The organism is Cytobacillus gottheilii, assembly GCF_900166665.1.
GTDB lineage: Bacteria > Bacillota > Bacilli > Bacillales > Cytobacillaceae > Cytobacillus > Cytobacillus gottheilii_A.
The window spans coordinates 1,981,144-2,038,814 of sequence record NZ_LT800494.1; the positions used below are offsets into that span (position 1 = coordinate 1,981,144).

The window sequence follows — 57,671 nt, forward strand, 5'->3', positions numbered from 1 at the left end:
GCAGGAATATATGTGTGTAAGGCTGGCCATTTGGCGATCCAAAAGAAATTTGAAGAAAGAAAAGGTCAAGATCGAAATCCAAGAATTAAATATTTATTTGATACGAATAAATGCAACACTTGTCCCTTACAAGAGGGCTGTTATAAAAAAGGAGCGAAAACAAAATCCTATTCTGTCACAATAAAATCGACAGAGCATAAAGATCAGGAAGCATTTCAAAAGACGGTTAAATTTAAAGAGCTATCTCGAAATCGATATAAGATTGAGGCTAAGAATAGCGAATTAAAACATGCACACGAGTATGAAACAGCGAAATCCTCGGGTTTATTTGGCATGCAAATTCAAGGGGCAACCACCATATTTGCGGTAAATATAAAACGAATTCTAAAGTTAATAAAGTAAGAAAATGGACAACATAGTCCAAAATTAAGGGATTCAGACAAAAATAAAGCCAATTTCTTTCTAATAATAGACAGAAATTGGCTTTTTTATCTTTATAAGATTTTACCAGGTTAAAGAAAAACGAAAAACCTTAAGAAAATCAGTGCCCTCAGCTTTTGCTCCGAGGAGGCTCAACTCTGTGATCCCGAGAAAAAACAGGGTTCGCAGCGCAGGTGGAACGGGCTCATCTAATATCAGAACGAAAACTGTAATTATTCGCATTTAGGGGAAATATTTTTATTATGTAGTAGCCGTTTGTAATTGTGTAATAATCAGAATAATGTTTACAATTTTAATGTGAACAGCTAGTATGAAATAGGGAAATCATTCCTATTATTAAGAAGGAGGAGAAGCTGATGAATATTTCATCTGTTCAAAAATCGGAAAATGAGGAGAAAAGACAAGAAGTCACCTAGCTTAGGAGGATAAGAGAATGAACGTGAAAACAAATGAGATTGTGATTACCGAATATAGAGAAGAGCATGCTGCCCAAGTAGCGAAAATGTGGAATCTGAGCAGAGATAGCTGGGGCGGAGATTCAAGAGTTACAACTGCGGAAGATGTCAAAACAAAAGAAGAAAACTCCGGCAATATTACACTTTATATAGCGATGGACCAGAATGAGGTTGTTGGATATTGCGGACTCTCTAAATACAGGGAAGATACCGGTGCTCTTTATATACCTCTTTTAAATGTACGTCCAGATTATCATGGCAAAAAAATCGGTAAAATGCTATTAATGAAAGCCATTGATAAAACGATAGAATTAGATTATCCCCGGGTCGACTTATTTACATGGCCGGGAAATTTGAAGGCAGTTCCACTTTATAAAAAATGCGGGTTTTTTTGGGAAGATCGGGATGATACTACACATTTAATGAACTTTATTCCTTCCGTACTTAAAATACCGGTTTTAAAGCCATACTTCGCAGAAACAGATTGGTATGAAGCGAGTACGAGAGTAATAGAAGTGAAGCCGGATGGAGTTAAGAGAAACGGATTTTCTTTTTATGAATATGTATGGAATAGTAATGGTAAAAACGTGCGTGTAACTTTTGAGAGAACAGGTAGAGGGATTTCTGCAATTGATACAGAAGATTTTTCGGTTGAAATTGTATTGCCATCACATGAAATCATAGAAGGGCAGTCTGAACAAGTGGAGATACATCTGAAAAACAAAAGTGGAAACTCTTTAGAGGTTCAGGCAGAAGGCATCAAAAGTGAACGTTCAGCCATTCAATTATCTTCAAATGTAAATGTAGCCGATGAGGCAATTATAAAAGGAACAGTGGTTCTTGCAGCTGGAGAGGAACCTAATATCTGGAAAACGCATCCGGTGGTTCAAGCAGAACTGAAAATTAACGGTGAACCCTGTTTGTTATCGCTTGGTGTATTTCCAAAACAGCCGGCAAAAATCACTGGAAAATCAACTATGAATCTAGCGTTTCAAAATGAGTTATCTCATTTTGAATTAGAAGTAGAGAACAGTTTGCCGGAACAGGCAGCGTTTACTGTTGAAATTGGTGAAGAAAATCATGTGGAACTTAAAACAAATCAATTTGTGCTGGAATTAAAGCCAAAGGAACGAGCGCTATTAACGGTTCCTTATATTATGAAAGAATATGGGTTCTACCAGCCGGACATTAAAGTAAGAGTTGTCAAAAAAGATGGCACTGTTCAATCCTTCCTGCATAATGAAGTGGGTTTCGGTCTAAAAGGCTTCGGAAAGAAATTTGCCGGGGAATCTAAAAAATATTGGCATTTATATAATGGAATAAGTCAAGTGAAAATAAGCAAGCAAAATTATTCGACTGCCGCTGGAAGAGATGAATTAATTGACCAGCCTTTTGCTTTTTTTATTCCAAAGCTTGGAAAGCCATATTCTTTTGAATTTTCAAAGCAAAAACCCATCTCTCTTGAATGGATTCAGGATGAGGCGAGTATTACCTTGAAAATGACATTTGTTTCTGAAGATTTTGCTGGAATACAGCTGGCTGTCTATACATCCTTATTTGGTGAAGGTATCGTAAAGAGATGGGCTGAAATAAAAAACAGCCATTCTGAGATATATCATCATTTATTCCTTCAGCAAGCAAATTATCATGACCTTGAAAACGCCATCTTCCCGCTAAAAAGGGGAATTACGAAGTTTTCGAGAGTAAGAGAGCTGGAATATGGTGATCTTCATAAAGGAGATCTGCAGGAAAATTGGTATTTTTGTGAGCATGAAGAGATGCCAATTGGCCTTTCTTGGGCTGACGACTGGAAGGCGAATCCAGAAGGGTGGCAAATGCAGCTGGAGTTCCATATAGAAAAGCTTGTCCCAGGTGAACAGGTCGAATTGCCAGCTATTTTTCTGGCAATGGGTACATTTCATTCCTGGAAGGAGCAGCGTGATTTCGCCCTGAAAAAGAAAGTGAACAACCAGCAAACTTTACTATTCGAAAAAGATATTACCATAAATAAGGGCAATCCAGTTGTTACTCTTGGCAAAGCAGACATCGTCTTAAAAACTGCCAGAAATAATTACCTGAACGGCAAATGGAATATGCATGTGAACGATACGCTTGTTTTAGTAGAAAAGCTGACTGAGCAAGATGAGAAAACAGAGGTCGGCTCTACACTTCACCTTAAGGATCATATAGGCATTCAAATCGTAAAAGGAAGTCTGCTTAGTGATCATGAAGAAATTAGCTTTGAAGAGCTGATCTTTGCAGCAGGTGGGAGTGTCCACTCATCAATCGAAAAAGGTGAACCGTATGACACCTACGTTCTTCACAATGAATTCATTGAATTGAAAGCATCGCCAGATTTCTATGCTGGCATTTATTCGCTTAAGATGAATGGAAAGCAGTGGCTGCACAGCTCTTATCCGGATTTAATCGCAAAAGGCTGGTGGAATCCGTGGGCGGGAGGATATAAAACCATTCCTTCAAATGTTAGCCTATTTTCTCTGCAGCAAGCTAAAAGTGATGCCAAATTTGTGGATCTGACTGATTCGTATGGTAATAAATGGAGATCTTTGGCGATACGAACGGCATTTGAGCAGCATGATACGTGGGGGAATTTTCAGTTCACACAATATTTTGCATTGCTTCCTGGTGTGCCGGCAGTTGCTCATTTTGTGCGGATTAATGATCAGAATGGGAAATCAATCGCAGGAGAAACCTGGAATACAGATGTCTTTTTAACAGGGGATCAATTGACTGATCTTGCTGTGCATTTGCCTGATGTCAAACAGCAGATATTTAAAGCTGGTATGGAAGAGATGTCGATCTTTATGCATGATGGCAGCAGTATAAGCTCGAATGGCCGGGAAGAAGCATTATATGTACTAACAGCAGAAGAACAGAGTGCAGCAGAAGCTTATTTAAATAAGGAAGTTGCTGAATTAACCTCATCACAAAAAGCAGCCGCGGTAACTGCGCCAATGTTTATGATATTCGATCACCGTCCTCTTTCAGCAAATAGTTTTGAAAAGCTGCGAGGAATTTCATTTTTTAATAGTTAATATCAATTCTGTCCCTTAAAAGATGGTTATTTAATAAATAAAGCATGTAATACGTGAAAAAGGCTATAAAAAGAATGTGGGACATAAGTATTCAGCATTGTGATAAATCTAAATGATTAGTAAACAACTTAATATAATCATTCGGTTTACTAGTTATTATTTTTATAATATATCTTTCAAACATGAGTGAAATGGAGCGGAGGACCTTCGACTCCTGTGGGCAATAGAGGAAAAGGTGAGACCCCGCAGAACTTTGCTTCGAGGAGGCTCAGCTTCCTCCCCACGGAAAGCGAGGGTCCGCAGCGCAATGGAACGGGCTTCTTTAAATACCTAAACCATGACATTGAACTTTCATGTGTTAGATATATTTTTTTCTTTTTGTCCCACCTCTTCTTTCAAAAGCCATATGTTATGGTATTAATTAGAACGTTCAGTTACTATAATAAAAGCAAACATTTTAAAGTTAAAGGAGTACATATGAAAATCATTGACGCACATATACATTTTTCGGATGTAAAATCTTTTCATCATACTGCCGCTGAGATCTCTAAAGTGGATTATTCTTATGATGGCTATATAAATGAATATAAAAAAGCGAACGTTGTGTTAAGCATCGCTATGGGGCTAACGGAGACAGATAAAATGGGTTTCCCTGACCATGAGGCTGTAACGCCAATGGGCTTGGATTTAGGAGATGCTTTGCCGGAACAGATCGTATATTGTGCAGGAATAAATCCATTTGATTTGGATGAAGCTGCTTTAGGCAGACTTGAGCAGGAACTGCAGCATCCAAGAGTGGTTGGGATTAAAATCTATCTTGGTTATTATCCTTTTTATGCATATGATGAGGTATATGAACCGGTATATAAGCTTGCAGAAAAGTATGGAGTACCGGTCGTGTTTCATACAGGCGACACATATTCAGAGCGAGGGCTATTAAAATATTCTCATCCGCTTGCAATTGATGAAGTAGCTGTAAAGCACCGAAATGTGCAGTTTATGATGGCTCATTTTGGAGATCCATGGACGATCACTGGTGCAGAAATCATTTATAAAAATTCGAATGTATATGCCGACTTATCTGGGATAATTGTTGGTACTGAAGAGGAACTGAAAAAAAGAAGCGAAGGCCGTTTCTTAGATCATTTAAGACATGCTCTTGTGTTCGCTGATTCCTATGATAAGCTGTTATTTGGAACTGATTGGCCGCTTGCTCCGGTTGGTCCATATATCCAATTTATCAAAGATTTAATACCGGAAGAATATCATGAAGATGTATTTTATAATACAGCTGTAAAGCTTTTTCCAAAGATAAAACCATTTCTAAAAGAATAAGAAGTAAGGCCGTCAATCACTGACGGTCTTTATTTAAATGATTGTACATATATTATGGAAAAAGGGGGCAGAAGATCGAAATGAAAATTGCGTGGGTAACAGACAGTACAGCTGCAATGGATGACGTAATGCAAAACCATCCGGATGTGTATATTGTTCCAATTACGATCCTGTTGGACGAGCAAGAATATATTGATGGAGTGGACCTTACACCGGCAGCTCTTTATGAAACGTTAAAAAGTATAAAAGCAGTACCTAAAACCTCTCAGCCTTCTATCGGAACGTTTCAGCAGTTGTTTGAAAAGCTGGGGGAGACATATGATGCCATCATTGCTGTACATCTCTCTGAAAAATTGAGCGGGACCGTTTCTTCCTGTAAACAGGCGGCAGAACTTGTGAAGATTCCTGTTTACACAATTGATTCTGGGCTGATATCATATCCGCTTACGTGGTTGGTGAAAAAAGGAATGCAGCTTGCTGAGCAAGAATTGCAGCCAGAGCAGATTACAACAAAACTGGAATCATTAAAACACGAGAATGAATTATATGTTTTAATAGGAAGCTTGGAACAGCTTCATAGAAGTGGACGGATGAATGGCCTGCAATTTTTCCTAGGGAGCGTGCTTCAAATTACCCCAATCATCTCGCTGGAACAGGGTCAATTAAACACGAAAGAAAAGTTGAGAAGTAAGAAAAAAGCACAAGAAAAAATGATGAATTATTTAAAGGCAGCATATGAACAGCATGAACTGAAAGAAGCATTTATACTTTATGGATTGCACAGGGAAATAGCAGAAGAATGGAAAAGGACAATCGAAATGGAGATTCCCGGTCTAGTGCTGAACTGTTACCCGTTAGGAGCTGCAGTTGGACTTCATGCAGGCGAGGACACACTTGGAATTAGCTGGTTTAACAAGCAATAAACGTATAGAGGCTAAAATATTTATGATGACAACCATATATCTGAAACCGAGCAATTAGCAGCTTTCAATAATACGCTGTCTAAAGGTTCGGCTTTTTTGCTTTTCACATAGTTAGGCTTCTTTTATTTATATGATAATATGTATTATAGCAGGATGAGGAGGGGCACAAGTGTGGATCAAAGAGAGAGCATAAAAAAAACGGAGCTTTTTGTGCAGCAAGTCATGCAGGAAGACTGCACGGGGCATGATTGGTATCATGTAAACAGAGTACGAGATACGGCAAAATATATACATAAACAAGAAAACCTTGGAGATTTGTTTATAATAGAAATGTCTGCGCTTCTGCATGACGTGGCAGATGAAAAACTGAACAAATCAAAAGAAGCAGGAGAAAAAAAGCTGAACAGCTTTTTACAAGAACTTTCTTTGCCTTCTGAGATCTCAGAAGAGATTATCAATGTCATTGCAGGCATTTCTTATAAAGGCGGAAATAATCAGCGTCCTTTGACTATAGAGTCAAAGATTGTACAAGATGCAGATCGGCTGGATGCTTTGGGTGCTTTAGGAATAGCAAGAACCTTTGCATATGGGGGATCTAAAAATCAGCCAATTTATGATCCTGCTTTAACCGTTAGAAATAAAATGACTGTGGAGGAATACCGGCAAGGAAAATCCTCTTCCATTAACCATTTTTACGAAAAGCTTTTAAAGCTAAAAGAAGGGTTAAATACACCAGCAGCCATAAAAATAGCGAATGAACGCCATCATTTTATGGAGACTTTTTTACAGCAATTTTTTAATGAATGGAATGGTTCTTATGAAAATGATTTCTCTTGAAAATATATATAAATCATATGGTGAAAAAGACTTGTTCAGCGGCATTGATTTTACAATTGCTGAAAAAGATCGAGCAGGATTGATCGGAGTAAATGGTACAGGGAAATCCTCACTTTTAAAGATTGTTGCAGGTGTTGACTTGCCTGATTCTGGTCATATAACAGCGCCAAAAGATTATTCAATTGCTTATTTGTCTCAGGAACCAGATTTAAATCCTAATTTATCTGTTTTGGAGCAAGTCTTTGCGGGAGATGCACCTGTTTTGAAGCTGTTAAGAGAATATGAAGAGACACTGCTGAAGTTAAATGAAAATCCAGAAGATCAGAACGTTCAGGATAGACTGTTTCAGCAGCAGAAGCAAATGGATGCTTTGAATGCCTGGGAAACGAGTACAAATGCCAAAACTATTTTAACAAAACTTGGAATAGAAAATTTTAATAAGGCAGTTGGAGAGCTTTCAGGCGGGTTGAAAAAACGAGTTGCGCTCGCACAGGTCTTAATTCAATCACCTGATTTGCTTATTCTAGATGAGCCGACAAACCACCTGGATTATGAGTCTGTTAAATGGCTGGAAGATTACTTAAGCAAATACCAGGGAGCCTTATTAATTGTTACGCATGACCGTTACTTCTTAGACGCTGTAACCAATCGGATGTTTGAGTTAGAGGGCGGTAAATTATATGGCTATAAAGGCAATTATGCAGCCTTTTTAGAAGCTAAGGCTTTGCGTGAGGAAAATGAGCAGGCAGTCATTGAAAAGCAGAAAAATTTGTATCGCCGTGAGCTTGAATGGATTAGACGAGGTGCAAAAGCACGAACAACTAAACAGAAAGCCAGAATCCAGCGATTTGATAAGCTTGACGACGAGCTTTCCTCTGTAAGAGCAAATGACAAGCTCGATATGTCGCTGCTGGGAAGCAGGCTTGGAAAACAAGTATTTGAGTTTAAAAATGTGACCAAAACATACGGTGAAAAGACGATTATGAATCATTATGATCTTCTTATTAAACCTGGTGACCGAATTGGCATCATCGGCAGAAATGGAACTGGAAAATCAACTTTCCTGAATATGCTTGCCGGAAATATCGCACCTGATACGGGAGAAGTTCAGGTAGGGCAAACCGTAAAAATTGCCTATTACACGCAAGAAAGTGAAGATATGGACGAAAATAAACGCATGATCGAATATCTAAAGGAAACAGCTCAGGTTGTTGAAACATCTGACGGCAAAACAATCTCTGCTGCACAGATGCTTGAGCGCTTCCTTTTCCCTCCATATTCACATGGTACGCCAATTCGAAAGCTCTCTGGCGGTGAAAAAAGAAGGCTGTATTTATTAAAGATCCTGATGTCAGAACCAAATGTCCTTTTGCTAGATGAGCCTACCAATAACTTGGACACTCAAACATTAACGGTGCTAGAGGATTATCTCGATGATTTTTCAGGAGTGGTCATTACTGTTTCCCATGATCGATATTTTCTTGATAAAGTGGCAGAACAGCTTATCGTTCTTCGAGGCAATGGTGTCATTGAATCTATCTACGGAAATTATAGCGATTACTTAGAAAGAGAAAATCAAAAACAGCCTGTAAAAGAAAAATCAGATTCAGAAAAACCAAAACAACAACAGGAAAAGCCAAAGAAAAAGAAGATGACATTCAAGGAAACAAAAGAATGGGAAGAAATTGACGGCAAAATTGAGGCCGCGGAAGCTCGTTTAGAAGAAATAGCAGCAGAACTTGCTAAGACGGGCAGTGATTTTGAAAAAGCCCAGTCTTTAACACAGGAAAGTGATGACTTAAATCAGCAGCTTGAATATTTTATTGAACGATGGAGTTATTTGTCTGAGATAGCCGATCAATAAATGAACGTAAGCATTCTGTATGAACTCAGAAGATTTGCTGTGATAAAATAAGTCTACATGCAGATCAAGTGATAAAGGGTGATACTTTTGAAGATAAAAGCGATTGAACCAACACCGAGTCCGAATACAATGAAAGTCATACTTCATGAAGAACTGCCAATGGGTAAAAGCCATAATTACAAAAAGGATCATAGTGAAGGTGCTCCCCATGTGATTAAGCAAATCCTGGAGATACAGGGAATCAAAGGGGTATATCATGTTGCTGACTTTTTAGCAGTTGAACGAAATGCGAAGTTTGACTGGCAGGAGCTTCTTCAGCAGGTTAGAGCGTGTTTTGGAGAAGAAACAGAAGCAAATCAAAATGAGCAGCGTATCGATGAGCATTACGGTGAGATCAACGCATTAGTGCAAGTTTATAAAGGCATTCCAATGCAAGTGAAATTAACAAATGGGACAGAAGAAAAGAGATATGGTTTGCCAGAAGCATTTGTTCAGGCTGTTGGACAAGCACAAAGTCCAGATGATAATGTTGTAGTAGTACGGAAGTGGAAAGAGTTAGGCGTTAGATATGGTGAATTGGACGCAATTGGAAAAGAAGTAGTAGAAGAGCTTTTAGCCGCTTATCCTCAGAAAAGATTAGATGTACTAGTGGAAATCGCCAATAATCCTGAACAGCAGGAACAGCTAAAGCAGAAGGAAAAAGGCAAGGTTACACTGGAGGATTTAAATGATTCAGATTGGCGTGTACGCTATCAAAAGCTGGAGCAAATGGACGATCCTGAATTAAATGACTTGCCTGTACTTGAAAAGGCATTAACAGACGAAAAAGCATCTATCCGCAGATTGGCAACCGTATATTTGGGCATGATTGAAGATCAGCAGGTACTTCCTCTTCTATATAAAGCCTTAAACGATAAAACGGTTACGGTCAGAAGAACAGCAGGAGATTGTCTCTCCGATTTAGGGTTTGAAGAAGCAGCAACTGCTATGATAGAAGCGTTAAAAGACAGCAGCAAACTTGTCCGCTGGCGTGCCGCTATGTTTTTATATGAAGTAGGCGATGAACAAGCGCTGCCGGCTTTGAAGGATGCAGAAAACGACCCTGAATTTGAAGTGAGTCTGCAGATCAAGCTGGCCATTGAGAGAATCGAAATGGGCGAAGAAGCTAAAGGGTCTGTTTGGAAGCAGATGACAGAGTCAAGAAAATCTTAAAACAAGATCTTAAGAAGCATTGTCTGGTCTCATTCACCAAATTTCACATTAAATTGATTATATAGTAAAATGAATTGCAATTCTAAGAAGGAGGCATTACAAATATGTCAATGGCCTATGAAGAATATATGAAGCAAATGGTAAAACCGATGCGTGAAGAATTAGTCAGAGCAGGATTTGAAGAACTGTCAACGGCAGAAGATGTCAATGAATTTATGAGTCAAACTAATGAATCAGCATTAGTAGTTGTGAATTCTGTATGCGGATGTGCAGCAGGGCTTGCAAGACCAGCTGCTACGCAAGCAGTTATGAACGCAGAAAAAAAACCAGATCGTTTAGTGACTGTATTTGCTGGACAGGATAAAGAAGCTACAGCTCAAATGAGAGAATTTTTTGGTGAGATTCCACCATCGTCTCCATCAATGGCATTGATCAAAGGCGGAGAAGTAGTTCATTTTATTCACCGTCATGATATTGAAGACCATGCAATGGAAACCATTATGGAAAATCTCCTAACTGCATTTGAAGCAAAACTGTAAACGTATTGAAAAAGGATGTCCCTTGATGACATCCTTTTTCTCTTACTATAACAAGTAGGTGAAGAATTTTGTTGGTAACAACTTGCGGAAGACCAAATGAAAAGAATATCCATCATGCTAAGCAAACAGCAGAAGAGTTGGGGGTTCAATTTGTTCCCAGAAGAAAAAGATCAATTCTGAGGATACAAGAACAGGAAAATAGTGATTGTATTGTAGTGGGGAAAGAGAGACTGGAATTATACCGTCAAGCAGATCCAGAACCGTTCTTTTTCCATCCTAACTCAGCCATGTTCAGAATGAAAAGAATTCTTAGAGATGAACATGACCCATTTCTGCATGCTTGTAATCTGTCGGAAGGAAACTCATTTTTAGATTGTACCTTGGGATTAGCAGGTGACAGCATTATGGCAAGCTATGCGGTTGGTTCATCTGGTGAAGTGATGGGGATTGAGGGGAACCCTTATCTGGCTTACATTGTGAGAAATGGGTTATTAACCTGGCGATCAGGTGTTGCCGAGATGGATGACGCGATGAAAAGAATAACTGTAAAGCAGGGATATGCTTTACATATTTTGCGAACTCTCCCTGATAACCGCTACGATTGTGTATATTTTGATCCCATGTTTGAGGAAAGTATTGATGCTTCAGAAGGCATTAAGACTTTAAAGAATTTTGCTGTCTACGAACCGTTTACAGAAGAGCTCATAAATGAAGCACTAAGAGTTGCAAAACAGCGTGTGGTTTTAAAGGATCATTTTCGAAGCGAGAAATTTCTAAAATTCGACTTTGAAGTAATAAAAAGAAATAGTGCAAAATTTCATTATGGAATCAAAATAAAAAAAGGTATATACAAATAAAGGATTGTCTCGGGAGTGTTTTCCGAGAACAATCCTTTTTCACTTAAAAATGTAGGATAATTGCAGCAGCCCATTTTTGAGTCCATGTATTAATCCGCGATCGCAAGGTAAATAAAATAAGCAATCATAATAAAAGTAACACCAATAAGCACAACAGACATATCCATATGTAGCCCTCCTTTTCACTTTCCGTTTTGTTCATTCATTATTCCCTTCATAGTATGGCTATAATCATTTTTATTAATGAAATTTTAAAATTATCGCAAATTTAGAATGTTTTTTTAATCTATAACCCCTATTATTATGATAAAATAGTATAAATTATATTTGAATTGAAAATAGAGATACATAGAAAAGGAAGTTCCAGTTTATAGATTTGATGTTAGTGAGGAACAGAATGATGAATATAAATAAATCACAGCGTATGAACTATTTTCAGCAAAGCATATTCTCAGAACTTTTAAAACGTAAAAATTCAAAACTTTCTGAAGGTGTGGATATGATCGATCTTAGCATAGGCAGCCCTGATACCCCACCACCTTTATTTGTCACTCGTATGATTTCCGATTTAGCAAACGATCCGATGATGTATCAATATACTCTAAAAGGAACGGTTGAATTCCACAAGGTAGTAACAGAGAATTACCTTGTGAATTATGGTGTGCGAATGAATGAAGATACGCAAGTTGCTTTGCTAATGGGATCACAGGATGGTCTTGTACACTTACCCCTTGTTCTTTGTGACCCAGGAGATTATGTGCTTGTGCCTGATCCAGGTTACACAGCCTATGAAGCTGGCTGTAATTTAGCTGGGGCCATAAAATATCCAATGCCATTAAAAAAGGAAAATGGCTTCTTGCCCGATCTATCATTAGTGCCGGAAGATGTATGTCAAAAGGCCAAATTAATGATCATTAGTTATCCTGGCAACCCGGTCCCTGTGATGGCGACCGAAGGGTTTTTTAAAGAAGCTATAGCATTTGCAAAGAAATATGACATTGTTCTGCTTCATGATTTTGCTTATTCTGAGCTGTATTTTGAAAAAAAACCGATAAGTTTACTATCGGTTGAAGGCGGTATGGAAGTAGGAATTGAAATGAACTCACTTTCTAAAAGCTTCAGTATGGCAGGCTGCCGTGTTGCCTATGCAGCTGGAAATGAGCAAGTAATTGGCCTGCTCAGCAGTTTAAAATCAAATCTGGATTATGGCGTTTTTCATCCATTCCAAATGGCCGCTGCTAAGGCACTTCTCGATCATTCTGACTTTTTAAAGGACATGAGAAGCAGCCTGCGCAATAGAAGGGATCTTCTATTATCCAGCTTTGCTGATATTGGCTGGCATATAGACCCTCCGGAAGGTTCCATGTTTATCTGGGCTGAAATTCCAAAGGGGAATACATCTCTTGAATTTGCCTTTGAACTGCTTGAACGGGCACATGTTGTTGTAACACCTGGTAGTGCGTTCGGTGAGCATGGAGAAGGGTATGTCAGAATTGCAATGGTGCAGCCAGAAAACGTTCTAATAAAAGCGGTTCAGCAAATTAAAAACAGCGGAATACTTTCAGTAAAAGCTTAGGGGGATTCAAGCATGTCAAAATGGCTTCGTAATTCATTTATCATTCTTGTTACTCTTTTTACATTTGGGGTCGTTACTCCTGCACAAGCCGCGTTGCTATATGATAATTCATATCAGGATCGTACTGCTAAAAAGGATCACATCGAATTTCTTCATAGTGATGAGACGTATACACAGGATGAAAATGAGATCCCTTTGGCAGATGGAAAGGAGGATTTTATAAAGCAAATGGTTAAAGAAGCTGAATTACATTCGTATGAAAAATTCGGAACAAAAATTAAACCTGTGATTGAGGATGAATTTAATGTTTGTATTTTGCCGAATATTGAAGCAGCTATAGCTGAAATTGCTGAGCACTATCCAAAAGATAGTTTGAAAAAATTAACTATTTCTGAATCTCCAACTGGCGGCAGTTCTGAAAAGATTTTTCATATTTTTAATGAAGAAACAAAGGAGGACATAATCCGTTTTCATGTCAGAAGAGATCATCCCCCACAGCAGGGATATTGGTTTAATTTTCATTATCATACGTATCATGATGGTTTTCAAAAGCATCATGAATTAGGAGCCATCTATTGGGATAAAAATACACCCCCAAAGTGGATGAGTTAAAAATTGAAAAAAAACCTAATTTATGAAAAAATATAGAGGGGTTTTGAAACTATCATTGTACGTTGTACGTATGAAATGAGAAAACAAAAAAATGGAGGTTTAACTAATATGGCTGTTAGCTTATCAAAAGGGCAAAAGGTAGATTTAACAAAAAACAATCCTGGTTTATCTAAAGTGATTGTTGGATTAGGATGGGATGTTAATAAATACGATGGAGGTCATGACTTTGACCTTGATTCATCGGTATTTTTATTAGCTGACAACGGCAAGGTAGCTTCTGATAGCGATTTTGTTTTTTACAACAATACAACTGGCGGAAACGGATCCGTTATACATACAGGAGACAACCGTACTGGTGAAGGTGATGGAGACGATGAGCAAGTAAAAGTAGATTTATCGGCTGTTCCGCAAAATGTCTCAAAAATTTCATTTACCATCACAATTCACGATGGCGAATCTAGAAACCAAAATTTCGGACAGGTATCAAATTCATATGTCCGCATCGTAAGTGAAGATTTAGGCGAAGAGCTAATTCGTTATGACTTAGGAGAAGACTTCTCTATTGAAACAGCAGTTGTTGTAGGTGAATTATACCGCCATAATGGCGAATGGAAGTTCAGTGCAAACGGCAGCGGGTATCAAGGCGGTTTAGCTGCATTGGCAAAAGATTTCGGTTTACAGATTGGATAAAAGAAATTAAGATAAAAAAAGGAAAAGGCTCGGCATAGCCCGAGCCTTTCTAATGAGTTATTCATCATTAACATTCAGGGGGAAATGAAATTAATGGAAATTATCGATGGGATTTTACATACCTATTCCCAATTATTCAATTGGAGCATGTGGGTAGAAGCGTTATCACAACCAGAAAACTGGTTATTAATTGGTACATTGGTTATTCTAGAAGGTCTCCTTTCAGCTGATAATGCTCTTGTGCTAGCTGTTATGGTTAAACATCTACCAGGTGAACAGCGTAGAAAAGCATTATTTTATGGTCTTCTTGGAGCATACTTTTTCCGTTTTCTTGCGATTGGTGTAGGGGTATTCCTTATTGAGTTCTGGTGGATTAAGGTTCTTGGTGCAGCTTATCTTGCATGGCTAGCAATTAAGTATTTTATAGATAAGAAGAAAGCACAAGAAGCTGGGGACGACGAAGCACTTGAAGGCATTAACCAGCGTGGACTTTTAATTCGATTATTTGGTACTTTCTGGGGTACAGTTATCTCCGTTGAGTTAATGGATATTGCATTCTCAATTGATAGTATTCTAGCAGCTCTTGGTGTGAGTCAAGAGATTTGGGTATTACTACTCGGCGGTATGCTTGGGATCATTATGATGCGTGGAGTTGCAGGAGTATTCCTGAAACTGATTGATGCAGTTCCTGAGGTTGAAACAAGTGCATATGTATTGATCTTGCTCATTTCAGCGAAAATGCTTTTAAGTGCAGCTGGTGTTCATATTGATCATATTTACTTCTTTATGGTTCTTGTTTTAGTATTTGCCATTACATTTGTTATTCACTTTAGAAATAAGAAAAAAGAAGCAGCTAAAGAAGGTTTATAATCAACTAGAGTATAAAAGGGATCAGACATTTGTCCGCTCCCTTTCTTTTTATCTATTTTTTGATGTCAAGCTGCTAATTTAATTGTGTAGAAGATTATTTGTTTAATAAAAATACAATGATTACCATTATTGAGCGCCTTCCACTTTTCAAAGTTGTCTAGTTCCAGGCGCTAGGGACTCGAGGTCTTAAGCCAATCCAGTCAAAAGGTCAAAGAACGACCTTCCGTCTGGCTCGTCTTATGCTTGTCGGGGCTGAGCAAGGCGCTTCCACTTTTCTGAGTTGTCTAGTTCCAGCGCCTAGCCCCTCGAGGTCATAAGCCAATCTGTCCATTAGGTTAAAGAACAACCTTTTGGCCAACTTGTCTTATGCTTGTCGGGGCTGAGCAAGGCGCTTCCACTTTTCTATAAGGGAGTTGAGTATATGCGGTTATTTTCTGATTTACACGATGAGGAGCTAGCTAAAATTTTTTATAAGCAGCCTGTCGATTTTAATAAGCGGTCCGATAAGGATCAGCTGGCATATGCTTTAGGTGCAACTCTTTATATGCCTGCTACAAGACCAAACATACATCAGGATTTGCTGTCTAAAAAGCATTCAGGTCTGACTTCAATGGTTATTTGTTTAGAAGATGCAATCGGTGATTGGGAAGTTGAAAGAGCCGAGCAACTTGTTGTTGAAGAACTATTAAGACTGCAGGAAGATATGAAAAAAGGGTTTATTCAAGAAGGTGATCTGCCACTGCTTTTTATTCGTATACGGAGCTATGAACAGCTTCTTCGGCTTATCAATCAGGCTGAGCAAGCGCTCAGTTTGCTGACTGGTATCGTTATTCCGAAATTTAATCCGGTAAATGGAACAGAAATTATTAATGAAATTCAAATGCTTCATCAAAGAGAGAATTTTAAACTGTATGTCATGCCAATTCTTGAAACTAGAGAAATCATTTATAAAGAGACCAGAATGGACGAGCTTCTTAAAATTAAAGCTGTTCTGGACGAGTTTGAAGAATATGTATTAAATGTCAGGATTGGGGCTACTGATTTTTGCGGTTTATTCGGGATCCGCCGAAATACAGATACAACTATATACGATATAGCGGTTATGAGAGACTGCATAACAGATATTTTGAACATTTTTTCACGGTCAGATTCTCCATACTTAGTATCTGGACCTGTGTGGGAGCATTTTTCCTCAAAAGAACGCAGGCTCAAGCCACAATTAAGGCAAACACCATTTCGCCAGCGTTATGGTCAAAAAGGATTAGAACTAAGAACAGATTTAATTGATCAGCAAATGGATGGATTGATAAGAGAGGTCTTAATGGATATATCCAATGGCATTATTGGAAAAACCATTATTCATCCTACACATATTAAAGCGGTCCAAGCACTAAATACCGTTTCCTGCGAAGAATATTTAGATGCCAAGATGATCTTAGAACAGACAGATGGTCAAATAGGAGTTTTAAAAAGTTCATATAGCAACAAAATGAACGAAATAAAACCTCACTATTATTGGGCAGAGAAAACGATTAAAAAATCACTAATATACGGGGTGCTGCATGAGGACTACACATACATCGACATTCTTGAGTCAACCATACACGCAAAACATTCTGAATCAGTTAAATATTGATATTACAATCACAAATAATCCATACTCTCTTAAACCGGAAGTTTTATTTGAGATGGCCGCCAGAATTAATAAAAAACGTTCCTTTTTATTTGTCAGTAAGGTGTTGGGGAAGCATATCCCCATCAATCCATCCACTGGGTTAGTGTGCGGTGCTTTACTTGCTGACCGTTTCTTATTTGAAGTTAAAGGTGAAGCGTCAGGCAAAACGGATACTCTTTTATCTGCCTTTTTAAATCCATTGCAGCATTACGATGAGGATGCATTTGTCAGCAGCAAGTGGAATCCCGTCATTATTGGCTTTGCGGAAACGGCAACTGCACTTGGACATGCTTTTTTTAATGCGTTTACGGAAGGTGATTATTTTCACACAACACGAGAACAAATCGCAGATAAAGAATCGGTTATTAATTTTGAAGAAGAGCATTCCCATGCTACCTCACATCGAAGTTATATTGAAAAGGATATGATCGACAATAACAGAGAAATCATACTTGTTGATGATGAGATTACAACTGGTAAAACAGCCATAAATATTATTAAATCAATTCATCAGCAATTCCCTCGTACCCAGTATACGGTTGTATCTATTTTGGATTGGCGGACTGCAGAGCATAAAAAAGAGTTTGAACTGCTGGAAAAAGAGCTGAATATCAGCATCCATTGCGTTAGTTTAATGAGCGGAACAATAAATGTGAATGGCAGCGCAAATCTGGACGATGATTCTACGATATATGAATCAGAAAGAGTAGAAGGAAATTACCATTTTATTAATATACAAAGCATCCTTCCTAATCAGCTTAAATCTATTTCTCACTCTTCCTTGGCAGTAAGGAACTCCCCTTCTTACCTGGAGGCAACTGGAAGGTTTGGTTTATCAGCTCAAAGCAATAAATCCAATTTTCCTGCATTTCGGGAAATTGGTGCTTATTTGGAATCACAGCGCACAGGACGCAGATCATTAGTGCTCGGCACAGGCGAATTTATGTATCTGCCGATGAAAATTGCTTCGTACATGGGGGACGGTGTTTATTATCACAGTACAACTCGCAGTCCAATTTTCCCATGCGAAAAAGAAGGATATGGAGCAAAAAATGCTTTTAAGTTTCCAAACCCTCAGAACCAAAGCATTATGAATTATGTCTATAACATAGCACCAGGAAATTACGATGATATCTTTTTGCTTTTTGAAAGGGAAGTCTCTAAACAGCAGCTCATTCCGTTTCTTGAACTGTTGAGCTCAGCTGTGCCAGATATAAAAGTCGTATATTTAAACGGGGAGGAAGACAGATGAAGTATGTAAAAGAAGAACGGAAATTCGGTTCTTATGATTCTGATGATGTTATATTCTTACTTAAAGACTTAAGTAATTACAAGCTCGAAGGACCTGCTGAGCAGCGTGAAAAAAATATACAATCTGGACAGCACTATAGCGAAAGTTTGCCCATTGAATATCAGCCGCCAGATACCTATATGAACCTATTCCTAGAAACACTTGAAACATACAAGCGAAAAGTGGCTCTAAGTACTGGTGTTGTGACTGAACAGGTTTATATGAAAAAGGGAAAAGATGTTGTGCTAGTATCCCTTGCAAGAGCGGGTACACCTGTCGGAATCCTTATGAAAAGGTATTTAAAAGAAAAATACCAATTAAATATTCCGCATTACAGTATTTCAATTATTCGTGACAGAGGAATTGATGAAAATGCTTTGCATTATATACTCAAAACTCATCCGGACAAGGAAATTCAGTTTGTAGACGGATGGACAGGAAAAGGCGCAATCTCCATTGAACTGACAAAGTCCTGCCAGCAATTTCAAGACAAATATGGCATAGCATTGGATGATACATTAGCAGTTATAGCTGATCCAGGTCACTGTACAACTTTATATGGAACAAGAGAGGACTTTTTAATTCCAAGTGCTTGTCTTAATTCGACCGTATCAGGCCTAGTCAGCAGAACGGTCCTTAATGACCATTATATTGGGCCAGAGGATTTCCACGGAGCGAAATATTATGATGAATTAAGCAGTGCAGATGTATCAAATGACTATATATCTGTAATCACTGCACAGTATGACCATATATTTTATGAAGCGTATGAAAAAGCTTCCAAAATAATGGAGCAGCACCCTGCAGTAACATTTAGCGGAATGGCCAGTGTGAAACGCATTCAAGATCAATTTGGGATTGATTCCTCTCATTTTGTTAAACCAGGTGTTGGCGAAACCACACGTGTATTATTAAGACGTGTTCCATGGAAAATACTTGTGAAAGATCAAAACAGCCCGTTTATTCGCCATATAAAAATGCTAGCAGAAGAAAGAGGCGTAGAAATGGTTGAATATCGTGACATGGATTACACTTGCTGTGGATTAATTAAGAAGGTTGAACAATAATGATGAATCTGTTTGCGTCTGATTTAGATCGTACATTAATTTATTCAAAACGTGCTTTGCAATCTTTTTCTCAGGATAATCTTTCAGATCTTGTTCCAGTGGAAAGAAAAGATGAAAGTGATGTTGCGTTTATGACAGGTCGTTCTTTTGCTATGTTAAAGGAATTAGCAGCATCACTAATGTTTGTTCCAGTTACGACAAGAACGTATGAACAATACAAGAGAATTTTTATATTCTCAGAAGATATTCAAATCAATTATGCTGTGACAGCAAATGGAGCTAATATTCATTACAAAGGGCAGGAACTGCTGGAATGGAAAGAAGTCCTGAAGAGGCGCCTTGGTCAAGATTGCACATTATACCAGGATATGATTGAAAATGTATCTCGCTTATCCATACAAGGGAATTTGAAAAAAGCAGAGAACTTGTTTTTCTACTATATTCTGGATACAGTAACGGATCAAATGAATTTAGAAGAAATAAGCAGATTTGCTTTAGAGCATGGGTGGAGAATTTCTCTTCAGGGTAAAAAGTTGTATTTTATGCCGAATCCGATTTGTAAAGGAGAGGCTTTGCAATTTATTAAAGAGCGTGAAATGGTTGATAGAATGATTGGCGCCGGTGATTCAATTTTAGACTACGATTTTTTGCGATATTGTCAAGAAGCGTTCGTTCCAAATCATGGGGAGTTAATGCAGCGACCGGAAATTAAGAAGATTGTTTGCAAAATTACTCAAAACAAAGGAGTATGGGCTGGGGAAGAGATACTGGATTCTGTAAATAAAACAGTTAATATCCCAATCTAATCCCCTGGCTGCTCCTTCAGCCATAAATTTAACAAGTTATAGAGAATTATCCCAAACACATATGAACTCACAAAGATTATGAATCCAATAAAAATAGAAGCATGTACTTCGAAAGTCAGCATGGTTAAAAGAAATGACCAAAAGATTAAATCAAGGAATACAAAATATCCAGAACTTAATACTTTGTCTAGAATTTCAATATCGATTTGCTGGATGTTTCGAGTGTATTTTTTGGGATCAAAAAACAACCTCATGTCTCTTCACCTTTTTCTTGCTTATTTACCAAATCATATGCGGAACATAGGCAAAGGGTGAAAATAGTGGGTAATTCTGCTGTTCTATATCCGTAGAGCAGTTTTTAATACATATAAAAAGGCTCTTTTCTAAAAGTTTGTTATCTTGGATAAGTTTTCTATTTGATAAAAGACTAGTTGATTGGAGCAAAAGGTGCGAGACTCCTGCGGGAGAAGTGGGACAGGTGAGACCCCGCAGGAGCGCAAGTGACGAGGAGGCTCAGTGCCCACCCGCGGAAAGCGAGCGCCTGGAGTTGAAATCAACTACTACTCATTTAAGTTCACAGCAACAATGTTTACGAAAACAGCCTATAAAAATGAAACTTTTTCTTAGAAACTTCGTATATATACGTAATCATTTAGAATAAAAGATTATATATGATATGATGGAGTTATACATATTTAAATCATTTTACTTCTTTCGCTCTGGAGAGGGGAAGGTTCAGTTATGAATAACGAATATAGCCAAATACAACCATTAATCACATCTGTTACGGCTGAGAACTGGTTAGAGACATTAAAGAGACAGTCAAATAACAGGCCATCTTATGATTTGAACAATGGCCACCTGCAATTTGGTCAGGTAATTGTTCGGATATTGGGTGTTAAGATGGACGAAGATGAATATTACAATGAACTCTTCTCACTTGTAAACGAACAAAATATTCGTTTTATCTTACTTAGTGAGGAACATCTGGATAAAACAATTGATAACAATCATTTTCAATCCATTCAAAAAATCCTCAATATAAATAACGAGCAAAATTTATCAGTCAACCGGTTTGTTGCCTTTTTAGATGGTGAACAGCTTTTAATTAAATCTGAGAACGGTGCCGTTCATCGGAAAATTCGTGAGGCAATGATTGAAGTGCTTAAGCATTTTACTGCAACTGAAAAAGATGGGTTGAAAAATCCAGAGTTAAGACGAGTACTTGTAGACTTGGTCAAATGGTCTTTTAATCATCTTGAAAGCCAGCTTATTCAAGTAAATCCGGAAGTAAGTATGCCGAAAATCCTTTGGTATGGCGAAACAGCAAAAAGTCACTACTATTTTATATACTTTATGATAAAGCTTGGGTGTGACATTGTTTTATACAATCCGGCTGGCAAGGATCCGCTTGCTCCGCTGGCAAGCGAGCTTTCAGCTGCTTTAATAGAAACATATGCAAATGAAAAAGAACCAGCGTCTTTTCCGACTGAAAAAAGGAGAAGGAGTGCTACAGTAGCTTACCGGGCATCAAGAGAGATTGAGAGCATTCTGAATCATGAGGGTTCAGGCTTTTATAAGCCTTGGCAGCTTCGCGAGTACACACCTGTATCAGTCACGCTTAAGACTACGTATGATGAGCTCTATTTATTAATGAAGGAAAAAGCGATGATCCGACCGAATTTTGAGGTTAAGGATGGCACAGTGAGTATTCCTTCCATTTTTGCAAAGGTGCAAGGAGTAAGCAGAAACCGAAAGGAATATTGGGATCGGCTTCAGCATTTTACGTCCCTTGATCATACACTTCTCATTAAAAGATTTCCATTTACGAATAGCATTAACAATGATTTTCGCTATCACTATCGTAACGCTTTAGATGCTTCAGGTCTGCTTGATCCGGAAAAAATGATGGCAGCCCATTATTGGAAATATGCTCATTTGCCTGCCGGGCTGCAGACGGGGATCGCGACAGCCATTCGCAATATTTGTACTGTACCAGCCTTGAAGCCACAGGCGCATGAATCAGAGGAAGATATAAAAACCTATTTGTTTGCACAAAGCATGCAAATACCGCCGAGCATGTTAAAGCTTTTTCAAAAATTTGATTATTCTCAAGATGTTCCGAAGGTAGTACTATATAATAATGAGGTAAATGGTTTTCTTGTTCGAACGGATGCAGCTTTACTGCTGCTGCTGAACCAATTTGGAATTGATATTGTCATCTACAATCCTCCTGGACATAATGATATTGAAAATTTCATTGACGAACGTCTGTACGATGTACATTGGCTGGAGGATGTGGTGTTTGAACAAGAGTTTAAGGAGCCATCTATTATTAAGAGCACCATTTCTAAATTGTTCAAAAAGCTATAAAGGAGCAGGATAAAGATGAATTCTATGCCTACAGATCTTGTTAAAACAAACCAAGAAGACAAACTGACAGAAGCAAATGCTTCCGAAATTAAATTAGCCTTAAGGCAAGACCCTGATGTTCAAAACCTAGTGCGTACAATTGATGAACGAGATCAAATTCAGATTCTTGAATTTGGTAAGGAACCGGCAGAACAAATTTCTCGTTTCTCTGACCAAATTCTAGGAAATATGCGGACAACAAAGGTAGAGGATTCAGGAGAGCTGTTAAAGCAGCTTGGCAAAGTAATGGACAAGTTTGACAAAAAGGACTTCGAAAAGACCTCTGGCGGCATTTTCGGAAAGCTGTTTAAAAGAGGAGAAAAGCTTGTAGAAAAGCTGTTTGGGAAATACCAGACAATGGGTCAGGAAATTGATAAAATTTATGTGGAAATCTCCAAATATCAAAATGAAATGGTGCAATCCACCACAACACTTGATGAAATGTATGAACAGAACTACCAATATTATCTCACTTTAGAAAAGTATGCTGTTGCTGGCGCAATGAAGTCAGAAGAACTTAAACAGAACCAGCTTCCACAGCTGGAAAGCCGCGCTACCGCTGGAGATCAAATGGCCTCCATGCAATTGGATACATTAAGAAACGCAGTAGAACTGCTTGACCAAAGAGTTTATGATCTTGAGATGGCCAAAATGGTAGCCTTACAAACTGCTCCACAAATTCGCCTATTGCAGCGCGGTAATACGAAATTAATCGGAAAAATCAATTCAGCTTTTGTTACGACCATTCCGATTTTTAAAAATGGGTTAATTCAAGCTGTTGCCGCTAAAAGACAAAAACTTGTTGCTGATTCTATGAGCGAGCTTGACCGCAGAACGAATGAAATGCTTGTTCGTAATGCACAAAATATCTCTACTCAAAGTGCTGATATAGCGCGACTAGCTGGAGGGCCAAGTATTAAAATCGAAACTATTGAGGAATCATGGAACATTATTATCAAAGGTATGCAGGAAACCAAATCCATTGAGGAAGAAAACAAGCGCCTTCGCGAAGAAGGAACGAAGAAGCTTGAACAGCTTCAGGACAACTTTAAAAAGATAAAACATCAGGGGTAACAGTGGCCCATCAGTTTTGCGGCCTTAAATAAAAATGAAGCTGTATATGAAAGCTTCTGCATAATGAACTAATATAAACAATGATGAGGTGGAGAAATCATGGCGATTAATTTACAAAAAGGACAACGTGTAGATTTAACAAAGGGGAATCCAGGTTTATCTAAAATTCTTGTTGGTCTCGGCTGGGATCCTGTTCAGAATCGCGGAGGCGGCGGTTTACTAGGATCATTATTTGGCGGAGGCGGCAGCGCAAATATCGACTGTGATGCTTCTGTTATTATGTTAGGTGATAATGATAAGATTAAAAGCAATAATGATGTCATCTATTTTGGGAATCTAAAAAGCAAGGATGGCAGTGTTCAGCATACAGGAGATAACTTGACAGGAGATGGAGATGGAGATGATGAGCAAGTCCTCATCGATTTAACAAGAGTGCCATCTACTATTCAAAAGCTTGTATTTGTGGTAAATATCTATGATTGTGTAAAACGCAAACAGCATTTCGGCATGATTCAAAACGCGTTTATCCGCATTGTTAACTCTGCAAATAATCAGGAAATGATTCACTTTAACTTAACGGATGATTATAGCGGTAAAACAAGCCTAGTTGTAGGTGAGATTTATCGCCACGGCACTGACTGGAAATTTGCTGCTGTAGGTACAGGAACAACTGCTTCCGGATTAGCAGATGTAGTAAGAACTTATTCTTAATAGATTAAAAATACATGTTTGAACAGGTCAAGGGTGTGGGCTCTCACATTCTTGGCCTGTTTTTTATGTTGATATGCCTTGTTGATTAGCATTAATTCCCACCCTTGATTTTCCTCAATTTAATAGAATCCTATGCTATAATTTTAGTATATTCTAACTATTTGGCTTGCGGATGTATCCCTTATGAGTGACTTCCGAAATAAGCAGAAGGGACTACATACATGAAGAAGCTTACTATTTTTTCAATCATATTTTTTGCTTCATTAACATTAATGGGAAATTCCCAAGCAAAAATGGACGGCATCCTATTAAAAGATTACCCGGCCAGTTCATTCCTGAAAGTGAACTTAAATCTGGTATCTCCTCTTGAAATTGGCGATATATTTATACTGCCTGAAGATCCTTTTGACGAGGTGGAAGCTGCTGCCATGATTTCAAGAGTAGACAGGATTCCTTCTTCTTTATTGAATAAAATATATAAGGAAAATATCCATATCAAGCTTTTCTCAGGAAAACTGACAGATAACCCCACAGCTTCGCATTTACAAGGCATTATTCCTCGCGGCTATACAAGTAATAAAACGTGGGATGAAGTTCCTGGAATTGGGGGGAGCAGGACTGTACTAGTAAAAATCGGGTCAAGTGAGAAGGGCAATGGACATGGTTCAGTTAATTTAGAATTGCATGAACTGGCCCATTCAATTGATCGTCATGTGTATAATGGCATTCGCTTTAGTCATCATTTTCTAGATGTTTGGAATAAAGAAAAAGGCATTTTATTTCCTGGAATAGATTATTTTTTGAATTATCCTGAAGAATACTTTGCTGAAAGTTTTGCAATGTTCTATGTGAATGAAGAATATCGAGCACAGTTAAAAGATAAAGCCCCGCTCACTTTTGTGTTTATAGACAGCTTAAAATAAGGTACAATATAACGAGCATAATGAGAGGTTGGGGAATACATGAAACAATATCTACAACTATGTGAGCATGTTCTGAAAAACGGAAAAGAAAAGAGCGACCGGACTGGAACAGGTACAATCAGCACATTTGGCTATCAAATGCGCTTCAACCTGCAAGAGGGGTTTCCATTGATTACAACTAAGAAGCTGCATGTGAAATCAATCATTCATGAATTGCTATGGTTCTTAAACGGCGATACAAATATTCAATACCTGCAAGACAATGGTGTTCGTATTTGGAATGAATGGGCAGATGAAAACGGTGATCTAGGACCAGTTTATGGGCATCAATGGCGCTCCTGGACAGACCGTGATGGTGAAACGGTGGATCAAATAAGTGAGTTAATACAGCAAATAAAAACAAATCCTGATTCCCGCAGACTGATAGTGAATGCTTGGAATGTTGGTGATCTTCCAAAGATGGCGCTGGCACCTTGCCATTGTTTATTTCAATTTTATGTACAGGACGGCAAACTATCTTGTCAGCTTTATCAGCGTTCCGCAGATGTTTTTTTAGGAGTGCCGTTTAATATTGCTTCCTATGCATTGCTTACGATGATGATTGCACAAGTCTGTGATTTAGAACCGGGTGAATTTGTACATACATTTGGAGATGTACATATTTATCAAAATCACCTGGAACAAGTTCAATTGCAATTAACTAGAGAGCCTCGGGAATTGCCAAGATTGGTAATCAATCCAGAAGTGAAGGATATTTTTTCTTATAGCTATGAAGATTTTGCGCTTGAAGCCTATGACCCACACCCTCACATTAAAGGAGTGGTCAGTGTATGATATCCCTTATGTGGGCTATGGATGAAAACGGTGTAATCGGGAAGGATAATCAGCTGCCATGGCATCTGCCTGAAGACTTAAAGTTCTTCAAAAGAACAACAATGGGCCGTCCCATTGTAATGGGAAGAAAAACGTGGGATTCTATTGGCCGTCCGCTTCCGGGCAGAGAAAATATTGTGATAACTCGTGATCGGCAATTTACATGTGATGATTGTACTGTCTTTTATTCTCTAGAAGAGATGTTAACTTACTGCAGTAACATGGAAGAAGTATTTGTCATTGGAGGAGCAGAAATTTTTAAGCAGATCCTACCTGCCGCTGACAGGCTTTATATCACAAGTATTCACGAAACCTTCGAAGGAGACACTTACTTCCCAGATCTTGATCTCTCACAATGGACCCTCCAATCAAGAGAACAGGGCATAAAAGATGAAAAAAACCCATATGATTACGAATTCTTAATTTACCAGAAATAGTGGCTGGACATAAGTAATAAGATGAAGCGAATGGTTAGGAAGTGATCTTTCTAATCATTCGTTTTTTTATTGGTTAATTTAAAATATTCCTTTTAAACATCAGTGAACTGAAGCGGAGGCCACTCGACTCCTTGTGGAGAAAGAATGAGTCCCTGCAGGAGCAGAAGCAGCAAGAAGGTGAGCTCATCACTATGAACTCACAAAAAAACAGTGGCTGCAATGTACGGGCTAGGTTAAATAACAAAACCAAGCCATAGATTCGTATTTTAGAAATTTATTAACGTTTTGTCCCAGTTACTTTGTTCTAGTTACAGTCTAATTATGAAATAACTCTTTTGGTGAATTCTAAAAAATCTAAAATTTACAAATAATGTGTTGATTTACAGCGGCATCGTGTTATAATGAAAAAATTAAATTGGAACTTGAATTGGGGTGCCGTATGAAACAAAGTGCTGTAAAGGAAAAGAAAGTGCAGCTGGAAGATATTTTAATTGCCTATCAGCATCTCAAAGACATTGTAGCCCATACACCGCTGCAAAAAAATGAGCGGTTATCAGAAAAATATGAGTGTAATGTCTATTTGAAGAGAGAAGACTTGCAGCATGTCCGTTCCTTTAAATTAAGAGGCGCATATTATTGCATAAATTCTCTTGAAGAAGATGAGCGGACAGGTGGAGTAGTGTGTGCAAGTGCAGGCAATCATGCTCAAGGGGTAGCATATGCATGTAAGCATCTCGGCATTAGCGGAAAAATCTTTATGCCTGCTACAACTCCAAGACAAAAAATCAGTCAAGTCGAGCTGTTTGGCCGGGGAATAGTGGACATCATTCTAGTCGGAGATACTTTTGATGATGCCTATGAAAAAGCATTGCATTGTGCTCAGGAAGAAAATAGAACATTTATTCATCCGTTTAACGATGATAAAGTTATTGCTGGTCAAGGAACAGTGGCGGTAGAAATACTCAATGACTGTGAGGTTGCTCCTGATTATGTTTTTGCCAGTATTGGAGGCGGAGGCCTAATGGCAGGAACTTCTGCATATATCAAGGCAATTTCTCATCAGACAAAAATGATCGGTGTTGAACCGGAGGGCGCCCCTGCTATGAAACAATCTCTTTTAGCAAATGAAGTGAAGCCGCTGCATAAGATTGACAAATTCGTCGATGGTGCAGCAGTCAAATCAGTAGGAGAAAAAACCTTTTCTATATGCCGGGATCTGGTAGATGATGTAGTCACCGTAGCAGAAGGAAAAGTTTGTACAACAATATTGGAACTCTATAATGAGCATGCGATTGTGGCTGAGCCAGCAGGAGCGCTGCCTATAGCGGCGCTGGATATGTACAGAGAGAATATTAAGGGACAAAATGTCGTATGCATTGTCAGCGGCGGAAACAATGATATAGGCAGAATGCAGGAAATTAAAGAACGATCTTTATTATATGAGGGGTTATTACATTATTTCATTGTCAACTTTCCGCAGCGTGCAGGTGCTCTAAGAGAATTTCTCGATGAAGTGCTTGGAGTAAATGATGATATTACTAGATTTGAATATACCAAGAAAAATAATAAAGAAAATGGTCCAGCGCTTGTAGGAATTGAATTAAAAAATAGAGAAGACTATTCAGGGTTGATCCAAAGAATGGACAAAAAAGGATTCTCCTATCAAGAAATCAATAATGATAAGAAATTGTTCCATTTACTGGTGTGAAGATGAAGGAATTTATAGAAGAGGCTGGGACATAATTATTTAACACAACCATAGAAACGAATGGTTAGGAAGCCGTCTTTCTAATCATTCGTTTTTTTATGATTATTTAATTTTTTATTAACATAAGTGAAATGGAGCGGAGGACACTCGACTCCGGAGGGAAATAGAGGAAAAGGTGAGACACCGAAGACGTGCCGAGCAGGCTCATCTTTCTCCCCTCGGAAAGCGAGAGTCCGCAGCACAGGTGGAACGGACTTGTTTGAATACCCTAACCAAGATATTAAATATTAGTGTTTTTAGAATATTATTTTCGTTTTGTCCCAGCTTCTGCTGATGTGTTTGAAATCAGATCTATTTACAGGTCTGTGATTTTTATTGCATTCCTATTTTATTATTGTTAATGTGTATATAATATGAATTTTTCGCTATACTCTACACAATAGCCCAAATTAGTAATATAATGAAGACAGATTTACAAGACATATTAAGGAGATGTTTATATGTTATCAAACATCGGAGTACCTGGATTAATTTTAATTTTAGTGCTTGCTTTAATTATATTTGGTCCAAAGAAACTTCCTGAGATTGGGCGAGCATTTGGACAAACGTTGCGCGAGTTCAAAAAATCGACTCGTGAATTAACAAGTGATGTAATGGAAGAGTTTGAAGACGATCAGAATAAAAAAACTGTTAAATAAGGTGTGAGATTCTTTCTTACACTTTTTCTTTTTGGATCAGTGAGTGGATTCGTTTCATTCATTCACTTTTCCTTGCCTCTGGGCATGTAAATTGAGACAGGCAGGGGAAGATTATGGAAGATAAAGAATTAAATATTATAGATCATTTAGATGAACTGAGAAAGAGACTCATATATACGGTTATTGCCTTTTTTGCATTTTTTATTATTGGCTTTATATATGTAGAAGAGATTTATAAATGGATTGTGCGTGATCTAGATGTGAAACTGATTGTTCTGGGTCCTAGTGACATAATCTGGGTGTACTTTACACTGGCTGGTGTTGTAGCTCTTGCGGGAACGATTCCGGTCCTAGCTGCTCAAATTTGGATGTTTGTGAAACCAGCTTTAACACCAATTGAGCGAAAAGTCTCACTCTCTTATGTACCAGCATTGTTTGTTTTATTTATTGTTGGACTTTGTTTTGGTTACTTTGTCATCTTTCCAACCGTACTAAGCTTCCTTGTTGAACTTGGTGAAGGCATGATGGTCACCAATTTTACAGCTGACAAATATTTCCGCTTTATTATGCATATGACGCTGCCATTTGGTGTCTTGTTTGAGCTGCCAGTTGTAGCAATGTTCCTGACATCTCTTGGGATTATTAATCCATACGTGCTGCAGAAAATCAGGAAGTATGCCTATTTTGTACTTGTTGTCATCTCGGTTGTCATTTCACCGCCAGATTTTATCTCGGATATATTAGTGACCATTCCTCTATTATTCTTGTATGAAATCAGCATTAACCTCTCTAAAATTGTCTATAAGCGGAAGCTCAAGAAAGAAAAAGAGTGGGAAGAAATGCAAGCAGCAGAAGAGGTTATTGATTAGTGTTTCGGTTTTTAATAAGCTATAAATTATAGAAAAACAGCAAGCTATTTTTAATTATTTTGAATATGCAAAAAACGACATATTTATAATTGTTTTTAGGGTATAATGAAGTTAAACGGGTGAAAAAGAGGATTGATATTTTGTTATTCAAAAGCCTAGTGTTCAAAAATGCTGTTGGGCAGAAGGTTAGTATCATCGAAATTCCTGTTTTAGACAAAAATAGCCCTTATTTTTTCTTAGTTCAGGTGCGTTTGCAGCTTTACATGAATCAAATTTATGATTCAGCTGAAGAGAAGCCATTGTACTCATTTAAAGAATATATGAAAAAAATGACAAAGTGGCCGATCTATGAACAAGTCTATCAAACCCCTGAATTGCTGAATAATGCTAGAAAATGAACAGAGGCTGGGACATAAGTATTTAACACAACCACAGAACCGAATGATTAGGGAGTGAATATTTCTAATCATTCGGTTTTTTATTTGTTTAACATTTAATATTTCTAAAAATGAGTGAAATGGAGCGGAGGACCCTCGACTCCTATGGGCAATAGAGGAAAGGGTGAGACCCCGCAGGAGCTTTGCTTCCTCCCCATGGAAAGCGAGGGTCAGGAGCGCAGGTGGAACGGGCTTGTGTAAACACATCAACCTTAAAAATAAACATTCGTGTTTTACAAATAGGAATTTCGTTTTGTCCCAGCCTCTTATTTTTTGCTGAAAGAAAGCAGCTGGATGTTCTTTCAAAAGCTCTGTTATGAATGAAGTATACAATTAGGAACGATGTTTTAAGTTGTTGAAAAATTGGTAAGGAATATACTAAGTAATTAGTGATTGCTGAGGAATCGGGCAAAAGATATACTTAGGTTGTTATTTGTTAACAAAACAGTCTTATTTTATATGGAGTTTAATAGCCAGCCTTAATGATATTGCTTTTCTTCATATAGGTAAAAATGTATAATAAAATGGAATTGTTATAGCAGGGACGTGAATGTGTGAATAAGGTTAGAATCGTTACAGACTCTACAGTTGATTTGCAAGAAGAAGTACTAAAGGAATATGATATTGAAGTCGTTCCATTGTCTATTCATATCAATGGAGAAACATATTTAGACCGGAAAGATATAACGCCGGTTCAATTTATGAAAAAAATGAAAGAGTCTGAAGAACTGCCGAAAAGCTCTCAGCCTCCAGCAGGTGTTTTCTTGGAGCTGTATGACAGGTTAACAGATGAAGGATATGATATTCTTTCCATCCATATGACTGGCGGAATGAGCGGCACTGTACAATCCGCAGAAAGTGCAGCCAGCATGGCAAAAGGCAATGTGAAAGTTGTGGATTCCCGATATATTTCTAAAGCGCTTGCATTCCAAGTGATTGAAGCGGCTAAAATGGCTAAGAATGGAAGTTCTATTGAAGAAATATGTTCGAAACTGGATGAAATAAGAGCGAAGACGAAATTATTTGTTGTCGTGGATACGCTCGAGAATCTGGTTAAGGGTGGAAGAATTGGGAGAGGAAAAGCATTATTAGGCTCCCTTCTAAACATAAAGCCAATAGCTTCACTCGAGGACGGTGTATATACACCGGTAGCCAAAGTGCGCAGCCATGCTCAAATCGTTAAATACTTAGCAAATCAATTTGCGGAAGATGCTAAAGGAAAAACAATTAAAAGTGTGGGGCTTGTTCATGCGGAAGGGTTTGAATTAGCTTCTAAACTAAGAACAGCAATCGAAGAGCTTACAGGCTATACCAATATATCCATTGAAGATACAACGCCAATTGTGAGTACACATACAGGCGCGGGTGCAATTGGATTTATGTATTATCTTGATTAAAAAGGTAAAGAGGCTCTTACATAGTATTTAACAAGACCATAGAATCGAATGGTTAGGAAGTTTATCTTTCTAATCATTCGGTTTTTTTGTTGTTCTAAAATATATCTTTTTAAACTGAAGTGGAAAAGGACTGGAGGAAACTCGACACCTGTGGGCAATAAAGAAGAAGCGGCGTGACGATCTGTAATTCCACGAAAAAATGCCCGCAACACACACAGGTGAAATGCCCTTGTTCAATCCAAACCTTTACCTTGGTTATTCACTATTTGAGATATATTATTTCGTTTTGTCCCGGCTACTGTGCTTTATTATTTTTCTAGGAAAATTTCACTGTTTTTTTACCGTGGATGTTAAATATTTCTATTTTAAATTCCAATGAATATTACTATAGTAGGGGGTGGAAATGTGAAGGTGAAAAATATTCTGCTTTTTAGCGATTTTGGAATAGATGATATGGTTGCAGCTGCGTTTGCAGTAGTTAATGAAGAAGTAAATGTAGTAGGAATTGTTGCAGATTATGGGAATGTTTCTAAAGAAAAAGCGCTTCAAAACGCAGCATATTTACGTGAACTGACAGGTCTGACGGAAATTCCAGTATTTGGCGGTGCTGGCCTCCCGCTTACAGGTGATATGCCGGAGTTCTTCCCGGAGATTCATGGGCTCAGCGGCCTTGGTCCAATTCTTAATGATGTAGTAGTTGATGTTGATTTTTTTGAGAATTTTGATGAGATCAAAAGGATTATTGAACAATATGAAAATGATATTTTAATTGTAAACATCGGCAGATTATCCTCTCTCGCAACTGCGTTTATTTTATACCCCAATTTACTAAAGCAAGTATCTGATATTTATATTATGGGCGGTGCATTTTTTGTCCCTGGCAATGTAACACCTGTAGCAGAAGCAAATATTTACGGAGATCCTTATGCTGCAAACATTGTATTATCACATGCTCCAAAGAAAGTATATATTATTCCTCTAGATGTCACGATGTCAGCCATTCTAACTCCTGCTCTCGTTGATCGGCTGCATGAATATTATATTGAAACTGGCAATAAATTCGGTCAACTGCTTAAACCAATGATTGATTACTATTATGAATTTTACAAGATGCAAGTTATTGATATTTCTGGGAGCCCAATGCATGATTTGCTTACTTTTTGGGCTATTATGGATCAGTCTAAAATGGAATACATTGAAGCGCCAGTTAAGGTAGTAGTCGATAAAGGGGTGGCATTTGGACAGACTATAGGAGATTTTAGAAAGCTGCCGGCAGATAAAAAAGAAAATTATCAAGTACATTATATTGCAATCAAATTTGATTACAGCCAGTTTATCCAAACCTATTATCAAGTGATGACAAGCCCGGCGGATAAAAAATAATAATCTGCTTGTTCACAACTTTGACACATTCTTTTCTTTCTTCTTTCATGGAGGTTTGCTAGAATGAAACTTGAACTTTAGTGAAGCAGGTGAAAGAAGTGAAGTTAAAGAGGTATTTTGCCATCATAGCAATTTTTGCAGTTACATTGCTATCGGCTTGCGGTCAAGGTGGAATTAATGATGCTTTAAACTATGAAGTCGAGGATTTTGAATTTACAAACCAAAACGGTGAACAAGTGGGGTTAAGTGAGTTAGAAGGAAAAGTCTGGGTTGCAGATTTTATATTTACCAATTGTGATACGGTATGCTTGCCGATGACCTCCAATATGAAAAGATTGCAGACAATGGCAGCTGAAGAAGGAATTGAAAATATTCATTTTGTTTCTTTCAGCGTCGATCCTCTGAATGATAAACCAGATGTCTTGAAGACATTTGCTGATCAATATGAGGCTAATTATGACAGTTGGAATTTTTTAACTGGTTATGAGCAAAAAGTGATTGAAGATTTTGCTTTGAATTCATTTAAAGCCATTGTTCAAAAGCCAAAAAATGAAGATCAAGTGATACATGATACAAAATTCTACCTTGTCAATCAAGATGGACTTATACAAAAATATTATGATGGTGTAACCGGTGTACCATATGAGGAAATTATCAACGATATAAAAACGCTGCAATAGACCTTGTTTAACAGGTCTATTTTTTCACTTTCAGAAAAATTAAATGCAACTAAGTTTGTGAAACAGCATTTCTTAATCTATATTTCTGTTTTGTCTTTCTTTTTCAAGGAACGATTGATCATGCTATAATAGTTTATACTTCTATGAGGGGTGATAAAATGAGTAAGCAATTCACCTTTAAACCTTCAATGGCAAGAAATCCATTTATGACTTTCAGATATACTTTTCTCTTCTTTTTTATGCTGATCATGCTGTTTTTTCTATCATCTTGCAGTATTGGTACAAATACGAGCAGTGGTGAGCATGTTGAAAAAAGTGTTGTATATGCTGAAAGAAAAACTATCGATCCAGCCTTTTTGCCGCAAAACCTGGCAATTGTGTCTGTTGGCGATTCTTTAACACAAGGTGTTGGAGATAGTACAAAAAAAGGCGGATATGTTCCATATACAGAAACGCTGCTCGAGGAAGAACGTGGAATTGCCGATGTGGTGTTTAAAAACTTTGGTGTGCGCGGCAACCGTTCAGATCAGCTGTTAAAAAAATTAAAAACAGATGAGGTAAAAGAATCGATCGCAGAAGCGGATTTAGTCCTAGTTACTATTGGCGGCAATGATATAATGAAGGTCGTAAGGGAAAATTTTACAGGTCTTAATCTCCAGGCGTTTGCTCAGCAGAAGACTATTTATGAAAAGAACCTGCAGGATGTTTTAGAGACAATCAACGAGTATAATCCCCGAGCTGAGATCGGTCTTATCGGTTTATATAATCCTTTTTTGACTTGGTTTTCCGATATTCGGGAAATTGATGAGATTATGAGCGACTGGAATGAAACAAGCAAAACGATATTGGGTCAATATTCCAATACATTTTTTGTGGATGTGGATGATATATTTCAAACAGAAGGGGAAAACCTCCTATATACAGATTATTTCCATCCCAACGATCGAGGCTATGAAAAAATGGGAAATCGTATTTACGAGGTAATGAAAGACAATGTATTGGCAGATGTGTTATTAGAGAAGTCATTGGACAGCTAAGAGGTGAGGAGACTTTGAAAAAGAATAAATGGAAGTTGTTTTTTTTCATATTATTGGGATTAAACATCGCATTACTGGTGTTCTTGACCACTTTGATTTATGCACCAGCTGATCATCAGGCATATGAGCCAAACGAGATCAATGAAAGTGGATACGCTCCTTTTTCTATTGGAGCTAATAAACAGGACTTAAATCAAGTAATTAATCATTATCTTGAAAGTGAAGGTTTGACAGGTACAATTGATTATCAGATTTTTCTCAACGATGATGTGGAGCTAATTGGTTCCCTGCCAGTGTTTAGTCAGGAAATTGAAATGAAACTTGCGTTTGAACCTACTGCTCTCGAAAATGGAGATATTGTGTTAGAGAAGAAAGAAATGTCTGTCGGTCAGTTGCAGCTTCCTGCAGCATATGTGATGAAGTTTGTAAGAGATCATTATGATCTTCCAGAATGGGTTGAAATTGTACCGGAAGAAGAACGTATTTACGTTGCTTTAACTGACATGGAACTGAAAAGTGATGTAAAGGTAAAAGTTGATGAGTTTGATTTGGAAAATGACGATATTCGATTGTCTTTGCTTGTACCTGTTCGGTAATGACTAAAATGATAACGAAATCATAGACTGCTATTTTTTGAGAGGTGGCCACCTGCGGTCACCTCTCTTTTGCCTTTGGATGGAAAATTGAAATGGGGAATCTCACCAAAAAAATTAAAGCATTAAAATTTCTAATTTTGGAGCGCCTGTAACAGAGCCAACGAGAAAAATGGTGTAAATATGATTGGCCTTGAATACAAGGTTGTCAAGTGAATGTATATGATTATCACTGCCTGCTACTCTAGCATGAAGATGAACGGTCATAGGAGATATGCCCAGGTATTCACTTGCTTCACGGTACTCAATGCTATGAAAGACTACATCTCCGTTTTTAACGGCTAAATCAATGGAAGGGGCATCTGTTGACAAGTGAATAAATCGAAAGGCTGCTTCACCGTGAGGAACAATTTGATCGTCTTCAAATAATGTTGCTTTAACATTGTCTTCAACTTTTGATGCTGTGATTGTGTATGCTTTACCAGGCTCAATTTTTATTTTTTGACTTATAATGGTTTGTATTGTCGTGCCTGCTGGATAAACATCAAGCTGATATGTTCCAGCGGGCAATGATAAGTAACTGCTTGCCTCGGCATACTGAAATTCCTGTAAAACACGGGACCCATTTAAGTAGACATCTGTTTTCTCAAAATCATGGGCAGCATGAAGCAGGCGCACTCTGCTTGGCAATATTTGCAGTGGCTGGAGAGAGTTTGTCCTTTGTTGATTGATCGCAGCATAAAAGTGTTTTAAGTACTTTTGATAATACCAGGTATACTTTTCAATGTCTGTATATTTATAATAATTTGCTTTATGTCTGTATTGGTCCGCTTTTAGATAATGAGTCTGCGAAAATGAATGGTTCTCCACAAAAATGACCTCCTTGCAGTTTCTGGTCTGATCTGGTAATAGCAGAGTATGCAATTTAGAAGGGGCAGGTGCCTAAAAATTCCAATTCATAATCCCAATATAGGATTTTTATAATAACTGTTTGCATTTTCAGAATATAGTGATATAATTAAATAATTAAGAGTGAAAGGGTGATGTGTTATGTCAAGCTTATACGGTTATATCTCAGTAATTGAACGTAATAGCACAGCCCAATTGGAATGTAAAAGATAAATCGTCAATAAAGACGTTTTTTTCTCTTTCGTTTATTAAACCATGGGCTGTGTATGCCTGTGGTTTTTATTATTTTATAAGCGAAAGCGGAGGAAACGAATTTGACATTAGAAAAATTAGGGTATAATCAATATTTTCACGACTTATTTGAACGGTTTGAAAAGGACGGATATGTGGCAGGGCGAGTCACATTGGAACATAAACGATCTTATCGTGTTGTAACCGAAATGCGGGAATTACTTTGTGAAGTATCAGGGAAATTTTCTTATGAAGCAACCGAAAGAGAAGATTACCCGGCTGTTGGGGACTGGGTTGTTGTAAAAGAAATGGACGGAGAAGATCGCGGTATTATTCATCATATCTTACCGAGGAAAAGTAAATTTTCACGAAAAGTCGCAGGTGTAAGTACAGAGGAGCAAATAGTCGCGACAAATGTGGATACCGTATTTTTAGTCAACTCATTAAATGAGGACTTAAATATTAGAAGAATTGAAAGATATTTATTGTTGTCATGGGAAAGCGGCGCTAATCCTGTCATTATATTAACCAAATCTGATTTATGTCAGGACCTCTCTTTAAAGCTGGCTCAGATTGAAGCGGTAGCGCTTGGTGTTCCAGTCATCCCTGTAAGTGTTGTAACAGAAGATGGACTCGAGCAACTGACCTCTTATCTGCAAAAGGGTAAAACGGTGGCATTACTAGGATCATCTGGTGTTGGGAAATCTACCTTGACCAACTATTTCCTTGGAGATGAAAAGCAAAAGGTACAGGAAATTAGGGGTGCTGATGACAAAGGAAGACATACGACCACACATCGTGAATTAGTACTTCTTCCTAACGGCGGTATTTTAATTGATACACCTGGGATGCGGGAATTGCAATTATGGGATAGTGATCACGGTGTAAGCGAAAGCTTTAGTGATATTGAAGAAGCCGCTAAGGAATGTAGGTTTAGGGACTGCCAGCATGAAAATGAACCTGGCTGTGCAGTAATGGCAAGAATTAAGGCAGGCGAGATGGAGGAAGGACGATTATACAGTTATAAAAAGCTGATGAGAGAGCTTGCCTATCTTGACCGGAAACAAGATAAACGTGCACAGGCGGAACAGAAAAAGAGATGGAAAAGTATATCCTCGCAATCGAAAAATCGGTAAAGGTGAGAGGCTGGGACATAAGTATTCAACACACTCATAGACCCGAATGGTTAGGAAGTCATCTTTCTAATCATTCGGTTTTTTTATGATTATATATATTTTACTAACATGAGTGAAATGGAGCGGAGGACCATGAACTCATGTGGGCAATAGAGGAAAGGGGGAGACTCTGCAGCAGCTTTGCTTCGAATAGGCTCAGCATGTGCTTCCACGTAATAAAACAGGGGCCGCAGCGCAGGTGGAACGGACTCAATTGACCTCTAGTCTATTTTCTTGCATATTATCTTATTTTTCTTTACTCTTATGTTGAATGCGTTAAACCTCTTCAAATAGGGAATATGTATGAAGAGAAGCTGAAAGAGGTGGACGGAATGGAAAAGCAGCAGTATAAATTAGCTACGTTTGCAGGAGGTTGCTTTTGGTGTATGGTAAAACCATTTGACGAGCAGCCTGGTATAATGGAAGTGCTGTCAGGCTATACAGGCGGGACGAAAGAAGACCCTACTTATGAAGAAGTATGCTCGGAAACAACCGGTCATTATGAAGCTGTGCAAATTAAGTATGATCCTGATGTATTTCCATATGAAAATCTGCTGCAATTATACTGGCAGCAAATTGATCCAACTGATGCTGGCGGTCAGTTTTATGACCGAGGTCAATCGTATCAGACAGCGATTTTCTATCATGACGAGCAGCAAAAGGAAATGGCAGAACAATCGAAGCAAAAGCTTTCGGAAAGCGGTAAATTTCAGAAGCCCATTCAAACAAAGATTTTACCAGCATCCGTATTTTATTCTGCTGAAGATTATCATCAGCACTATTACAAGAAGAATCCGCTTAGATATAATGCATACCAGCAGGGCTCAGGGAGAGCGGATTATATTAAGAGACATTGGGGTGAACAGAAATGACAAATAAGAATGAGTTGAAAGAGAAATTAAACCCAATGCAATATGAAGTAACACAGCATAATGGAACCGAGCCGCCTTTCAGAAATGAATACTGGGATGAGTTCGGAGATGGCATTTATGTAGATATTGTATCAGGCAAACCTTTATTCAGTTCACTTGATAAATATGATGCAGGATGCGGGTGGCCAAGCTTTACAAAACCCATTGAAGACGAAGAAATTCTTGAAAAAAAAGATTTAAGTCATTTTATGGTTAGAACCGAAGTAAGAAGCAAAACGGCTGACTCACATCTTGGACATGTTTTTGACGATGGACCTGGTCCATCTGGGTTGCGTTATTGCATTAATTCAGCTGCATTAAAATTTATTCCGAAAGAGAAGCTGCAAGAAGAGGGCTATGAAGTTTATTTGAAATTGTTTCAAGAAAAATAAAAGTAAAAGGTGATCATGATGTTTAAAAAGTTATTTGGCAAAAAAGAAGAAGTAAAATCTGTGGACATTTTCGCTCCTCTTTCTGGAGCTGCAGTTTCCTTAGAAACGGTACCGGATCCTGTATTCGCTGAAAAAATGATGGGTGATGGCATTGCCATCGAACCAACTGAAGGAATTATAGTTTCTCCTGTTAAGGGCGAGGTACTTCAAGTGTTTCCTACAAAGCATGCTGTTGGGCTTAAGGCAGAAAACGGAGCTGAAATCTTAATTCATATTGGCTTAGAGACAGTTTCAATGAATGGAGAAGGCTTTGAGGCACATGTGAGTGAGGGATCAAAAGTAGAAGTAGGGGATCAGCTCGTTACTTTTGATATGAACTTAGTAAAAGAAAAAGCAAAGAGCACGATTACTCCTGTCATTATAACAAACAGCGACCAAGTGACTATAGAAAAACAATTATCGTCATCTGTTCAAAGAGCATCAAATGTCGTTATGACAGTTACAATGAATTAATTTGAAGAGATCTTTATTATTCACTTTTAAAATGCGCCTAAAAACAATTTTCTGCTTTTAGGCGCATTTGCTTTTTACTATTTATCCGTAATAATTGATGAGATGGCAACAGTATGATGTGATGATGTATTATTTAAGGATTTTTCACCTTTTGATACGAATGTAACTGTGTGCTGAGTGTTCTCTAAACCACTGGCAATATATAAGTATCTTTCCCTCTCAAATGGCCACCAGGTAGATATTTCAGTCAGCCATTTGCCGTCTAGATAAACATCTGCTTTTCCTCCTAATTCACTTCGCATTGCCCGTATTCCAAGCATTGAGCCTGTAAAAGAGTATTCCAGAATATCTCCTTTAGATTCACTGATCCAAAAATCTTTTTCTTTTGTAAAACCTGCTGCTGTTTGCACATCCTGTATTTCCTTTAAGCTGATCTCTGCATAAGGATGAAGAGGATCTGCCAAATAAGCAATATTCTCCTGTTTTAAAGTGAGCTGTTGCAGCTTTTCTAATACGGCCGCACTATATAGCTCATATCCCCGATCGTTTGGGTGAACTAGATCAGTTGTCAGCTTATTGACAGATAAACCGGATGTTGAAAATGCAAGTCGCATATCAATATTTTTAGCGTTATAGTGATCAGAAATGTCTTTAATGCTCGTTGCAAATTGATCTTCCGTCAGAGAGCTTTCTGTAAACGTAATAATCTCACTGTCAGGATAGTTCTGTTTTGCTTTTCTAATCAGTGCCTCATAGGTTTGAGCAAATTGAGAAACATTCATATACTTGCGATCATTTTCTCCGAAGACGATGAAAATAAGATCTATATAGTCGTCAGGCTTGCCATTTTGAAGCTTGTACAATCCCTCAAATGCAGTGGCGCCACTTTGAACAAGCAAATGTCTTTTGGTTTTCACTTTAAAATTCTCTGACAGAGCATTTTCCATTTGGCTGAACCATGTTTTAGATTTATGTGATACACCCGAACCTCTGCCGATGCTGTCACCTATAATTAAATAGCTGATGTCTTCCTTATTAGCCAATTTCTCATATAGGCTCTCAGATTCTGCTGACCCTTTAGAAGAAGAAAAATAATTAATAATAAAGGTTATTCCAGTGACTGCAGTAAAAATAAAAATGAAAATTCCGACTTTTTTCTTTAGCATATAGTCATTCCTTCACAAGATTGTACTAATATAATCGTAACGTAAATGTAATAAAAATGAAAGAAAAAGAATTAACTGGAAATTTATAAATATGGGCAAATGCACACTCGGGTCAAGCACCTAATACATAAGTTAATATTGAAAATGCCTAAAACAAATGAGGAGAGGATATTTATGAATTACGGTTATAACTACGGATGCGGAGATCCTTGCTATACTCCTAGCTACAGCTACCCAGTTGCAGGTGCATACTCTTATCCAGCTACTGGCGGATTTCAAGGATTTGCGTTAATCGTTGTATTATTCATCCTGCTAATTATTATCGGCGCTAGCTGCTACGGAAAATAAAATAAGTACGATTTAAAAACTGCCTGTTTATCGGGCAGTTTTTTTATATGAAAGAAACCGTCATTCACATCATATAATTGAAAGAATTGACAAGAATGAGGTGGGGAAATTGGATCCTTCTTATTTAATTAAACCACTGTTAGATGAAACATACCCGCTTATTGATTATGGAAAAGGAGTCTATTTATACGACCAGGACGGAAAAGACTATTTAGATGCATGCTCTGGAGCTATAACAGCCAATATAGGACACGGTGTGAAGGAAATCATTTCTGCAGCAGCCAAACAGGCTGAAAAAGTATCTTTTGTATATCGTTCCCAATTTAGCAGTGAGGCTGCTGAACAGCTGGCGAAAAAAATAGCACAATGTGCATATGGTGATTTGAATTGGAGTTTTTTTGTTAACAGCGGTTCTGAAGCGACCGAAACGGCTATGAAAATTGCTATTCAATACTGGCAGGAACAAGGAATCTATACGAAAACAAAAATTCTATCCCGCTGGATCAGTTACCATGGCATTACGCTCGGAGCCTTGTCCTTATCAGGGCATAGAGGGCGCAGATCTCGATTTATGCCTCTTCTTGAGGATAGCCCTGTACTGCCGCCGCCTTATTGCTATCGTTGTCCTTTTCATGAAGAGCAGGGCAGCTGTCAGTATAGCTGTGCACATGAGCTTGATCTTATTATAAAAAGAATGGGAGCAGAGCATATCGCCGCTTTTATTGCTGAGCCTATTGTTGGCGCTGCTGGTGCGGCACTGACACCTCCTAAAGAATATTACAAGATTATAAAAAAAATATGTGAAAAGCACGGCATTCTTTTTATAGCCGATGAAGTGATGACCGGGTTTGGCAGAACTGGAAAAATGTTTGCAGCAGAGCATTGGGATACGGCTCCAGACATTGTTGCTCTAGGGAAAGGAATGGGAGCAGGCTATACGGCCATTGCCGCAGCCTTAGTCAGTGATCATGTGATGGAACCAATTCTCAAAGGATCAAAAAGCATCATGAGCGGACACACATTAAGTGCTAACCCGCAAAGCTGTGCTGTTTCATTAGCTGTTTTAGAATATATAGAAAAACATAATCTTGTAAAACAAGCTGAGGAAAAAGGCGTGTACTTAAAAGACCTTTTACAAAAACTTCAATCTTCCTTTCCTGTTATCGGCGATATTCGCGGGAAAGGATTAATGCTTGGTCTTGAATTTGTTCAAGATCCAATCAAGAAGACGGTTTTCCCTCGTGCGATGCAGTTTACGCAGCGGCTGATTTCTGCTGCGCAGATCAATGGTTTGCTTCTTTATCCAGCTGGTGCTGGTGAAGATGGAATTCATGGAGATGCTATTCTAATTGCTCCCCCTTTGACCATTACGGAAGAAGAGATGAATGAATTAGGAAATCGGCTTGAGAAAACGCTTCAAGTGCTCATGAATGATGACAGTCTAACAAGGGAGGAAGGTGCGTAAACGTTGGATAATTCATTTGAAAAAATAACATCATTCCAGAAAATGAAACCATTATTTAAAAGTGGTATGACCATTATGTATGGTGGTTTTGGTGGAATTGGGACACCTCCAGGTTTAATTGATGTGATTCTGGACAGCGGAGCAGAAGACTTACACCTAATAGGAAATGACACAGGATTTCCTGACATTGGGATTGGAAAGGTTGTATGTGCCGAGAGAGTTAAATCCATTATTACTTCGCATATCGGGTCAAATCCGGTTGCAGGTCAATTTATGACATCGGGAAAGCTGGCTGTTGAATTCTCTCCGCAAGGCATTTTAGCAGAAAGAATCCGGGCAGGCGGTGTTGGGATACCGGCCATTCTATCTGATATTGGAACGGAAAATTCATTCGTAGCTAATCAGAAACCAAGGTGTAAGCTGCATGATGCAGAGTATTTAATTGAAACGGCTTTATCGGCTGATATATCCATTGTTCATGCAAAACAGGCTGATCCGTTTGGAAACTTAATCTACGATAAAAGTGCCCGCAATACAAACCCGCTCGTCGCGATGGCAGGTAAAATGACGATTGCAGAGGTCGAGGAAATCGTTCCTCTGGGAAGTCTTGATCCTGATGAAATTGTGACTCCAGGTGTTTTTGTGAACTATATCGTTCAATCTGAGGGAGTGAACTGGCAATGGGTTTGGGAATAGATGTACGAGAAAAAATTGCTAAAAGAGCGGCAGCGGAAATTACGAATGGAATGATTGTCAATTTGGGCATCGGCATTCCTTCTCTTGTACCCAACCACCTTCCTAATGATATCCATGTTGTATTTCAGGCCGAAAATGGAATCACAGGAATAGGTCCAAGCCCAGAAAAAGGGTTGGAGGATGCGAATTTATGTAATGCAGGAGGTTTGCCTGTCACCCTTAATAAAGGCGGCTCCTATTGTGACAGCAGCATTGCATTTGCGATGATCAGGCGTGGTCTTTTGGATATGACCATTCTAGGCGCATTGCAAGTAAGTGAAGAGGGTGATTTAGCAAATTGGATTGTTCCGGGCAAGAAGGTTCCAGGTATGGGCGGTGCAATTGAACTCGCACAAAAGTCAAAAAAGGTCGTCGTTTTAATGAACCATATGGACAAAAATGGCGATTCGAAAATTGTCCAGAAATGTTCATTACCGCTCACATCTTCTAAATCTGTTGACTTAATTATTACCGATATGGCAGTAATTCAGATAACAAAGCAAGGTCTTTTGCTGACAGAGGTATTTTTGCCTTATACGATTGAAGATATCATCAAGTACACCGACTGCCGGCTACTCATCTCCGAAAACGTACGATGGAATGAAGGGTAACTCTTTTAACCCTTTTCAGAAAGGAGGAAGGAGAATGAATACGAACGTTAAAATTAAAGAATGGCTGCAACAAAATGAACAGCGAGGGATTAAACTGCTGCAGCAGCTTGTACAAGAAAATAGTGTTAGAGGAAATGAAAGCAGTGCCCAGGCAGTTATTATTGAAAAATGCAGAAAGCTGGGTCTCGAACTTGATATATGGGAAATTGGCAGTGAAGAACTTAAACATCATCAGGCATTTTATTGTGATCGCAAGGACTTTTCAGGGACCCCAAATGTCGTAGCTGTGAAGAAGGGGAGCGGAGGAGGTAAATCGATTATTCTAAATGGCCATATAGATGTTGTGCCAGAAGGCAATGAAAACGATTGGATTCACCATCCATATAGTGCTATTGTCGAGAATGGTAAGCTATACGGCAGAGGCTCAACGGATATGAAGGGCGGTACTGTCGCTTTATTATTAGCTATGGAAGCGATTACATCGATAGGTGTTCAATTAAAAGGAGATATGATTTTTCAAAGTGTCATAGAAGAAGAGAGTGGCGGAGCAGGTACTCTGGCAGCTATTTTAAGAGGTTACAAGGCGGATGGGGCGATTATCCCGGAACCTACCAATATGAAAATATTTCCTAAACAGCAAGGCTCGATGTGGTTCAGAATCACTGTAAAAGGTAAATCAGCACATGGCGGTACCCGCTATGAAGGAGTTAATGCAATAGAAAAGAGCATCCTTGTTATAAATGCTTTAACCAGATTGGAAAAAGAACGGAATAAACAGATTAACGATCCTCTATATAAAAACATACCGATCCCCATTCCGATTAATATTGGAAAAATAACAAGCGGTCAATGGCCATCCTCTGTTCCTGATCTTGCGTGGATTGAAGGAAGAATTGGGGTCGCACCGCATGAAAAAATGGAAAAGGCCGCAGACGAGCTTGAAGCTTGTCTGAAAGAACTGGCAAATGACGATCCGTGGTTTAAAGAGTTTCCGCCAGAAGTTGAATGGTTTGGTGCGAGATGGCAGCCAGGTAATTTAGAAACCAATCATGAATTAATTCAAACCATTGCACATGCATATAAAAAGATAAAAGGAAGTGAGCCAGAGATTGAAGCATCTCCATGGGGGACAGATGGAGGGCTGCTCACTAATGTCGGAAATACACCTGTTGTTGTGATTGGACCAGGTGTGACAGCCGCAGCACATGATGTAAATGAGTATATCGAAATAAAAGAGGTATTTACTGCTGCTGAAATCATTGCTGAAGCGATCATGAACTGGTGTGGATTAAGTGATGAACAGGGGGATTGAGGATGTCAGATATCCATTTGAAAACAGCTATTCCGGGACCAAAGGCAAAAAAATTGCTGGAAGCAAAGAAACAGCATGTTCCCAGAGGTCCATTTAATACAGTAGAAACCTTTGCAGCTAAAGGAAACGGAGCGCTGCTAACAGATGTTGATGGCAATACGTTTCTCGATTTTGCCGGTGCCATCGGTTCATTAAATACAGGTCATTGTCCACAGCGGGTGGTTGATGCTTTAAAAAAACAAATCGATTTATATCTGCATCCAAGCTTTCATGTCATGATGTATGAATCTTATATAAAGCTTGCTGAAAAGCTCAATGAAATCACACCAGGGTCCCATCATAAAAAGACCTTTTTCTTAAGCACAGGTGCTGAAGCAGTGGAAAATGCAATTAAGATTGCTAGAAAATACACCGGGAGAAAAGGTATTATTTCATTCGAACGCGGCTTTCATGGCCGCACATACATGTCCATGTCCCTGACAAGCAAGGTAAAGCCTTATAAATATGAGTTTGGTCCCTTTGTGCCAGAAACCTATAAATGGCCATATCCGTACTATTTTCGTAATGAACATCAGGATCAGAAGAGTTTGGATGATATGCTTCTTGCCCAATTTCATGATTTTTTCTTAAATGAAGCCTCTCCAGAAGAAATTGCAGCGGTTATTATGGAACCGGTACAGGGAGAAGGAGGCTTTGTTATTCCATCTATTTATTTTGTACAGCAGGTGAAAAAGATCTGTGAAAAGCATGGGATTATGTTTATTGCTGATGAGGTGCAAACAGGGTTTGGACGGACAGGGAAAATGTTTGCAATCGAACATTTTAACGTTGTTCCTGATTTAATAACGATGTCAAAATCAATCGCCGCCGGTTTACCGATTAGCGCCGTAACAGGCAGGGCAGAAATAATGGATGCCCCAGGCATAGGAGAGATTGGGGGAACATATGGCGGAAGCCCGCTCGGCTGTGTTGCGGCTTTAGAGGTTATTAACATGATTGAAGAAGATGGTTTGCTCGCACGTGCTAATCACATCGGAAGCCTTTTTGCTGAAAAATTCTCAAGGCTTCCTTTACAATATAATCAGGTAGGCGAAATTAGAGCTTTAGGTGCAATGTGTGCCATTGAATTTGTGAAAGACTCAGTTTCAAAGGAGCCGGACAAAGAGCTTGTTCAGCGGATTGCAGCACTCGCACAAAGCCGAGGTTTAATCATTATGAGTGCTGGTTTATATGGCAACATTGTCCGCCTGCTAACTCCTTTAGTTGTGAGTGATGAACAGCTGGAGGAAGGCTTCTCCATTTTAGAAGATGTTATAAAGGAATGCTGTCAGACAGGAGGATAAAAGATGAAGCAGCAGTTATGGATTAATGGAAAAAACGTTGAAACGAATACTTATTCGACATTAAAAAGTCCTTATAGCGGCAGGGTGATTGCGAAAGTAGCTTCTGCAGCAGCAGAGGATGTAAACCTGGCAATTGAAGCAGCAGAAGAAGCTGCTTCTGCACTTAGAGAGATGCCGGCATATAAAAGAGCAGATATTCTCGAAAAAGTGGCAGGTTACCTTGAAAGAGATCGGGAGGAATGTGCAAAGATCATTGCAAATGAAGCCGCTAAGCCAATAAAAACGGCACGAGGAGAAGTGGATCGCACCATTATGACCTATAAATTTGCTTCTCAGGAAGCCAGGAGAATTTATGGAGAAACCATTCCGATGGATGCAGCGCCAGGCGGAGAAAATCGTATTGCGTATACGATGAGAGAACCCCTTGGGATCATTGGTGCTATTACACCATTTAATTTCCCAATGAATCTCGTGGCTCATAAAATTGGGCCAGCCATTGCGGCAGGAAACACCGTTGTTCTTAAGCCTGCATCGCAAACGCCGCTTTCAGCCTATCGCATTGCGCACTATTTTCATGAAGCAGGTTTGCCCTCAGGTGCACTAAATGTAGTTTCAGGCAGCGGGAAAACCATCGGTGATCTCTTAGTCACAGATGAACGCCTTTCAATGATTACTTTTACAGGCAGCCCGAGCGTTGGACGGTCTTTAAGGGAAAAAGCCGGATTGAAAAAGGTAACGCTCGAATTAGGCTCCAATTCTGCGGTAATTGTAGATGAAGGAACAGACCCCCAAAAAGCGGCAGAGCGTATTGCGTCTGGTGCATTTGTATATGGAGGCCAAGTATGCATTTCGGTACAGCGCATCTTTGTACATGAAAAATTGCTCGAAAGCTTCACAGAATCATTTTTACAGGCTGCCAAAAACTTAGTTACGGGTGATCCTTTAAGTGAAGAAACCGACCTTTCAGCCTTAATCTCAGAGGATGATACGAATCGTGCACTAAAGTGGATTAATGACGCCGTTACCCGTGGAGCTCAGCTGGCACTTGGAGGAAACGCAGAGAATGGGATTCTTCAGCCGACCGTTCTGCTACATGTGGATGAACATGAAAAGGTCTCGTGTGAGGAAGTGTTTGCCCCAGTTGTTCATATCAATTCATTTTCAAAGTTAGAGGATGCCATTACTATGGTTAACACATCGAAGTATGGCTTACAAGCCGGCATCTTCACTCAAAATATTCAACATGCCATGCATGCAGCGAAAAAATTAGAGGTTGGAGGGGTTATGATTAATGACTTTCCAACCTTCCGTGTAGACCATATGCCTTATGGCGGTGTTAAGGAAAGCGGCACCGGCAGAGAGGGAATAAAGTATGCGATTGAAGAGATGACTGAGCTGAAGCTTATTACCATTAAGCTGGATTAATAGAAGCAGAATTCAGGACCCGGTTTTCCGGGTCTTTCTTTTCATATTATATTTAAACTACATGTTGATTGGATGGTGAGGGTATGAGCAAAACAGTCAAATTTGAAAAAGATGCTTGTAAGCTGAGCATATATATGGATCCTTTTAATAAAAGAATTCGTGTCGATGAACTGATAGGTAGTCTTGTAGAATCTTTAAAGTATGCAGAGGAGATTGCCCGTGAGAACCAAGCAGAAAAATTAATCATCAAAGGTAAGCTTCAGGATTTACCCATTTTTCAGGAGCAGGGTTTTTCTTTAGAAGCTAAGATTGATCAGTTTCTCAGGGGAACCGATATGTATTTTTTCTGTAAATATTATTCTAGCGAACGCAGAAACAGTGAGCATTGGCTAGAAGAGGATGATATATTACAGTCTGTGCAGAACAAAATAGTTTCTGAGAACCAACCTTTTATACTGCCGAAACCATATAAATTAAAAGAGCTTTCTGGTGCAGACGTCCAAGCAATGGCATTTCTCTACCAAACTGTGTTTAAAATTTATCCTGTTCCGCTCCACGACCCTGTTTATATCCGTGAAACAATGGAGGAAGGGACCGTCTATTATGGTGTGTATTTTGAAGAAGAGCTAGTGAGTGCTGCTGCAGCCGAAATTGACTGGAAGCATGGGAATGCAGAGCTGACAGATTGTGCGACACTTCCACAACATAGAAAGCATCAATTAATGAAAATTATTCTTGTGAAGCTCGAAGAAGTTTTAAAGAAGCATAACATTTATTGTGCCTATTCCATTGCAAGAGCCTTATCATTTGGCATGAATGCTTCGCTTCATACACTCGGATACAAATACCGCGGCCGTTTAACTAAAAATTGTTATATTTTTAATAAGCTTGAGGATATGAATGTGTGGGTGAAAGATTTGTCTGCACATTAAGGGTGCCAAAAAAAGGGCACTACATGCCGAATTTTTGGCAGACGCTGAGGGAGAGGGGGGTGCGCATGAATCAGCATATTTCAAGAGAGGTGTTAGATGCAATTTTAAAAGGGATTGACGAGGCTATTCATGTAGTCGATCTGACGGGCACTACGATTTATTATAATGATGTAGCGGCCAATCATGACGGGCTGAAAGCGAATGAAGTGGTCGGAAAGCAGCTACTTCATGCATTTCCAGCACTAAACAGCCAATCAAGTACATTGCTGCGGGTGATCCACTCAAGTAAGCCAATTTTAAATGAAACACAAGTATATGTGAATATTCATGGAAAGAGAATTGAAACGGTCAATTCAACCTATCCGCTGTATGTAGATGGAGAACTAGTTGGTGCTGTGGAGATCGCGAAGGATTACACCAGATTAAAAGCCATCTCAGATAAATTACTGCATTTACAGAGCCGTATGTTTACACCGCAGCAAAAAGGAAAAAAAGCAACACAGCATTTATACACTTTTGATAACTTAATAACACTTAATAAAGAGTTAATGGAAATTAAGAATCATGCTAAAAAACTGGCAAGTTCGCCTTCACCGATTCTTGTTTTTGGAGAAAGCGGAACAGGCAAGGAATTGTTTGTGCAGGCCATTCACGAAGCCTCTGCTGTAACGAAGGGCCCGTTTATAACCCAAAACTGTGCTGCGATTCCTGAAGCACTTCTAGAAAGCATTCTATTTGGTACAACAAAAGGCAGTTATACGGGTGCTGTTGACCGTCCTGGATTGTTTGAACTTGCAGATGAAGGCACTTTGTTTTTAGACGAAATTCATGCAATGCCGCCTGAGCTACAGGCAAAGCTGCTGCGAATTTTAGAGGATGGCGAACTGCGGCGTGTTGGCTCGGTAAAAAGCAAAACCGTTCATGTACGCGTGATAGCTGCCATGAACATTCATCCAAAGAAAGCGATTGAAAAAAAGCTGCTGCGAGCAGATTTGTACTATCGGCTGAATGTGTTAACCTTCGAACTCCCGCCTTTAAGAAAAAGAAAAGAAGATATTCTATATCTAACAAATTACTTTATCGGACAATATAATAATTTGTTAGGCAAGCAGGTGCAGGGTCTGTCAAAGCAAGCTGAATTTATATTTTTAAACCATTCCTGGCCTGGCAATGTCCGAGAATTGAAACACACGCTTGAGTATATGATGAATCTTTGTGAAGAGTCCAAACTGACAGAAAATCATCTTCCTATTATTCTTAAACAAAAAAATGAGGAGTGTCCTAAAATGAACTCTTCGTCATTAAGGGAGAAGATGATGAAACTTGAACAGGAGCTAATACAACAAGCACTGGAAAACTCAGAAGGAAATATCAATAAAGCAGCACTATTTCTGCAAATTCCCCGCCAAACCTTACAATACAAAATCCAAAAACACAATATTACGGCTGCCGAAAATTCGGCAAATGATTAAAGATTAGAACTCCTCCTCATTATGATATTCAGAGAATAGAAGTGCAGCTAAGCTTAGTAATCGCCTTACAGGCTCGCCTGCCGGCAAAGTCGCATGATTTTAGTCTTTTGAATATGTTAATGCAAAGGTTTTAAACTTTGGCATGAATCTTGCATTCTATATTGGAGAATGAGGATAAAGGGGGAGTTTGAATGAAATACAATTTATATAAGCCTGAAAGACATTGGAAAGAGATTGAACTATGGAAAGATGTGCCCGAAGAAAAATGGAATGACTGGCTTTGGCAGCTGACAAATACCATTCGCACTCTCGACGATTTAAAAAAGGTGATCAACTTAACGGAAGATGAAGAAGAAGGAGTGAAAATTGCAACAAAAACAATTCCTTTAAATATAACACCCTATTATGCATGGCTAATGAATCCAGATGATCCCCGCTGTCCAATTCGAATGCAATCAGTTCCCATCTCAAAGGAAATGTACAAAACAAAATACGACCTGGAGGATCCGCTTCACGAAGACGAAGATTCACCAGTTCCAGGCCTAACACACCGATATCCTGATCGTGTATTATTTCTTGTCACCAACCAATGCTCGATGTATTGCCGCTATTGTACTAGAAGGCGGTTTTCAGGACAAATTGGGATGGGAGTGCCAAAGAAACAGCTTGATGCAGCCATTGATTATATTGCTTCAGCCGAAGAAGTCAGGGATGTTCTTATATCCGGCGGTGATGGTCTATTAATCAATGATCAAATTCTTGAATACATTTTAAAAAGACTTCGTGAAATTGATCATGTTGAAATTATCCGAATTGGCACTAGAGCGCCAGTCGTATTTCCGCAGAGAATTACCGAGAATTTATGCAATATTTTGAAAAAATACCATCCAGTCTGGCTCAATACTCATTTCAACACATCCATCGAAATTACGGAAGAAGCAAAAAAAGCATGCGAAATGCTCGCAGATGCAGGCGTTCCTGTTGGCAATCAGGCAGTCATTCTCGCTGGTATCAATGACAGCGTTCCGATTATGAAAAAGCTCATGCACGATCTCGTCAAAATCCGTGTCCGTCCTTATTATATCTATCAGTGTGATTTATCAGAAGGAATCGGCCATTTCCGGGCACCAGTAGCAAAAGGGCTGGAGATCATTGAAGGACTTAGGGGTCATACCTCCGGCTATGCAGTACCAACCTTCGTAGTCGATGCACCGGGCGGCGGCGGAAAAATTGCATTACAGCCTAATTATGTGATCTCACAAAGTGCGGAAAAAACAGTGCTGCGCAATTTTGAGGGAGTGATTACAACCTATCCAGAGCCAGAAAATTATACAGCAGGAAAAGCAGATGATTATTTTGCAAAAATCTACCCTGATGTATCAAAAAAGCAATCAAACGTAGGAATTGCGGCGTTAATGAATGACACAGCATTCAACCTTGTCCCAAAAGGACTTCAGCGATTAAATCGGCGTGAACTGTATGATCAGGATCCTGCTCATAACTCCTTAAAGGATAAAAGGGAAAAACGAGATGAACTGAAGGAAAAGAAATATCTTGCGGAACTAAAAAAAGCTGGACAAATCAAAAAAGGAGGGGAGAAAATTGATGGGCAATAGCTGTGATTGGTGTGAAAGCAGCCATGTGGTTCTGACAAAGCAATCGGTATATTGGGAATTGCCAGAAGGAACAAGAGCGATCGAAATTACTGATACTCCATCTATTTATTGTCATGATTGTCATATGATTTATCAGAATGATGAAATGGTGAAAAATATTGAGGATCAGTTATTTCTAATAGATCGAGAAAAACTAACAGCTGTTGTTCCATACAAAGATTTTATGCAGATGGAAAGAATTTTAAAGAGAAACTATTTTGATTTTTAATAGTTAAATAAGATGCAGTATTAGGAGAAATCACCCTCTATCCAGGGTGATTTTTTTTCAGTAATTAGGTTGATAAAACCGAGGCTTAGGACCAATTGTACTGTAAAGCAAGTCGCTGCGATGTTTATGAATCATGCCTATGGGTACACAGTGAAGGAAGTCACAATGAATAGTTTAAGCAGATTATTTGAGAGGAGGTGAGCAAAGAGAGTGTCGACTAGATTCGTACAAGCCTTCGTTCTTGTTTCCTTTTGCTTTATTCCTTCTACTGCATTGGCAGACGGCCTACTGGAATCTGTGAGTGATCAGGGTATCAGCACGCTAAAAGATACAGTGAAGGTGCAGCATACAGATGAAAGCACAGACGAAAGCGGACAAGAGCAAAGTGAGGATTCAGAAGAGAGAGAAACACTTCTAGGAACAGTTGCAGAAAATGTTGGGAAAACAATCAATTCTGTGACTGACACAGTCATCAATGTGAACACCGGCAACCAAGAAGAAGCAAAAAATAATGCTGTGTTAAATGTCAACCTTTCTGAGGATCCATCTATAAAAGTGGATGCAGTGATAGCAGAGGCAAATGTTTCTGACTCAATTTCTATTAAGACGGCAGTTGCAGAAGCAGAAGCCGGAGATTCCATTAAGGTGGAAACGCCAGCAGCTGATGTAAAAGTCTCTGATTCTATTTCTGTAAAAACAGGCATCGCTGACGCAGATATAGGAGATACAATCGAGGTGGAAACACCAGCAGCTGATGTAAAAGTCTCTGATTCTATTTCTGTAAAAACAGGCATCGCTGACGCAGATATAGGAGATACAATTGAGGTGGAAACATCAGTAGCTGATGTAAAAGTCTCTGATTCTATTTCTGTAAAAACAGGCATCGTTGACGCAGATATAGGAGATACAATCGAGGTGGAAACACCAGTAGCTGATGTAAATGTATCAGACTCTATTTCTGTAACAACGGGGATTGCAGACGCAAATATAGGAGACTCAATCGAGGTAGAGACACCAATAGCTGATATCAATCTCTCTGATTCCGTTTCTGTATCACCTCCGGAAACTGAGGTGGATCACCATGATGCAAACAGAGCTGAAAACAAAGATCGGGATTCAAACACTCCAGATGAACAGCAGCAAGATCCTCCTGCAGCGGGTTCAGAAAATAAGGACCAGCCTGGAAAATCTGTTGCCAAGGATGCTTTGGATCCTATCGGTGAATTAAACGATTCAAAAATAAAGTCAGAAAATAAGAAAGATATTTTTACAGACTTTGAAAACTCTTATGATCCAATACACCTGGAGCAATCGAAATATACTTCTAAAAAGGATTATATGGGGAAGGATGTAAGCAAAAAGCAGGAATCTGTTGAACCGGTCTTGCAGCGTGCAATTGCAACTGTCCCTGCAAATCAAGGTGCAAATAGTTCAATCACCACTTCAGCAAATGGAGGGCATTCCTCTATAGGAGGAGCAGCCTTTCCGTCCATTTATTTTACGGATTCAGAATTGCTTGGTGACATTGGAGGAAAGTTAAATCCTAATGCAAGTGTTGCTTTTTTTCACGATCAATGGTTAAATGCACCACCTTCCCAACCGCCGCAATGATCCTTCTTCTCATACGTTTTTAAATAAAAAACTAAAAAGAAGAAGGAGAGAATACGATTGAAAAACAAACACTTATTAAAAACATTAGCAATAACTGGTTTTGCAGCAGCAGGTCTTTTTGCAGGAGGTTCCAGCACTTTTGCATCTGAGGAGAGGGATCATCCATCACTTGATCTAACTTCTAAAGCAATGACAAGTTTAAATTCAAATGAAAATCATGATAAATCTTCAATTACTTCAAATTTAAATTTGAATTTGAGTTTTTCTGATTCGAAAGATAATGAAAGTTCTCCTAAGGAAAGTGAATCTGCTGAGCATTCAGCTAATGAAAAAGAAAGTGTTGATTTCGATACAGGCGAAGAAAGTGACAAATCCAATGACTCTAATAGCATTGATGCTGATGTTGGAGTAGATCTAGGACTAAAAGCTTCTGAAGAAAATTCTTCTTTAGACGTCAATACAGATACTGATCTCAATCATTCTTCACATGAAGAAAAAGCAGAGCAATCTTCTGCTAATCTGGGCACAGATTTGAATCTAAGTGCATCATCTTCTGATGATGAAACTTCTTTAATGGGAGAAACGGAAATTGATGCTTCTGTAATGAAGAAAGAAGAAGAGGAAGAAACATCAGCCGACCTAAACACGGGTCTAAATGTCGGAGCGATGACAAGTGAAGACGAAGAAACAGCTGGAGTATGGGCTGATACAAAAGCAGATGCTTCTGTGATGAAGAAAGAAGAAGAGGAAGAAACATCAGCCGACCTAAACACGGGTCTAAATGTCGGAGCGATGACAAGTGAAGACGAAGAAACAGCTGGAGTATGGGCTGATACAAAAGCAGATGCTTCTGTGATGAAGAAAGAAGAAGAGGAAGAAACATCAGCCGACCTAAACACGGGTCTAAATGTCGGAGCGATGACAAGTGAAGACGAAGAAACAGCTGGAGTATGGGCTGATACAAAAGCAGATGCTTCTGTGATGAAGAAAGAAGAAGAGGAAGAAACATCAGCCGACCTAAACACGGGTCTAAATGTCGGAGCGATGACAAGTGAAGACGAAGAAACAGCTGGAGTATGGGCTGATACAAAAGCAGATGCTTCTGTGATGAAGAAAGAAGAAGAGGAAGAAACATCAGCCGACCTAAACACGGGTCTAAATGTCGGAGCGATGACAAGTGAAGACGAAGAAACAGCTGGAGTATGGGCTGATACAAAAGCAGATGCTTCTGTGATGAAGAAAGAAGAAGAGGAAGAAACATCAGCCGACCTAAACACGGGTCTAAATGTCGGAGCGATGACAAGTGAAGACGAAGAAACAGCTGGAGTATGGGCTGATACAAAAGCAGATGCTTCTGTGATGAAGAAAGAAGAAGAGGAAGAAACATCAGCCGACCTAAACACGGGTCTAAATGTCGGAGCGATGACAAGTGAAGACGAAGAAACAGCTGGAGTATGGGCTGATACAAAAGCAGATGCTTCTGTGATGAAGAAAGAAGAAGAGGAAGAAACATCAGCCGACCTAAACACGGGTCTAAATGTCGGAGCGATGACAAGTGAAGACGAAGAAACAGCTGGAGTATGGGCTGATACAAAAGCAGATGCTTCTGTGATGAAGAAAGAAGAAGAGGAAGAAACATCAGCCGACCTAAACACGGGTCTAAATGTCGGAGCGATGACAAGTGAAGACGAAGAAACAGCTGGAGTATGGGCTGATACAAAAGCAGATGCTTCTGTGATGAAGAAAGAAGAAGAGGAAGAAACATCAGCCGACCTAAACACGGGTCTAAATGTCGGAGCGATGACAAGTGAAGACGAAGAAACAGCTGGAGTATGGGCTGATACAAAAGCAGATGCTTCTGTGATGAAGAAAGAAGAAGAGGAAGAAACATCAGCCGACCTAAACACGGGTCTAAATGTCGGAGCGATGACAAGTGAAGACGAAGAAACAGCTGGAGTATGGGCTGATACAAAAGCAGATGCTTCTGTGATGAAGAAAGAAGAAGAGGAAGAAACATCAGCCGACCTAAACACGGGTCTAAATGTCGGAGCGATGACAAGTGAAGACGAAGAAACAGCTGGAGTATGGGCTGATACAAAAGCAGATGCTTCTGTGATGAAGAAAGAAGAAGAGGAAGAAACATCAGCCGACCTAAACACGGGTCTAAATGTCGGAGCGATGACAAGTGAAGACGAAGAAACAGCTGGAGTATGGGCTGATACAAAAGCAGATGCTTCTGTGATGAAGAAAGAAGAAGAGGAAGAAACATCAGCCGACCTAAACACGGGTCTAAATGTCGGAGCGATGACAAGTGAAGACGAAGAAACAGCTGGAGTATGGGCTGATACAAAAGCAGATGCTTCTGTGATGAAGAAAGAAGAAGAGGAAGAAACATCAGCCGACCTAAACACGGGTCTAAATGTCGGAGCGATGACAAGTGAAGACGAAGAAACAGCTGGAGTATGGGCTGATACAAAAGCAGATGCTTCTGTGATGAAGAAAGAAGAAGAGGAAGAAACATCAGCCGACCTAAACACGGGTCTAAATGTCGGAGCGATGACAAGTGAAGACGAAGAAACAGCTGGAGTATGGGCTGATACAAAAGCAGATGCTTCTGTGATGAAGAAAGAAGAAGAGGAAGAAACATCAGCCGACCTAAACACGGGTCTAAATGTCGGAGCGATGACAAGTGAAGACGAAGAAACAGCTGGAGTATGGGCTGATACAAAAGCAGATGCTTCTGTGATGAAGAAAGAAGAAGAGGAAGAAACATCAGCCGACCTAAACACGGGTCTAAATGTCGGAGCGATGACAAGTGAAGACGAAGAAACAGCTGGAGTATGGGCTGATACAAAAGCAGATGCTTCTGTGATGAAGAAAGAAGAAGAGGAAGAAACATCAGCCGACCTAAACACGGGTCTAAATGTCGGAGCGATGACAAGTGAAGACGAAGAAACAGCTGGAGTATGGGCTGATACAAAAGCAGATGCTTCTGTGATGAAGAAAGAAGAAGAGGAAGAAACATCAGCCGACCTAAACACGGGTCTAAATGTCGGAGCGATGACAAGTGAAGACGAAGAAACAGCTGGAGTATGGGCTGATACAAAAGCAGATGCTTCTGTGATGAAGAAAGAAGAAGAGGAAGAAACATCAGCCGACCTAAACACGGGTCTAAATGTCGGAGCGATGACAAGTGAAGACGAAGAAACAGCTGGAGTATGGGCTGATACAAAAGCAGATGCTTCTGTGATGAAGAAAGAAGAAGAGGAAGAAACATCAGCCGACCTAAACACGGGTCTAAATGTCGGAGCGATGACAAGTGAAGACGAAGAAACAGCTGGAGTATGGGCTGATACAAAAGCAGATGCTTCTGTGATGAAGAAAGAAGAAGAGGAAGAAACATCAGCCGACCTAAACACGGGTCTAAATGTCGGAGCGATGACAAGTGAAGACGAAGAAACAGCTGGAGTATGGGCTGATACAAAAGCAGATGCTTCTGTGATGAAGAAAGAAGAAGAGGAAGAAACATCAGCCGACCTAAACACGGGTCTAAATGTCGGAGCGATGACAAGTGAAGACGAAGAAACAGCTGGAGTATGGGCTGATACAAAAGCAGATGCTTCTGTGATGAAGAAAGAAGAAGAGGAAGAAACATCAGCCGACCTAAACACGGGTCTAAACGTTGGAGCGATGACAAGTGAAGACGAAGAAACAGCTGGAGTATGGGCTGATACAAAAACTGATGCTTCTGTAATGAAGAAAGAAGAAGAGGAAGAAACATCAGCCGATGTGAACACGGGTCTAAACGTTGGAGCGATGACAAGTGAAGACGAAGAAACAGCTGGAGTATGGGCTGACACAAAAACTGATGCTTCTGTAATGAAGAAAGACGAAGAGG

The 57,671-nt window shown here is 39.1% G+C and carries 52 protein-coding genes (1 of these 52 running past the window's edge); 49 read left to right on the top strand and 3 right to left on the bottom strand.

The genetic code is table 11. The annotated features are described in order from the left end of the window. From B7E07_RS09875 to B7E07_RS09955, 17 genes are all read left to right on the top strand, one after another. On the top strand, positions 1 to 402 hold a 402-nt coding region (locus tag B7E07_RS09875), incomplete at its 5' end, for a transposase (RefSeq protein WP_176215164.1). 472 nt (positions 403 to 874) lie between these two features. Next, positions 875 to 3,952, top strand: a complete 3,078-nt coding sequence (locus B7E07_RS09880) for a GNAT family N-acetyltransferase (protein WP_080845706.1) — start codon at positions 875 to 877, stop codon at positions 3,950 to 3,952. Between the two features lie 477 nt (positions 3,953 to 4,429). Beyond that, on the top strand, positions 4,430 to 5,287 hold the full coding sequence (locus B7E07_RS09885) for an amidohydrolase family protein (RefSeq protein ID WP_080845707.1): 858 nt from the start codon (positions 4,430 to 4,432) through the stop codon (positions 5,285 to 5,287). 80 nt (positions 5,288 to 5,367) lie between these two features. Then, complete coding sequence (locus tag B7E07_RS09890) at positions 5,368 to 6,210, top strand: DegV family protein (RefSeq protein WP_080845708.1); 843 nt, start codon at positions 5,368 to 5,370, stop codon at positions 6,208 to 6,210. Between the two features lie 171 nt (positions 6,211 to 6,381). Next, the gene (locus B7E07_RS09895) at positions 6,382 to 7,047 is read left to right on the top strand and encodes an HD domain-containing protein (RefSeq protein WP_176215165.1); all 666 of its coding nucleotides are present in this window, start codon (positions 6,382 to 6,384) and stop codon (positions 7,045 to 7,047) included. Further along, positions 7,028 to 8,911 (top strand): ABC-F family ATP-binding cassette domain-containing protein, encoded by a 1,884-nt coding sequence (locus B7E07_RS09900; RefSeq protein WP_080849156.1) that lies wholly within the window; start codon positions 7,028 to 7,030, stop codon positions 8,909 to 8,911. Before B7E07_RS09895 ends, B7E07_RS09900 begins: the two co-directional genes overlap by 20 nt. Before the next feature lie 87 nt (positions 8,912 to 8,998). Next, on the top strand, positions 8,999 to 10,123 hold the full coding sequence (locus tag B7E07_RS09905; RefSeq protein WP_080845710.1) for a conserved virulence factor C family protein: 1,125 nt from the start codon (positions 8,999 to 9,001) through the stop codon (positions 10,121 to 10,123). 104 nt (positions 10,124 to 10,227) lie between these two features. Then, positions 10,228 to 10,662 (top strand): BrxA/BrxB family bacilliredoxin, encoded by a 435-nt coding sequence (locus B7E07_RS09910; RefSeq protein ID WP_080845711.1) that lies wholly within the window; start codon positions 10,228 to 10,230, stop codon positions 10,660 to 10,662. 68 nt (positions 10,663 to 10,730) lie between these two features. Beyond that, positions 10,731 to 11,519 carry a class I SAM-dependent methyltransferase gene (locus B7E07_RS09915; RefSeq protein WP_080845712.1) on the top strand — a complete coding sequence of 263 codons (789 nt, stop codon included), beginning with the start codon at positions 10,731 to 10,733 and terminating at the stop codon, positions 11,517 to 11,519. A 400-nt stretch (positions 11,520 to 11,919) separates the two neighbouring features. Continuing rightward, positions 11,920 to 13,095: an LL-diaminopimelate aminotransferase gene (locus B7E07_RS09920; protein WP_080849157.1), complete on the top strand. Its 1,176-nt coding sequence runs from the start codon at positions 11,920 to 11,922 to the stop codon at positions 13,093 to 13,095. Positions 13,096 to 13,107: 12 nt separating this feature from the next. After that, positions 13,108 to 13,707: a YpjP family protein gene (locus B7E07_RS09925; protein WP_080845713.1), complete on the top strand. Its 600-nt coding sequence runs from the start codon at positions 13,108 to 13,110 to the stop codon at positions 13,705 to 13,707. Between the two features lie 108 nt (positions 13,708 to 13,815). Further along, positions 13,816 to 14,397 carry a TerD family protein gene (locus tag B7E07_RS09930; RefSeq protein WP_080845714.1) on the top strand — a complete coding sequence of 194 codons (582 nt, stop codon included), beginning with the start codon at positions 13,816 to 13,818 and terminating at the stop codon, positions 14,395 to 14,397. A gap of 93 nt (positions 14,398 to 14,490) precedes the next feature. Then, positions 14,491 to 15,267: a TerC family protein gene (locus tag B7E07_RS09935; RefSeq protein ID WP_080845715.1), complete on the top strand. Its 777-nt coding sequence runs from the start codon at positions 14,491 to 14,493 to the stop codon at positions 15,265 to 15,267. Positions 15,268 to 15,688: 421 nt separating this feature from the next. Beyond that, the gene (locus B7E07_RS09940; protein WP_080845716.1) at positions 15,689 to 16,903 is read left to right on the top strand and encodes an HpcH/HpaI aldolase/citrate lyase family protein; all 1,215 of its coding nucleotides are present in this window, start codon (positions 15,689 to 15,691) and stop codon (positions 16,901 to 16,903) included. After that, complete coding sequence (locus tag B7E07_RS09945) at positions 16,857 to 18,194, top strand: phosphoribosyltransferase family protein (RefSeq protein WP_257391426.1); 1,338 nt, start codon at positions 16,857 to 16,859, stop codon at positions 18,192 to 18,194. Before B7E07_RS09940 ends, B7E07_RS09945 begins: the two co-directional genes overlap by 47 nt. Then, positions 18,191 to 19,300 carry a cysteine protease StiP family protein gene (locus tag B7E07_RS09950; protein ID WP_080845718.1) on the top strand — a complete coding sequence of 370 codons (1,110 nt, stop codon included), beginning with the start codon at positions 18,191 to 18,193 and terminating at the stop codon, positions 19,298 to 19,300. The genes B7E07_RS09945 and B7E07_RS09950 overlap by 4 nt, the downstream gene beginning before the upstream one ends. Continuing rightward, positions 19,300 to 20,106 carry an HAD family hydrolase gene (locus tag B7E07_RS09955; protein WP_257391427.1) on the top strand — a complete coding sequence of 269 codons (807 nt, stop codon included), beginning with the start codon at positions 19,300 to 19,302 and terminating at the stop codon, positions 20,104 to 20,106. The genes B7E07_RS09950 and B7E07_RS09955 overlap by 1 nt, the downstream gene beginning before the upstream one ends. Here B7E07_RS09955 and B7E07_RS09960 read toward each other — a convergent pair. Next, complete coding sequence (locus tag B7E07_RS09960) at positions 20,103 to 20,360, bottom strand: hypothetical protein (protein ID WP_080845719.1); 258 nt, start codon at positions 20,358 to 20,360, stop codon at positions 20,103 to 20,105. The genes B7E07_RS09955 and B7E07_RS09960 overlap by 4 nt on opposite strands. Before the next feature lie 487 nt (positions 20,361 to 20,847). Here B7E07_RS09960 and B7E07_RS09965 point away from each other — a divergent pair, with 487 nt between their 5' ends. From B7E07_RS09965 to B7E07_RS10035, 15 genes are all read left to right on the top strand, one after another. Next, positions 20,848 to 22,479: a YceG family protein gene (locus tag B7E07_RS09965; RefSeq protein ID WP_080845720.1), complete on the top strand. Its 1,632-nt coding sequence runs from the start codon at positions 20,848 to 20,850 to the stop codon at positions 22,477 to 22,479. Positions 22,480 to 22,494: 15 nt separating this feature from the next. After that, complete coding sequence (locus B7E07_RS09970; protein WP_080845721.1) at positions 22,495 to 23,592, top strand: toxic anion resistance protein; 1,098 nt, start codon at positions 22,495 to 22,497, stop codon at positions 23,590 to 23,592. 99 nt (positions 23,593 to 23,691) lie between these two features. Continuing rightward, the gene (locus B7E07_RS09975; RefSeq protein ID WP_080845722.1) at positions 23,692 to 24,303 is read left to right on the top strand and encodes a TerD family protein; all 612 of its coding nucleotides are present in this window, start codon (positions 23,692 to 23,694) and stop codon (positions 24,301 to 24,303) included. A 221-nt stretch (positions 24,304 to 24,524) separates the two neighbouring features. Further along, positions 24,525 to 25,226 (top strand): anthrax toxin lethal factor-related metalloendopeptidase, encoded by a 702-nt coding sequence (locus tag B7E07_RS09980; RefSeq protein ID WP_080845723.1) that lies wholly within the window; start codon positions 24,525 to 24,527, stop codon positions 25,224 to 25,226. A 39-nt stretch (positions 25,227 to 25,265) separates the two neighbouring features. Continuing rightward, the gene (locus tag B7E07_RS09985) at positions 25,266 to 26,060 is read left to right on the top strand and encodes a thymidylate synthase (RefSeq protein ID WP_080845724.1); all 795 of its coding nucleotides are present in this window, start codon (positions 25,266 to 25,268) and stop codon (positions 26,058 to 26,060) included. Beyond that, entirely contained in the window at positions 26,057 to 26,536 is a 480-nt protein-coding gene (locus B7E07_RS09990; protein WP_080845725.1) for a dihydrofolate reductase, read from the top strand. The genes B7E07_RS09985 and B7E07_RS09990 overlap by 4 nt, the downstream gene beginning before the upstream one ends. 439 nt (positions 26,537 to 26,975) lie before the next feature. Then, positions 26,976 to 28,244, top strand: coding sequence for a threonine ammonia-lyase IlvA (ilvA, locus tag B7E07_RS09995; protein WP_080845726.1), 1,269 nt, complete (start codon positions 26,976 to 26,978; stop codon positions 28,242 to 28,244). 500 nt (positions 28,245 to 28,744) lie between these two features. After that, complete coding sequence (locus B7E07_RS10000; RefSeq protein WP_080845727.1) at positions 28,745 to 28,942, top strand: twin-arginine translocase TatA/TatE family subunit; 198 nt, start codon at positions 28,745 to 28,747, stop codon at positions 28,940 to 28,942. Positions 28,943 to 29,055: 113 nt separating this feature from the next. Next, entirely contained in the window at positions 29,056 to 29,811 is a 756-nt protein-coding gene (tatC, locus tag B7E07_RS10005; RefSeq protein ID WP_080845728.1) for a twin-arginine translocase subunit TatC, read from the top strand. A gap of 140 nt (positions 29,812 to 29,951) precedes the next feature. Beyond that, the gene (locus B7E07_RS10010) at positions 29,952 to 30,209 is read left to right on the top strand and encodes a DUF2535 family protein (RefSeq protein WP_080845729.1); all 258 of its coding nucleotides are present in this window, start codon (positions 29,952 to 29,954) and stop codon (positions 30,207 to 30,209) included. 593 nt (positions 30,210 to 30,802) lie between these two features. Further along, the gene (locus B7E07_RS10015) at positions 30,803 to 31,645 is read left to right on the top strand and encodes a DegV family protein (RefSeq protein ID WP_080845730.1); all 843 of its coding nucleotides are present in this window, start codon (positions 30,803 to 30,805) and stop codon (positions 31,643 to 31,645) included. A gap of 405 nt (positions 31,646 to 32,050) precedes the next feature. After that, positions 32,051 to 33,028, top strand: a complete 978-nt coding sequence (locus tag B7E07_RS10020) for a nucleoside hydrolase (protein WP_080845731.1) — start codon at positions 32,051 to 32,053, stop codon at positions 33,026 to 33,028. A gap of 98 nt (positions 33,029 to 33,126) precedes the next feature. After that, entirely contained in the window at positions 33,127 to 33,708 is a 582-nt protein-coding gene (locus tag B7E07_RS10025) for an SCO family protein (protein ID WP_257391428.1), read from the top strand. Between the two features lie 158 nt (positions 33,709 to 33,866). Then, the gene (locus B7E07_RS10030; RefSeq protein ID WP_257391429.1) at positions 33,867 to 34,745 is read left to right on the top strand and encodes an SGNH/GDSL hydrolase family protein; all 879 of its coding nucleotides are present in this window, start codon (positions 33,867 to 33,869) and stop codon (positions 34,743 to 34,745) included. Positions 34,746 to 34,780: 35 nt separating this feature from the next. After that, the gene (locus B7E07_RS10035; protein WP_306807577.1) at positions 34,781 to 35,341 is read left to right on the top strand and encodes a YpmS family protein; all 561 of its coding nucleotides are present in this window, start codon (positions 34,781 to 34,783) and stop codon (positions 35,339 to 35,341) included. Positions 35,342 to 35,455: 114 nt separating this feature from the next. On the opposite strand, the gene B7E07_RS10040 is transcribed toward B7E07_RS10035, so the two are convergent. Continuing rightward, positions 35,456 to 36,208 carry a DUF4397 domain-containing protein gene (locus B7E07_RS10040; RefSeq protein WP_176215167.1) on the bottom strand — a complete coding sequence of 251 codons (753 nt, stop codon included), beginning with the start codon at positions 36,206 to 36,208 and terminating at the stop codon, positions 35,456 to 35,458. Between the two features lie 353 nt (positions 36,209 to 36,561). Here B7E07_RS10040 and rsgA point away from each other — a divergent pair, with 353 nt between their 5' ends. The 4 genes from rsgA to B7E07_RS10060 all read left to right on the top strand — a co-directional run bounded on the left by rsgA (position 36,562) and on the right by B7E07_RS10060 (position 39,469). Then, positions 36,562 to 37,614, top strand: a complete 1,053-nt coding sequence (rsgA, locus tag B7E07_RS10045) for a ribosome small subunit-dependent GTPase A (RefSeq protein WP_080845734.1) — start codon at positions 36,562 to 36,564, stop codon at positions 37,612 to 37,614. 371 nt (positions 37,615 to 37,985) lie between these two features. After that, positions 37,986 to 38,525, top strand: a complete 540-nt coding sequence (msrA, locus tag B7E07_RS10050; protein WP_080845735.1) for a peptide-methionine (S)-S-oxide reductase MsrA — start codon at positions 37,986 to 37,988, stop codon at positions 38,523 to 38,525. Further along, positions 38,522 to 38,956 carry a peptide-methionine (R)-S-oxide reductase MsrB gene (msrB, locus tag B7E07_RS10055; RefSeq protein WP_080845736.1) on the top strand — a complete coding sequence of 145 codons (435 nt, stop codon included), beginning with the start codon at positions 38,522 to 38,524 and terminating at the stop codon, positions 38,954 to 38,956. Before msrA ends, msrB begins: the two co-directional genes overlap by 4 nt. 18 nt (positions 38,957 to 38,974) lie before the next feature. After that, on the top strand, positions 38,975 to 39,469 hold the full coding sequence (locus tag B7E07_RS10060; RefSeq protein ID WP_080845737.1) for a PTS sugar transporter subunit IIA: 495 nt from the start codon (positions 38,975 to 38,977) through the stop codon (positions 39,467 to 39,469). Positions 39,470 to 39,546: 77 nt separating this feature from the next. On the opposite strand, the gene B7E07_RS10065 is transcribed toward B7E07_RS10060, so the two are convergent. Then, entirely contained in the window at positions 39,547 to 40,635 is a 1,089-nt protein-coding gene (locus B7E07_RS10065) for an SGNH/GDSL hydrolase family protein (protein WP_080845738.1), read from the bottom strand. Between the two features lie 174 nt (positions 40,636 to 40,809). Between B7E07_RS10065 and B7E07_RS10070 the strand changes: the two genes are divergently transcribed. The 13 genes from B7E07_RS10070 to B7E07_RS10130 all read left to right on the top strand — a co-directional run. Then, positions 40,810 to 40,983, top strand: a complete 174-nt coding sequence (locus tag B7E07_RS10070; RefSeq protein ID WP_080845739.1) for a YjcZ family sporulation protein — start codon at positions 40,810 to 40,812, stop codon at positions 40,981 to 40,983. 109 nt (positions 40,984 to 41,092) lie between these two features. Then, complete coding sequence (locus B7E07_RS10075; protein WP_080845740.1) at positions 41,093 to 42,448, top strand: aspartate aminotransferase family protein; 1,356 nt, start codon at positions 41,093 to 41,095, stop codon at positions 42,446 to 42,448. Between the two features lie 42 nt (positions 42,449 to 42,490). Further along, entirely contained in the window at positions 42,491 to 43,144 is a 654-nt protein-coding gene (locus B7E07_RS10080; protein WP_139785716.1) for a CoA transferase subunit A, read from the top strand. After that, positions 43,129 to 43,794 (top strand): 3-oxoacid CoA-transferase subunit B, encoded by a 666-nt coding sequence (locus B7E07_RS10085; RefSeq protein ID WP_080845742.1) that lies wholly within the window; start codon positions 43,129 to 43,131, stop codon positions 43,792 to 43,794. Before B7E07_RS10080 ends, B7E07_RS10085 begins: the two co-directional genes overlap by 16 nt. 34 nt (positions 43,795 to 43,828) lie before the next feature. After that, the gene (locus B7E07_RS10090; RefSeq protein WP_080845743.1) at positions 43,829 to 45,106 is read left to right on the top strand and encodes a peptidase; all 1,278 of its coding nucleotides are present in this window, start codon (positions 43,829 to 43,831) and stop codon (positions 45,104 to 45,106) included. Between the two features lie 2 nt (positions 45,107 to 45,108). Continuing rightward, positions 45,109 to 46,449 carry a 4-aminobutyrate--2-oxoglutarate transaminase gene (gene gabT / locus B7E07_RS10095; RefSeq protein WP_080845744.1) on the top strand — a complete coding sequence of 447 codons (1,341 nt, stop codon included), beginning with the start codon at positions 45,109 to 45,111 and terminating at the stop codon, positions 46,447 to 46,449. 3 nt (positions 46,450 to 46,452) lie between these two features. Next, positions 46,453 to 47,874 carry an aldehyde dehydrogenase family protein gene (locus tag B7E07_RS10100; RefSeq protein ID WP_080845745.1) on the top strand — a complete coding sequence of 474 codons (1,422 nt, stop codon included), beginning with the start codon at positions 46,453 to 46,455 and terminating at the stop codon, positions 47,872 to 47,874. A gap of 83 nt (positions 47,875 to 47,957) precedes the next feature. Then, complete coding sequence (gene ablB, locus B7E07_RS10105) at positions 47,958 to 48,806, top strand: putative beta-lysine N-acetyltransferase (protein WP_139785612.1); 849 nt, start codon at positions 47,958 to 47,960, stop codon at positions 48,804 to 48,806. A gap of 65 nt (positions 48,807 to 48,871) precedes the next feature. Next, positions 48,872 to 50,278, top strand: coding sequence for a sigma-54 interaction domain-containing protein (locus tag B7E07_RS10110; protein ID WP_080845747.1), 1,407 nt, complete (start codon positions 48,872 to 48,874; stop codon positions 50,276 to 50,278). A gap of 191 nt (positions 50,279 to 50,469) precedes the next feature. Beyond that, positions 50,470 to 51,894: a lysine 2,3-aminomutase gene (gene ablA / locus B7E07_RS10115; protein ID WP_080845748.1), complete on the top strand. Its 1,425-nt coding sequence runs from the start codon at positions 50,470 to 50,472 to the stop codon at positions 51,892 to 51,894. Then, positions 51,884 to 52,162, top strand: a complete 279-nt coding sequence (locus tag B7E07_RS10120; protein ID WP_080845749.1) for a YokU family protein — start codon at positions 51,884 to 51,886, stop codon at positions 52,160 to 52,162. The genes ablA and B7E07_RS10120 overlap by 11 nt, the downstream gene beginning before the upstream one ends. A gap of 210 nt (positions 52,163 to 52,372) precedes the next feature. Further along, on the top strand, positions 52,373 to 53,773 hold the full coding sequence (locus tag B7E07_RS10125) for a hypothetical protein (protein ID WP_080845750.1): 1,401 nt from the start codon (positions 52,373 to 52,375) through the stop codon (positions 53,771 to 53,773). A 57-nt stretch (positions 53,774 to 53,830) separates the two neighbouring features. Then, on the top strand, positions 53,831 to 57,671 hold the 5' portion of the coding sequence (locus tag B7E07_RS10130; RefSeq protein WP_080845751.1) for a hypothetical protein. The gene runs 815 nt beyond the window's last position; only the first 3,841 of its 4,656 coding nucleotides appear in the window; its start codon is at positions 53,831 to 53,833; its stop codon lies off the right edge, out of view.

Excerpts from the sequence above, each read along its gene's own strand:
- gabT (WP_080845744.1), top strand. The coding sequence starts at position 45,109 with ATGTCAGATATCCATTTGAAAACAGCTATTCCGGGACCAAAGGCAAAA.
- B7E07_RS09880 (WP_080845706.1), top strand. The coding sequence starts at position 875 with ATGAACGTGAAAACAAATGAGATTGTGATTACCGAATATAGAGAAGAG.
- B7E07_RS10110 (WP_080845747.1), top strand. The coding sequence starts at position 48,872 with ATGAATCAGCATATTTCAAGAGAGGTGTTAGATGCAATTTTAAAAGGG.
- B7E07_RS09990 (WP_080845725.1), top strand. The coding sequence starts at position 26,057 with ATGATATCCCTTATGTGGGCTATGGATGAAAACGGTGTAATCGGGAAG.
- B7E07_RS09890 (WP_080845708.1), top strand. The coding sequence starts at position 5,368 with ATGAAAATTGCGTGGGTAACAGACAGTACAGCTGCAATGGATGACGTA.
- ablB (WP_139785612.1), top strand. The coding sequence starts at position 47,958 with ATGAGCAAAACAGTCAAATTTGAAAAAGATGCTTGTAAGCTGAGCATA.
- B7E07_RS10085 (WP_080845742.1), top strand. The coding sequence starts at position 43,129 with ATGGGTTTGGGAATAGATGTACGAGAAAAAATTGCTAAAAGAGCGGCA.
- B7E07_RS09975 (WP_080845722.1), top strand. The coding sequence starts at position 23,692 with ATGGCGATTAATTTACAAAAAGGACAACGTGTAGATTTAACAAAGGGG.
- ablA (WP_080845748.1), top strand. The coding sequence starts at position 50,470 with ATGAAATACAATTTATATAAGCCTGAAAGACATTGGAAAGAGATTGAA.
- B7E07_RS09955 (WP_257391427.1), top strand. The coding sequence starts at position 19,300 with ATGATGAATCTGTTTGCGTCTGATTTAGATCGTACATTAATTTATTCA.
- B7E07_RS10000 (WP_080845727.1), top strand. The coding sequence starts at position 28,745 with ATGTTATCAAACATCGGAGTACCTGGATTAATTTTAATTTTAGTGCTT.
- B7E07_RS09980 (WP_080845723.1), top strand. The coding sequence starts at position 24,525 with ATGAAGAAGCTTACTATTTTTTCAATCATATTTTTTGCTTCATTAACA.
- B7E07_RS10100 (WP_080845745.1), top strand. The coding sequence starts at position 46,453 with ATGAAGCAGCAGTTATGGATTAATGGAAAAAACGTTGAAACGAATACT.
- ilvA (WP_080845726.1), top strand. The coding sequence starts at position 26,976 with ATGAAACAAAGTGCTGTAAAGGAAAAGAAAGTGCAGCTGGAAGATATT.
- B7E07_RS10120 (WP_080845749.1), top strand. The coding sequence starts at position 51,884 with ATGGGCAATAGCTGTGATTGGTGTGAAAGCAGCCATGTGGTTCTGACA.
- B7E07_RS09885 (WP_080845707.1), top strand. The coding sequence starts at position 4,430 with ATGAAAATCATTGACGCACATATACATTTTTCGGATGTAAAATCTTTT.
- B7E07_RS09930 (WP_080845714.1), top strand. The coding sequence starts at position 13,816 with ATGGCTGTTAGCTTATCAAAAGGGCAAAAGGTAGATTTAACAAAAAAC.
- B7E07_RS09940 (WP_080845716.1), top strand. The coding sequence starts at position 15,689 with ATGCGGTTATTTTCTGATTTACACGATGAGGAGCTAGCTAAAATTTTT.
- B7E07_RS10030 (WP_257391429.1), top strand. The coding sequence starts at position 33,867 with ATGAGTAAGCAATTCACCTTTAAACCTTCAATGGCAAGAAATCCATTT.
- B7E07_RS09960 (WP_080845719.1), bottom strand. The coding sequence starts at position 20,360 with ATGAGGTTGTTTTTTGATCCCAAAAAATACACTCGAAACATCCAGCAA.
- msrB (WP_080845736.1), top strand. The coding sequence starts at position 38,522 with ATGACAAATAAGAATGAGTTGAAAGAGAAATTAAACCCAATGCAATAT.
- B7E07_RS09970 (WP_080845721.1), top strand. The coding sequence starts at position 22,495 with ATGAATTCTATGCCTACAGATCTTGTTAAAACAAACCAAGAAGACAAA.
- B7E07_RS09950 (WP_080845718.1), top strand. The coding sequence starts at position 18,191 with ATGAAGTATGTAAAAGAAGAACGGAAATTCGGTTCTTATGATTCTGAT.
- B7E07_RS09935 (WP_080845715.1), top strand. The coding sequence starts at position 14,491 with ATGGAAATTATCGATGGGATTTTACATACCTATTCCCAATTATTCAAT.
- tatC (WP_080845728.1), top strand. The coding sequence starts at position 29,056 with ATGGAAGATAAAGAATTAAATATTATAGATCATTTAGATGAACTGAGA.
- msrA (WP_080845735.1), top strand. The coding sequence starts at position 37,986 with ATGGAAAAGCAGCAGTATAAATTAGCTACGTTTGCAGGAGGTTGCTTT.
- B7E07_RS10090 (WP_080845743.1), top strand. The coding sequence starts at position 43,829 with ATGAATACGAACGTTAAAATTAAAGAATGGCTGCAACAAAATGAACAG.
- B7E07_RS09920 (WP_080849157.1), top strand. The coding sequence starts at position 11,920 with ATGAATATAAATAAATCACAGCGTATGAACTATTTTCAGCAAAGCATA.
- B7E07_RS10065 (WP_080845738.1), bottom strand. The coding sequence starts at position 40,635 with ATGCTAAAGAAAAAAGTCGGAATTTTCATTTTTATTTTTACTGCAGTC.
- B7E07_RS10070 (WP_080845739.1), top strand. The coding sequence starts at position 40,810 with ATGAATTACGGTTATAACTACGGATGCGGAGATCCTTGCTATACTCCT.
- B7E07_RS09985 (WP_080845724.1), top strand. The coding sequence starts at position 25,266 with ATGAAACAATATCTACAACTATGTGAGCATGTTCTGAAAAACGGAAAA.
- B7E07_RS10080 (WP_139785716.1), top strand. The coding sequence starts at position 42,491 with ATGAAACCATTATTTAAAAGTGGTATGACCATTATGTATGGTGGTTTT.
- B7E07_RS10060 (WP_080845737.1), top strand. The coding sequence starts at position 38,975 with ATGTTTAAAAAGTTATTTGGCAAAAAAGAAGAAGTAAAATCTGTGGAC.
- B7E07_RS09900 (WP_080849156.1), top strand. The coding sequence starts at position 7,028 with ATGAAAATGATTTCTCTTGAAAATATATATAAATCATATGGTGAAAAA.
- B7E07_RS09910 (WP_080845711.1), top strand. The coding sequence starts at position 10,228 with ATGTCAATGGCCTATGAAGAATATATGAAGCAAATGGTAAAACCGATG.
- B7E07_RS09965 (WP_080845720.1), top strand. The coding sequence starts at position 20,848 with ATGAATAACGAATATAGCCAAATACAACCATTAATCACATCTGTTACG.
- B7E07_RS09925 (WP_080845713.1), top strand. The coding sequence starts at position 13,108 with ATGTCAAAATGGCTTCGTAATTCATTTATCATTCTTGTTACTCTTTTT.